Source organism: Duganella paludis, from assembly GCF_054461335.1.
The window spans coordinates 2,889,306-2,943,598 of record NZ_CM136922.1 but is presented as its reverse complement, the minus strand read 5'-3'; the positions used below and the strand labels follow the sequence as shown (position 1 = coordinate 2,943,598).

General features: G+C 63.7%; 58 protein-coding genes and 1 tRNA gene (2 of these 59 cut by a window edge). 25 read left to right on the top strand and 34 right to left on the bottom strand.

From position 1 onward, the window contains the following. Positions 1-210: the 5' end (the start) of a transcriptional regulator GcvA gene (locus ACXZ1M_RS13165; RefSeq protein WP_459053587.1), read on the bottom strand. The gene continues 687 nt to the left of window position 1, outside the view; the window shows 210 of its 897 coding nt (coding positions 1-210); the start codon lies at positions 208-210; its stop codon lies beyond the left edge, outside the window. A 111-nt stretch (positions 211-321) separates the two neighbouring features. Between ACXZ1M_RS13165 and yfcF the strand changes: the two genes are divergently transcribed. The 4 genes from yfcF (at position 322) to ACXZ1M_RS13145 (ending at position 2,989) form a co-directional block, all read left to right on the top strand. Further along, entirely contained in the window at positions 322-948 is a 627-nt protein-coding gene (gene yfcF / locus ACXZ1M_RS13160) for a glutathione transferase (protein WP_459053586.1), read from the top strand. 90 nt (positions 949-1,038) lie between these two features. After that, positions 1,039-1,698 carry a lipoyl(octanoyl) transferase LipB gene (lipB, locus tag ACXZ1M_RS13155; protein ID WP_459053585.1) on the top strand — a complete coding sequence of 220 codons (660 nt, stop codon included), beginning with the start codon at positions 1,039-1,041 and terminating at the stop codon, positions 1,696-1,698. 7 nt (positions 1,699-1,705) lie between these two features. After that, the gene (lipA, locus tag ACXZ1M_RS13150) at positions 1,706-2,683 is read left to right on the top strand and encodes a lipoyl synthase (protein ID WP_373989712.1); all 978 of its coding nucleotides are present in this window, start codon (positions 1,706-1,708) and stop codon (positions 2,681-2,683) included. 69 nt (positions 2,684-2,752) lie between these two features. Beyond that, the gene (locus tag ACXZ1M_RS13145) at positions 2,753-2,989 is read left to right on the top strand and encodes a type II toxin-antitoxin system Phd/YefM family antitoxin (RefSeq protein WP_459053584.1); all 237 of its coding nucleotides are present in this window, start codon (positions 2,753-2,755) and stop codon (positions 2,987-2,989) included. A gap of 35 nt (positions 2,990-3,024) precedes the next feature. Here ACXZ1M_RS13145 and ACXZ1M_RS13140 read toward each other — a convergent pair whose 3' ends face one another. After that, positions 3,025-3,288, bottom strand: coding sequence for a hypothetical protein (locus tag ACXZ1M_RS13140; RefSeq protein WP_459053583.1), 264 nt, complete (start codon positions 3,286-3,288; stop codon positions 3,025-3,027). Between the two features lie 95 nt (positions 3,289-3,383). On the opposite strand from ACXZ1M_RS13140, the gene ACXZ1M_RS13135 reads away from it, so the two are divergent. Then, a complete protein-coding gene (locus ACXZ1M_RS13135; protein WP_459053582.1) occupies positions 3,384-4,127 on the top strand; it encodes a uracil-DNA glycosylase in 744 nt (247 codons plus the stop codon). On the opposite strand, the gene ACXZ1M_RS13130 is transcribed toward ACXZ1M_RS13135, so the two are convergent. From ACXZ1M_RS13130 to ACXZ1M_RS13110, 5 genes are all read right to left on the bottom strand, one after another. After that, positions 4,022-5,137: a HupE/UreJ family protein gene (locus ACXZ1M_RS13130; RefSeq protein WP_459053581.1), complete on the bottom strand. Its 1,116-nt coding sequence runs from the start codon at positions 5,135-5,137 to the stop codon at positions 4,022-4,024. The genes ACXZ1M_RS13135 and ACXZ1M_RS13130 overlap by 106 nt on opposite strands. Continuing rightward, positions 5,134-6,303 carry a tetratricopeptide repeat protein gene (locus ACXZ1M_RS13125; protein ID WP_459053580.1) on the bottom strand — a complete coding sequence of 390 codons (1,170 nt, stop codon included), beginning with the start codon at positions 6,301-6,303 and terminating at the stop codon, positions 5,134-5,136. Before ACXZ1M_RS13125 ends, ACXZ1M_RS13130 begins: the two co-directional genes overlap by 4 nt. Positions 6,304-6,356: 53 nt before the next feature. Further along, positions 6,357-6,593 carry a hypothetical protein gene (locus tag ACXZ1M_RS13120; RefSeq protein WP_459053579.1) on the bottom strand — a complete coding sequence of 79 codons (237 nt, stop codon included), beginning with the start codon at positions 6,591-6,593 and terminating at the stop codon, positions 6,357-6,359. Then, entirely contained in the window at positions 6,590-8,119 is a 1,530-nt protein-coding gene (locus tag ACXZ1M_RS13115; protein ID WP_459053578.1) for a DUF4331 domain-containing protein, read from the bottom strand. Before ACXZ1M_RS13115 ends, ACXZ1M_RS13120 begins: the two co-directional genes overlap by 4 nt. Positions 8,120-8,226: 107 nt before the next feature. Continuing rightward, on the bottom strand, positions 8,227-10,239 hold the full coding sequence (locus ACXZ1M_RS13110; protein WP_459053577.1) for a TonB-dependent receptor: 2,013 nt from the start codon (positions 10,237-10,239) through the stop codon (positions 8,227-8,229). Positions 10,240-10,391: 152 nt separating this feature from the next. Between ACXZ1M_RS13110 and ACXZ1M_RS13105 the strand changes: the two genes are divergently transcribed. The 5 genes from ACXZ1M_RS13105 to ACXZ1M_RS13085 all read left to right on the top strand — a co-directional run bounded on the left by ACXZ1M_RS13105 (position 10,392) and on the right by ACXZ1M_RS13085 (position 13,561). Then, the gene (locus ACXZ1M_RS13105; RefSeq protein ID WP_459053576.1) at positions 10,392-10,979 is read left to right on the top strand and encodes an RNA polymerase sigma factor; all 588 of its coding nucleotides are present in this window, start codon (positions 10,392-10,394) and stop codon (positions 10,977-10,979) included. Then, complete coding sequence (locus tag ACXZ1M_RS13100; RefSeq protein ID WP_459053575.1) at positions 10,976-11,668, top strand: anti-sigma factor; 693 nt, start codon at positions 10,976-10,978, stop codon at positions 11,666-11,668. Before ACXZ1M_RS13105 ends, ACXZ1M_RS13100 begins: the two co-directional genes overlap by 4 nt. A gap of 9 nt (positions 11,669-11,677) precedes the next feature. Continuing rightward, positions 11,678-12,100 (top strand): PaaI family thioesterase, encoded by a 423-nt coding sequence (locus tag ACXZ1M_RS13095; RefSeq protein WP_459053574.1) that lies wholly within the window; start codon positions 11,678-11,680, stop codon positions 12,098-12,100. A gap of 92 nt (positions 12,101-12,192) precedes the next feature. Further along, positions 12,193-12,666 (top strand): group I truncated hemoglobin, encoded by a 474-nt coding sequence (locus ACXZ1M_RS13090; RefSeq protein ID WP_459053573.1) that lies wholly within the window; start codon positions 12,193-12,195, stop codon positions 12,664-12,666. Between the two features lie 13 nt (positions 12,667-12,679). Further along, entirely contained in the window at positions 12,680-13,561 is an 882-nt protein-coding gene (locus ACXZ1M_RS13085; RefSeq protein WP_459053572.1) for a DUF3034 family protein, read from the top strand. On the opposite strand, the gene cynS is transcribed toward ACXZ1M_RS13085, so the two are convergent. The 6 genes from cynS to ACXZ1M_RS13055 are packed head-to-tail and all read right to left on the bottom strand — an operon-like array spanning position 13,558 to position 17,436. Further along, complete coding sequence (gene cynS / locus ACXZ1M_RS13080) at positions 13,558-14,001, bottom strand: cyanase (protein ID WP_459054011.1); 444 nt, start codon at positions 13,999-14,001, stop codon at positions 13,558-13,560. The genes ACXZ1M_RS13085 and cynS overlap by 4 nt on opposite strands. Before the next feature lie 53 nt (positions 14,002-14,054). Continuing rightward, the gene (locus ACXZ1M_RS13075; RefSeq protein WP_459053571.1) at positions 14,055-14,564 is read right to left on the bottom strand and encodes a peroxiredoxin family protein; all 510 of its coding nucleotides are present in this window, start codon (positions 14,562-14,564) and stop codon (positions 14,055-14,057) included. Further along, positions 14,561-15,217, bottom strand: coding sequence for a BON domain-containing protein (locus ACXZ1M_RS13070; protein ID WP_459053570.1), 657 nt, complete (start codon positions 15,215-15,217; stop codon positions 14,561-14,563). The genes ACXZ1M_RS13075 and ACXZ1M_RS13070 overlap by 4 nt, the downstream gene beginning before the upstream one ends. Next, positions 15,210-15,806, bottom strand: a complete 597-nt coding sequence (locus tag ACXZ1M_RS13065) for a phosphoheptose isomerase (protein ID WP_373989698.1) — start codon at positions 15,804-15,806, stop codon at positions 15,210-15,212. The genes ACXZ1M_RS13070 and ACXZ1M_RS13065 overlap by 8 nt, the downstream gene beginning before the upstream one ends. A 57-nt stretch (positions 15,807-15,863) precedes the next feature. Continuing rightward, positions 15,864-16,214, bottom strand: coding sequence for a YraN family protein (locus ACXZ1M_RS13060; protein ID WP_459053569.1), 351 nt, complete (start codon positions 16,212-16,214; stop codon positions 15,864-15,866). Between the two features lie 7 nt (positions 16,215-16,221). Next, positions 16,222-17,436, bottom strand: coding sequence for a penicillin-binding protein activator (locus ACXZ1M_RS13055; RefSeq protein WP_459053568.1), 1,215 nt, complete (start codon positions 17,434-17,436; stop codon positions 16,222-16,224). 208 nt (positions 17,437-17,644) lie between these two features. On the opposite strand from ACXZ1M_RS13055, the gene rsmI reads away from it, so the two are divergent. Next, positions 17,645-18,553, top strand: coding sequence for a 16S rRNA (cytidine(1402)-2'-O)-methyltransferase (rsmI, locus tag ACXZ1M_RS13050; RefSeq protein ID WP_459054010.1), 909 nt, complete (start codon positions 17,645-17,647; stop codon positions 18,551-18,553). Here rsmI and ACXZ1M_RS13045 read toward each other — a convergent pair. Next, a complete protein-coding gene (locus ACXZ1M_RS13045) occupies positions 18,550-19,185 on the bottom strand; it encodes a hypothetical protein (RefSeq protein WP_459053567.1) in 636 nt (211 codons plus the stop codon). The two genes, rsmI and ACXZ1M_RS13045, sit on opposite strands and share 4 nt — an antisense overlap. Positions 19,186-19,260: 75 nt before the next feature. Between ACXZ1M_RS13045 and ACXZ1M_RS13040 the strand changes: the two genes are divergently transcribed. The 3 genes from ACXZ1M_RS13040 to ACXZ1M_RS13030 all read left to right on the top strand — a co-directional run bounded on the left by ACXZ1M_RS13040 (position 19,261) and on the right by ACXZ1M_RS13030 (position 21,473). Continuing rightward, positions 19,261-19,337 (top strand) — tRNA-Pro (locus ACXZ1M_RS13040). A gap of 118 nt (positions 19,338-19,455) precedes the next feature. Beyond that, positions 19,456-20,760, top strand: a complete 1,305-nt coding sequence (locus tag ACXZ1M_RS13035; protein WP_459053566.1) for a sensor histidine kinase — start codon at positions 19,456-19,458, stop codon at positions 20,758-20,760. Next, positions 20,745-21,473, top strand: coding sequence for a LytR/AlgR family response regulator transcription factor (locus ACXZ1M_RS13030; protein WP_459053565.1), 729 nt, complete (start codon positions 20,745-20,747; stop codon positions 21,471-21,473). Before ACXZ1M_RS13035 ends, ACXZ1M_RS13030 begins: the two co-directional genes overlap by 16 nt. 105 nt (positions 21,474-21,578) lie before the next feature. Here the strand turns inward: ACXZ1M_RS13030 and ACXZ1M_RS13025 are convergent, their stop codons facing one another. From ACXZ1M_RS13025 to ACXZ1M_RS12980, 10 genes are all read right to left on the bottom strand, one after another. Then, positions 21,579-22,490 carry a hydroxymethylglutaryl-CoA lyase gene (locus tag ACXZ1M_RS13025; protein ID WP_459053564.1) on the bottom strand — a complete coding sequence of 304 codons (912 nt, stop codon included), beginning with the start codon at positions 22,488-22,490 and terminating at the stop codon, positions 21,579-21,581. Position 22,491: 1 nt separating this feature from the next. Continuing rightward, the gene (locus ACXZ1M_RS13020) at positions 22,492-23,424 is read right to left on the bottom strand and encodes a 2-hydroxyacid dehydrogenase (protein WP_459053563.1); all 933 of its coding nucleotides are present in this window, start codon (positions 23,422-23,424) and stop codon (positions 22,492-22,494) included. Positions 23,425-23,435: 11 nt separating this feature from the next. Then, positions 23,436-25,466 (bottom strand): acetyl/propionyl/methylcrotonyl-CoA carboxylase subunit alpha, encoded by a 2,031-nt coding sequence (locus tag ACXZ1M_RS13015; RefSeq protein WP_459053562.1) that lies wholly within the window; start codon positions 25,464-25,466, stop codon positions 23,436-23,438. Between the two features lie 75 nt (positions 25,467-25,541). Next, positions 25,542-26,591 carry a biotin synthase BioB gene (gene bioB / locus ACXZ1M_RS13010; RefSeq protein ID WP_459053561.1) on the bottom strand — a complete coding sequence of 350 codons (1,050 nt, stop codon included), beginning with the start codon at positions 26,589-26,591 and terminating at the stop codon, positions 25,542-25,544. Positions 26,592-26,608: 17 nt separating this feature from the next. Further along, positions 26,609-27,382, bottom strand: coding sequence for a dethiobiotin synthase (gene bioD / locus ACXZ1M_RS13005; protein ID WP_459053560.1), 774 nt, complete (start codon positions 27,380-27,382; stop codon positions 26,609-26,611). After that, the gene (gene bioF / locus ACXZ1M_RS13000) at positions 27,379-28,569 is read right to left on the bottom strand and encodes an 8-amino-7-oxononanoate synthase (protein ID WP_459053559.1); all 1,191 of its coding nucleotides are present in this window, start codon (positions 28,567-28,569) and stop codon (positions 27,379-27,381) included. Before bioF ends, bioD begins: the two co-directional genes overlap by 4 nt. A gap of 2 nt (positions 28,570-28,571) precedes the next feature. Continuing rightward, positions 28,572-29,900, bottom strand: a complete 1,329-nt coding sequence (bioA, locus tag ACXZ1M_RS12995; protein WP_459053558.1) for an adenosylmethionine--8-amino-7-oxononanoate transaminase — start codon at positions 29,898-29,900, stop codon at positions 28,572-28,574. A gap of 10 nt (positions 29,901-29,910) precedes the next feature. Next, complete coding sequence (locus tag ACXZ1M_RS12990) at positions 29,911-30,708, bottom strand: enoyl-CoA hydratase/isomerase family protein (protein WP_459054009.1); 798 nt, start codon at positions 30,706-30,708, stop codon at positions 29,911-29,913. A gap of 9 nt (positions 30,709-30,717) precedes the next feature. After that, the gene (locus tag ACXZ1M_RS12985) at positions 30,718-32,325 is read right to left on the bottom strand and encodes a carboxyl transferase domain-containing protein (RefSeq protein ID WP_459053557.1); all 1,608 of its coding nucleotides are present in this window, start codon (positions 32,323-32,325) and stop codon (positions 30,718-30,720) included. A gap of 109 nt (positions 32,326-32,434) precedes the next feature. Beyond that, positions 32,435-32,881 carry a YchJ family protein gene (locus ACXZ1M_RS12980; RefSeq protein WP_459053556.1) on the bottom strand — a complete coding sequence of 149 codons (447 nt, stop codon included), beginning with the start codon at positions 32,879-32,881 and terminating at the stop codon, positions 32,435-32,437. A 168-nt stretch (positions 32,882-33,049) separates the two neighbouring features. On the opposite strand from ACXZ1M_RS12980, the gene ACXZ1M_RS12975 reads away from it, so the two are divergent. Continuing rightward, positions 33,050-33,790 (top strand): GntR family transcriptional regulator, encoded by a 741-nt coding sequence (locus ACXZ1M_RS12975; protein WP_459053555.1) that lies wholly within the window; start codon positions 33,050-33,052, stop codon positions 33,788-33,790. A gap of 3 nt (positions 33,791-33,793) precedes the next feature. Continuing rightward, entirely contained in the window at positions 33,794-34,672 is an 879-nt protein-coding gene (gene murQ / locus ACXZ1M_RS12970; RefSeq protein ID WP_459053554.1) for an N-acetylmuramic acid 6-phosphate etherase, read from the top strand. Between the two features lie 22 nt (positions 34,673-34,694). Here murQ and ACXZ1M_RS12965 read toward each other — a convergent pair whose 3' ends face one another. Beyond that, positions 34,695-35,195 (bottom strand): GNAT family N-acetyltransferase, encoded by a 501-nt coding sequence (locus ACXZ1M_RS12965; protein ID WP_459053553.1) that lies wholly within the window; start codon positions 35,193-35,195, stop codon positions 34,695-34,697. Next, complete coding sequence (locus tag ACXZ1M_RS12960; protein ID WP_459053552.1) at positions 35,192-35,521, bottom strand: type II toxin-antitoxin system TacA family antitoxin; 330 nt, start codon at positions 35,519-35,521, stop codon at positions 35,192-35,194. The genes ACXZ1M_RS12965 and ACXZ1M_RS12960 overlap by 4 nt, the downstream gene beginning before the upstream one ends. An 11-nt stretch (positions 35,522-35,532) precedes the next feature. Here ACXZ1M_RS12960 and ACXZ1M_RS12955 point away from each other — a divergent pair, with 11 nt between their 5' ends. From ACXZ1M_RS12955 to ACXZ1M_RS12935, 5 genes are read left to right on the top strand one after another with little or no spacing between them, the layout of a single operon-like run. Continuing rightward, positions 35,533-36,801 (top strand): MFS transporter, encoded by a 1,269-nt coding sequence (locus ACXZ1M_RS12955; protein WP_459053551.1) that lies wholly within the window; start codon positions 35,533-35,535, stop codon positions 36,799-36,801. 44 nt (positions 36,802-36,845) lie between these two features. Then, positions 36,846-38,522, top strand: coding sequence for a glycoside hydrolase family 10 protein (locus ACXZ1M_RS12950; protein WP_459054008.1), 1,677 nt, complete (start codon positions 36,846-36,848; stop codon positions 38,520-38,522). A 2-nt stretch (positions 38,523-38,524) separates the two neighbouring features. Continuing rightward, a complete protein-coding gene (locus tag ACXZ1M_RS12945) occupies positions 38,525-39,424 on the top strand; it encodes an N-acetylglucosamine kinase (protein ID WP_459053550.1) in 900 nt (299 codons plus the stop codon). A 20-nt stretch (positions 39,425-39,444) separates the two neighbouring features. Further along, the gene (locus ACXZ1M_RS12940) at positions 39,445-40,287 is read left to right on the top strand and encodes an N-acetylmuramoyl-L-alanine amidase (protein ID WP_459053549.1); all 843 of its coding nucleotides are present in this window, start codon (positions 39,445-39,447) and stop codon (positions 40,285-40,287) included. Beyond that, a complete protein-coding gene (locus ACXZ1M_RS12935) occupies positions 40,284-40,898 on the top strand; it encodes a M15 family metallopeptidase (RefSeq protein ID WP_459053548.1) in 615 nt (204 codons plus the stop codon). Before ACXZ1M_RS12940 ends, ACXZ1M_RS12935 begins: the two co-directional genes overlap by 4 nt. Here ACXZ1M_RS12935 and ampC read toward each other — a convergent pair. The 5 genes from ampC to ACXZ1M_RS12910 all read right to left on the bottom strand — a co-directional run bounded on the left by ampC (position 40,895) and on the right by ACXZ1M_RS12910 (position 47,626). Beyond that, positions 40,895-42,019 (bottom strand): class C beta-lactamase, encoded by a 1,125-nt coding sequence (gene ampC, locus ACXZ1M_RS12930; protein WP_459054007.1) that lies wholly within the window; start codon positions 42,017-42,019, stop codon positions 40,895-40,897. The two genes, ACXZ1M_RS12935 and ampC, sit on opposite strands and share 4 nt — an antisense overlap. A gap of 44 nt (positions 42,020-42,063) precedes the next feature. After that, the gene (blaOXA, locus tag ACXZ1M_RS12925; RefSeq protein WP_459053547.1) at positions 42,064-43,827 is read right to left on the bottom strand and encodes a class D beta-lactamase; all 1,764 of its coding nucleotides are present in this window, start codon (positions 43,825-43,827) and stop codon (positions 42,064-42,066) included. A 77-nt stretch (positions 43,828-43,904) separates the two neighbouring features. Further along, on the bottom strand, positions 43,905-44,882 hold the full coding sequence (locus ACXZ1M_RS12920) for an aldo/keto reductase (protein WP_459053546.1): 978 nt from the start codon (positions 44,880-44,882) through the stop codon (positions 43,905-43,907). A 13-nt stretch (positions 44,883-44,895) separates the two neighbouring features. Further along, on the bottom strand, positions 44,896-46,404 hold the full coding sequence (gene dacB / locus ACXZ1M_RS12915; protein ID WP_459053545.1) for a D-alanyl-D-alanine carboxypeptidase/D-alanyl-D-alanine endopeptidase: 1,509 nt from the start codon (positions 46,402-46,404) through the stop codon (positions 44,896-44,898). Beyond that, the gene (locus tag ACXZ1M_RS12910) at positions 46,388-47,626 is read right to left on the bottom strand and encodes a nucleoside recognition domain-containing protein (RefSeq protein WP_459053544.1); all 1,239 of its coding nucleotides are present in this window, start codon (positions 47,624-47,626) and stop codon (positions 46,388-46,390) included. Before ACXZ1M_RS12910 ends, dacB begins: the two co-directional genes overlap by 17 nt. Before the next feature lie 98 nt (positions 47,627-47,724). On the opposite strand from ACXZ1M_RS12910, the gene ACXZ1M_RS12905 reads away from it, so the two are divergent. From ACXZ1M_RS12905 to ACXZ1M_RS12890, 4 genes are all read left to right on the top strand, one after another. Then, positions 47,725-49,401, top strand: coding sequence for an ABC transporter substrate-binding protein (locus ACXZ1M_RS12905; protein WP_459053543.1), 1,677 nt, complete (start codon positions 47,725-47,727; stop codon positions 49,399-49,401). 20 nt (positions 49,402-49,421) lie between these two features. Then, positions 49,422-50,339, top strand: coding sequence for a YihY/virulence factor BrkB family protein (locus tag ACXZ1M_RS12900; RefSeq protein ID WP_459053542.1), 918 nt, complete (start codon positions 49,422-49,424; stop codon positions 50,337-50,339). 325 nt (positions 50,340-50,664) lie between these two features. Continuing rightward, positions 50,665-51,243 carry a flavin reductase family protein gene (locus ACXZ1M_RS12895; protein ID WP_459053541.1) on the top strand — a complete coding sequence of 193 codons (579 nt, stop codon included), beginning with the start codon at positions 50,665-50,667 and terminating at the stop codon, positions 51,241-51,243. 101 nt (positions 51,244-51,344) lie between these two features. Continuing rightward, positions 51,345-51,638 (top strand): GIY-YIG nuclease family protein, encoded by a 294-nt coding sequence (locus tag ACXZ1M_RS12890; RefSeq protein WP_459053540.1) that lies wholly within the window; start codon positions 51,345-51,347, stop codon positions 51,636-51,638. 38 nt (positions 51,639-51,676) lie between these two features. On the opposite strand, the gene ACXZ1M_RS12885 is transcribed toward ACXZ1M_RS12890, so the two are convergent. The 3 genes in view from ACXZ1M_RS12885 to ACXZ1M_RS12875 are tightly spaced (at most 22 nt apart) and all read right to left on the bottom strand, a layout consistent with a single transcriptional unit that may run on beyond the window. After that, positions 51,677-52,804 (bottom strand): acyl-CoA dehydrogenase family protein, encoded by a 1,128-nt coding sequence (locus ACXZ1M_RS12885; protein WP_459053539.1) that lies wholly within the window; start codon positions 52,802-52,804, stop codon positions 51,677-51,679. Between the two features lie 22 nt (positions 52,805-52,826). Continuing rightward, on the bottom strand, positions 52,827-53,501 hold the full coding sequence (locus tag ACXZ1M_RS12880) for an SDR family oxidoreductase (protein WP_459053538.1): 675 nt from the start codon (positions 53,499-53,501) through the stop codon (positions 52,827-52,829). A gap of 2 nt (positions 53,502-53,503) precedes the next feature. Further along, a protein-coding gene (locus ACXZ1M_RS12875) for an acetyl-CoA C-acyltransferase (protein WP_459053537.1) crosses the window boundary here: on the bottom strand, positions 53,504-54,293 show its 3' portion. It continues 410 nt past the right edge of the window; 790 of the gene's 1,200 nt are visible here — the last part of the coding sequence; its start codon lies off the right edge, out of view — the gene reads right to left on this strand; it ends in the stop codon at positions 53,504-53,506.

Sequence of the window (54,293 nt, the reverse complement as noted above, 5' to 3'; positions counted from 1 at the left end):
GGCGAACTTCAGGCCGTCGTTAGTTATTTTCACCTGACGGCCGTTGCGCACGAACAGTTGCCGGCCCAACTCCTCTTCCAATCCACGTACCTGATGGCTGATGGCGCCGTGCGTCAGGTGCAACTCCTCCGCCGCGCGCGAGAAATTCTCGTGCCGGGCCGCCGCCTCGAAGGCGCGCAGAGCGGAAAAATTGGGCAGCCGGCGAGCCATTCTGTGGATAACTTTGTGAATAAAACTAACAAGAATTGCGAAAATATACCGTTATACAGGCACTTAGACAAGGTTTACTATGTGAATAAATCTACCCAAGCCGGAGCCGCCATGTCTTTTGAACTGTACGTCGATAGCCTTTTCACCAGCCCTTACGCCTTGTCGGCTTTTGTCGCGCTTACCGAGAAAGGCCTGCCGTTCACCGTCAAGACCTTGGATCTGGCCAGCGGCGCGCAGAAACAGGCCGACTTCGCCGACCGCGCCACCACCGCCCGCGTGCCGGCGCTGGTGGACGGCGATTTCGTGCTGACCGAGTCCAGCGCCATCACGGAATACCTGGAGGAATGCTTTCCGCCGCCGGAGTACGTGGCGCTGTATCCGCAGGAGCGCCGCCAGCGCGCGGTGGCGCGCCAACTCCAGGCCTGGGTGCGCAGCGACCTGATGCCGGTGCGCGCCGAACGCGACACGGAAACGGTGTTTTTCGGCAAGGCGAGTGCACCGCTGAGCCCGTCCGCCCAGGAAGCCGCCGCCAAGCTGGTGCACGTGGCCGAACGGTTGGTGCAAGGTCCGCTGCACCTGTTCGGCGACTGGTCGATTGCCGACGTCGATCTGGCGATCATGCTCAGCCGCCTGGTGCGCAACGGCGATCCGGTGCCGGCCAAGGTCAAGGAATACGTGGAATTCCAGTGGCAGCGCCCTTCCGTGCAGCAATGGCTGGAGCGCCACCAGCCGGGATAACGTCGCTCCCGCAGCAGCGGGAGCCCATACTTGGCATGGATTCCCGCCTACGCGGGAACGACGGATAGCGCGGTGCTTTATAATGGCGGCATGACGTCTCCTACCTTCCCTGAGATCAAGCATCTCGGCAAAGCCGACTACGACAGCACTTTCGCCGCCATGCGGGCCTTCACCGACGCCCGCACGCCGGACACGCGCGACGAAATCTGGATCGTCGAGCATGCGCCCGTCTACACGCTGGGCCTGGGCGCGGACCGTGGCCACCTGCTGGCCGGCGCCTCGGAGATTCCGGTGGTGCAGACCGACCGCGGCGGCGAAGTCACCTATCACGGCCCCGGCCAGGTGGTGATCTACCTGCTGATGGACCTGCGCCGCAACAAGCCGGGCGGCAAGCTGTTTGCGCGCCAGTTTGTGCATAAAATCGAGCAAGCCATCATCAATGTCCTGCAGGCGTATAATCTCGACGGTGAGCGCGTGGAAGGCGCGCCGGGCATCTACATGGCCGGCGGCGACCACCAAGGCGCCAAGATTGCCGCGCTGGGCTTGAAGGTACGCGGCAATGGCTGCACCTACCACGGGCTGTCGCTGAATGTGGCGATGGATCTGGCCCCGTTTTCCTGGATTAATCCTTGCGGCTATGCCGGACTGGAAACAGTCGACATGCGTACTGTTGGCGCAACGGCAATGCTGTCCGATGTACAACAGCAGCTCGCCGACGAACTGATCCGCGTACTGGCACCAAACGAATAAACTGACTATGACTTCCGACACCACGACCGTAGCGTACAACCCGAGCGAAAAGCAAAAAGGCGCGAGCAAGACTTCGCGCATCCCGATCAAGATCGTGCCGATCGAGCAGGTCGAGCGCCTGAAGAAGCCGGACTGGATCCGCGTGAAAGCCGGTTCGCCGAACACCCGTTTCTACGAAATCAAGGAAACGCTGCGCGAGAACAAGCTGGTCACCGTATGCGAAGAAGCGAGCTGCCCGAACATCGGCGAATGCTTCGGCAAGGGCACGGCCACCTTCATGATCATGGGCGACAAGTGCACTCGCCGCTGCCCGTTCTGCGACGTCGGCCACGGCCGTCCGGATCCGCTGGACAAGGATGAGCCGACCAACCTGTCGCACACCATCGCTAAGCTGCGCCTGAGCTACGTGGTGATCACCTCGGTGGACCGCGACGACCTGCGCGACGGCGGCGCCCAGCACTTTGTCGAGTGCATCTCCAACACCCGCGCGCTGTCGCCGAAGACCCAGATCGAAGTGCTGGTGCCGGACTTCCGCGGCCGCCTGGAAAAAGCGCTGGCGATCTTCGCAGACGGCTTGCCGGACGTGATGAACCACAATCTGGAAACCGTACCGCGCCTGTACAAGGAAGCGCGTCCGGGTTCGGACTATATGCACTCGCTGAAGCTGCTGAAGGACTTCAAGGCCATGTATCCAGGCGTGAAGACCAAGTCGGGCATCATGGTCGGCCTGGGCGAGACAGACGAAGAAATCCTGCAAGTGATGCGCGACATGCGCGAGCACGACATCGACATGCTGACCATCGGCCAATACCTAGCGCCGTCGAACAGCCACCTGCCGGTGCGCCGTTACGTGCACCCGGACGTGTTCAAGATGTTTGAAGAAGAAGCCTACAAAATGGGCTTCAAACACGCCGCCGTCGGCGCCATGGTGCGCTCCTCGTACCACGCGGACGAGCAAGCCCACAACGTACTGGCCGCAGGCTAAAACAAAAGGCTCCGCAAGGAGCTTTTTTTCGTCCCGATGCTAGACTGGATTCAGCCATGCGGAGGATATATGGCGATCGTTGATATTCAGCAGGCGAAGACGCAGTTTTCCAAGTTGGTCGAAGCAACGGCCAGCGGTGAAGAAGTTATCATCGCGAAAGCAGGTAAGCCCATGGTTCGACTGATTCCTGTCTCGTCACCACGCGTCGAACGCAAAATAGGCGGGATGGAAGGGAAAATCTGGATAGCGGACGATTTTGACGGTCCGCTGCCAGAAGAAATTCAGCGGGCTTTTGAAGGACGCTAAATGCGCCTGTTACCGGCTTGGTTGAGGTGATATGACTACGCGTCCAGGCCTTTGAGGAGGACTTCGGCGACGGTTTGGTTCATGTCCTGGCCGCGCTCGGTGGCGAGGGCGTGCAGGCGTTTGACCAGTTCGTCGTTCAGTTTGACGGCGAATGGCACCAGGCCCAGCGCCTGGTCGCGCTTGCGTTGTTCGCGTTTGTCGATCACGGCATTGTTGGCGTTGCCGAAGGCGGCGCCTGGTGCGCCCATCTTGCCCATCAATTTCTTGGCGTCGGCCTTGGCCAAATCTGTTTTTTTCATGCTGAGATCCTCTTTAAAGAAGCCATTTTACTGTATCCAGCACCGGCAAAAATTAGTAATATTTCCACGTTGATCGCCATAGGATAGCCAGCAAGATGAGCGTACGGATTGAGGAGTCGTGGAAGCAGCAGCTTCAACAGGAGTTCGAGCAGCCCTACTGGGAATCCTTGACGTCCTTTGTGCGTGCCGAATACGCCGCCGGGCAGTGCTGCCCCGCCGGCAAGAACATCTTCCGCGCGTTCGACCTTACGCCGTTCAACGACGTCAAAGTGGTGATCCTCGGCCAGGACCCCTACCACACGCCCGGCGCCGCCATGGGCTTTTGCTTCTCGGTCCCGGAAGGCAATCGTCCCCAGCCGAGTCTGCAAAACATCTTCCAGGAACTCCAAGGCGACTTGGGCGTTGATCGCCGCCAGACCGATTTGTCGGACTGGGCGCAGCAAGGCGTGTTCTTGCTGAACAGCGTGCTGACCGTGCGTGCGCGCGAAGCCGGCTCGCACGCCAACAAGGGCTGGGAAACTTTCACCGACAGCGCCATCCGCGCCCTCTCGCTACAACGTGAAAACATCGTCTTCATTTTGTGGGGCAGTTACGCCATCGCCAAGCGCGCGCTGATCGACAGCCGCAAGCATCTGGTGATTACGTCGCCGCATCCGTCGCCGTTCTCCGCGCACAAAGGCTTCTTTGGCAGCAAGCCGTTTTCACGCGCCAACGATTACCTGAGCGCCAACGGTCACAGCCCTATCCACTGGGCTTCAACGTCAAACGCGCGTTCGATAAACCACACCACCGCCACCAGCGCAATCAGGGCCGAGCCGGCCGTCAGCAGCCGGCGATAGAACCACGTATGGCGCAGCACATACGCCAGCGGCAGAAACGCTGCGACGATGCATAGCTGCCCGATTTCCACGCCGAGGTTGAAGCCGAGCAAGCTGCTCAGCAGCGCGCCTTGCGGCAGGCCGAGATCGATCAGCACGCTGGCAAAACCAAAGCCGTGGATCAGGCCGAAGCCGAACGCCGCCCACGGCCGCCGGCCGCGAAACAGCGGGTAGATGTTGTTCATCGCCGCCAGCACCACCGACGCTGCAATCGCCGATTCCACCAGCCGCGACGGCAGCGACACCAAGGACAGACTTGCCAGGCTCAACGTGAGCGAGTGCGCCAGCGTGAATGCGGTCACGACTTTCAGCACATCGATAAAGGCGCCGCGCAGATTGTCGGCCGGCGCCGCCAGCAGCACGGCAGGCAGCAGCAGCGACAGCAGGAACAGGATGTGGTCGTAGCCGATCCAGATATGCCACACGCCATCCTTCACGTAGGCGGCGAACTGTTCCAGCTTGTCCGGCGTTGCCAGCGACAGGCGCTGCTGCGCATGGGCTGGATCGAAGATCGCGGTGGACGTCACGCCATCGTGCGTCAAGCGCAGCAAGCCTTTGTGCTGCGGGTCGAGATCGGCAAACAGCCGGTAGCCGATGTCCAGCATCGTCACCGGCGCGGCACAGGCGGCCTCGAATCGCAGCACGGTGTAGGCGCCATCGGTGTGGTGATCGATCAACTGCGCGCCGGGCGTGATGCGGCAGGCCGCGCCATCGGCGGCGATGCGCAAGTGCTCCAGGGCGTACGCCGCAATGGCGGCATGACGCGCACGCACCTCGTCCCACGTCAGCTGGCCGTCGCCGTCCTGATCGAGGCCGATGGCGTAGTCCAGGTCGCGCAGCGCGATATCCCATTGTCCGGTGATGCGCTGGTCCTGCACGTCGAGCGAGAGATAGCTGTCGCTGGGCTTGTGCGCTTGCGCGGGCAATGCGGCGCAGCACAGCAGCAAAACAAACAGTAGCCGTTGCATCATATACCCGCCTTTAATTGACGGATCAGGCGCGCGGCCACCACATCTTCCGTCCCATGCGCGGTGATCCATTCGGTGACCGGTTTGGCGGCGCCGGCATCGCGCGCCTGCAAGGCCGCTTGCAGGTAGATGCGGATATCGGCCGTTTCCTTTTGCACCGCCCAGTTTTTGCGCGCCAGTGCGAGCGCGGCGGCGGTGTCGCCACGCAGCAGCAGTTCGAAGCGCGCCTGTTCGCGCTGGTGCACGGTGTCGCCGCGTTGGGCGGCGGCGTCGAAGCGGGCCGCCAGCTCCTTCACGTCGGCCTGCATGGCGCTGCGCTGGCCCAGCTGCTGCAAGGCCAGCGCGCGGCGCAGCAGCAGCGCATCGATGCGGTCCTGGCCGCGCAACAGTGTCAGCACATCGGCGCTGCGTCCTTGTTCCAGCAGGAGGTCGGCGTAAGCGCCTTGCAGATAGCTGTCGCGTGGATCGAGCGCCAGCGCCTGAAGGAAGCGCGCCTCGGCCGCCTTGCCATCCCCGCGTCGCTGCGCCATTTCGGCCAGCAGCGTGAGCGCCCATACTTTCAGCTCGGCCGGTGCGTCGGCGTTGCGTGTCAGCGTCAGGTCCAGCAGTTGCTCGCTGCGTTCGGCCTTGCCCGTCATCGCGCCGACGTTGGCGATGCAGCTAATCGTCACCAGCTCGACCGACAAGCCGGACACGCGCGCGCAACTGGCGGTGGCGGCGGTGTAGTCGCCCTGCACGCTTTGCACGGTGGCCTGCGTCAGCCACGCTTGCCCGTTGCGCGGATCGGCGGCCAGCACCGCTTTCAGGTCGGCCAGGGCCGGCGCGAAATGGTGCGTGCTTTGCAGCAGCGTGGCGCGCAGCAGGCGCACCTCCGCCGGCGGCGCGGCCTGCGTCCACCATGGCGCCAGCGCCGCCTGGGCGTAGCCGAGGTAGCGCGGATCGGTTTCGCTGCGGCCCAGCGCGATGAAGCGGCGCGCGGCGGTGGTCGCCAGCGCCACGTCGTTTGGCGTGGCTTGCAGCTGGCTGCGCAAGCGGCGCAATTCCTGCTGCAGCGGGTCGCCACGGCGCGGCACGGTTTCCACCACTTGCGCGCCGCTGGCCGGAATATAGGGTGCCGCCTGCGCCAGGGCAGCGGTGCAACATGCCAGCGCGAAAATCAATTTATGCATGATGTATTCGAAAAGAAAAAGCGGGCGTGTCAACGATCGACGCCCGCTGTTGCTTACTTCAAAATCACCGGCTCGGTGTCTTCCGGCGCGGTGGCTACCACGGTGTCGGTGGCTTGCGGTTCGGTGGTGGTTTCGTTGCCGTCGCCAATGAATGCCAGCACGGCGGTGACGAAGCTGTCGACCATGGACACCGGCGGCGTCACCGGCGGCGGCGTGGTCGGCGTATCGTCATGATGGCTGCTGCCGCACGCACTCAAGAACAGCAGGATGAGGATGCCCAGGTATCTCATGGCGCCCCCCGCATGGCTTGGGCCGTCGAGGCGCTTTGCGGCGAACCGGCGATCGGCGTTTTCAGGTATGGGAAGCTGGCGGTGAAGTAGCTGTCGTCGAGGTAGGCGCCGTCGGTGAAGTGCAGGCCGCCGGCGGGAGCGTCGGCAGGCGCGCAGCCCAGGTTCAGCGTGCACAGATTGCCCATCACCACGCGCAACGCGATGTCGACCACGTCGTCGCCAGGGCGGCGGCCGTTAGGGAAGCCGGCATTGTCGCCGCCGATCACACCGAGGCGGTTCTGTTTGCCCATGGCCGCTGCCGGCGTGGTGGTATTCAGGCGCAGCATTTCCGAAGCGGTGACCGTGGCGGGCTGGTTCAGGCCTTTCACGCCGGTCAAGAAGGTCGCCACCAGGTCGTTGCGCGGGAAGTTGGTCGGCGCCTTGGCGCCGGCGCTGCCGTACAGGATTTCAATCAACGCAGGCAGCGTTGGATTGGTGACGTAGGTGGCGAATTGCGCGTCGCCGCTAGGCTTGCTGGCGTTGAAGGTGTCCTTGTCCTTCAGGCCGATCACCACTTCGTTCACCAGCGGCATGCCCAGGCGCGATACCTGGGTCCAGGCGCCGCCCTCTTTCGATGGCGTGCTGGTGTTCGGCGTTGGATTCAGCAGACGGCCCTGGCGCACGCTGGCGGTGGTCCAGCCGCCGATCACCGGGTCTGTGCCGGTACTGGCGGTCAGGCACGAGGCGGCCACTTCCAGCTCGATGGCGGTGACGTTCTTGTCGGCCAGATCATCGCGTGCGGCCTTCTCGGCATTGGCGGCAAACTCGGTGGCCGGTGCTTTGATGTTCACGAGGTCAAACGTCTCGCCGAGGTTGACGGCGAACGGATCCTTGCGCTGGCCAACGAACACGCGCGCCGGCGTGCTGCAGCCGGGGATATTGACGTTGTAGACGTGCGCGGCCGCGTAGCTGGCGTAGTTCGGTATCGACTTGTTGCCGATATTGTCGAGTGGCTTGTCGAAGGTGGTGGAGCCGTCGCCGGCGTTGGTGACCGCCGCCTTGGTGCCGGTGCGGCGGTCGCCGCGCACCACGTTAATGGTGTAGGTCTCGCGCACGTTGGCGCCGGCCGCGTTGGGCGCTGCGATGGCGCCGCCGTTGATGACCAGCGGAATCGAAACTTGCTTGCCGCCCACGGTGAGCTTGGTGTCTTTGTTGGTGTTATTGAAGCGGAACTGGAACGTCAGGTCTTCCTTGGCATCGCCGTTGTTGTCGATGTGGATCTCGTACAGCGCGTTCGGGTCCATGGCGAAGTAGTTGGGGCCGCCATAGGCGTCCTGCAGCGGTATATAGTCGGCGATCAGGGTAACGAAGTTGGCGCGGCCGCTTTCGTAGCTGCGGAACATATAGAAGTCGGTGCCATCGACCTTGGGGCTTTGCGTAATGAATGGTGCTTCGCGATGGCTGGACGCCAGCGCCGCCGGCAAATAGATGCCGGCCAGCGCGCCTGCAACGGCAAGGCGTACTGCGTGATTGATCATGGTTTGCATCTCGCTTCCTCCGAATGAGTTGACCTTCTGTGGGTACTGCAGGCTGATATACGTGCTGCGTGGTGCGTCGGATTCAGATTCGATAAGATTAATTTTTAGAAATGAATTTAGAACTGATGACTAAGGGTCAGGCGCAGCGTGCGCGGCTCGACAGGATGAAAGTGCACATCGCTGACGCCCTCGGCCGGCTCGCCCGCCAGGCGCGAGCTGTAGTAGTAGTCAATGTCGCTGGCGCGACGGTTGAACAGGTTAAAACCGTCCAGCGTGAGCCGGGTGTTACGGCTGAGCTGGTAGCCGATGCGGCCATAGGCCAGCATGGTGGAGGCTGAGCGCACGCTATTGTCTTCGACCAGTGGACGCTGGCCGAAGTAGCGCAACTCAAGGCCGCCGAACCAGCGGCCGATGTCCTTGGCGGTGACGCCAAGCGATACCACTTTGACCAAGGCTTCCGGCACGTGGTTCCCCACCGGGTCATGCTGGCGATAGCGTGCGCGCGAGGCCGACAGGTCGAGGTCGAACAGCAGCCACGGCGCGGCGATGTAGTGGTTGTTCCATTCCACGCCGGTGCGGCGGCTGGCGCGGCTCGGTTCGGTCTGGCCGCTGTCGCCGGCGTATACCAGTTCCGAATCGATATCGAGTCCCCACAGCGCGAGCGAACTTTGCAGGCCGGGCAGCCATTCGCTGCGCACGCCCAGCTCGGCGCCGCGCGTGCCCACCAGCGGCGGCGCGGGATCGGGCCCGGTGACGCCGCGCGCGTCGTTGCTGTGGAAGCCGGCGCCGTAGTTGATGAAGTACTCGGTCTTTTGCCATGGGCCGAAGATTAGCGACAGCTTGGGCGAGAACTTGTGGGCGTTGGCGCGCTCGTCGTTGACCTTGAAGCGGTAGGCGTCATAGCGCAGGCCGGCGATGCTGCGGAAGGATGGCGTCCAGTAGCTGGTGTTTTCCGCATATAGGCCAAGGCTGGATTCGTCGATGCGGTCCTCGCGTACGGTGCTGAGGCGCTGACGCTCCCTGGTGGCGTACAGGCCGATGGGGGAGAGATGGTCGTAGCGCGCCTGCAGGCCGAGCTTGTTGCGCATCTCGATGCCGCCGACGTTGCTGATCCAGGCGCGGCTGACACTGCCGCCGCCCATGGTGCGGCGCTCGCTCTGCTGGAACTGGTCGCCGTTGACGGGATCGTTGAGCAGATAGGTGAAGTTGCTGTACAAGTCCAGGCTGGAGCGCAGCAGGTAGGCCGAGGCTTCGGTGATCTGTTCGTTGTCGCGTTGATGCATCTGCCACGCCAGGCTGGTGCGGCTCGCGCTGCCGCCATCGCTGGGATCGAGGCTGCCGAAGCGGTCCAGCTGGCCCGACTCCACCGCGCGCAGCGGCACCTGGTCGGTGGCGTTCCAGCGGTTGCGGTAGGCCATGGCGTTGATGCTGTAGCCGTCTTGGGCGTCGCCACGGCTGTAGCGCAGCGTGCCGCTGAACTTGCGCACCTGCTCCGGGACTTGCCACGGCCCGTCGTTGCGGCTGATTTCCAGCCCGTACAGCAGCGTGCCGCCAGCGGCGTCGAAAGAATCGGCCAGCACGCCGCGCTGATAGCCGTAGCCGCCCACGGTCAGGCTGGCGATGCCTTGCTTGAGCTGGTCCTGCAGACGCAAGTGCGCAGCGCCGGCCGAGGAAAAGTCGCCCTCATCGGCAAAGTAGGGGCCCTTCTTGTAGTCGATGCGCTGCACCAGCTCCGGGATCAGGAAGTTGAGGTCGGAATAGCCCTGGCCGTGGGCGTTGCTGCGCATGTTGACGGGCATGCCGTCGACCCAGGTGGCGAAGTCGGTGCCATGGTCGAGGTTGAAGCCGCGCAGGAAGTATTGGTTGGCCTTGCCGTCGCCGCTGTGCTGGGTGACGATCATGCCGGGCACGAACTCCAGCAGTTCTCCGGTGCGCAGCGCCGGGCGGTTGGCGATCAGGCTGGCGGTGACTGTGCCCTGGCTGGCCGCGTCGCTGCTGCCGACGGCGTTGTCGTAGTGTGCCAAAACCACCACGCTGGCCAGCGTTGCGTCGTTGCCTTCGGCAGTGGCCATGGCGGCGCCATGCAAAGCGCTGGTCAGCAGTGCGGCGATGGTGCAGGTGCTCTTCATAGTGTCTCCGGCCGGTCTTGTCGATTGCTTCAAGTTGTCAGCCATATACGGGCTGAAAGACGGAGCGGATTCAATTTCTTTTTGTGCGCGGACGGGAATGTGATAATTTGCTCACGCTTGAGGTTTTATTCCTTTTACTGATAAGGCATGCAGTGGCCGACACCAATACCCTCGATCCCCAGCAACTCCGCACCTGGCTGCAAGGCGCCGCCCGGCGTGACGCCACTGCCTTCCGTTCGCTTTATGATGCGACCTCAGCGAAACTGTTTGGCTTCGCGCTGCGTATATTAGGTAAGCGCGAACTGGCCGAAGAGGTGCTGCAAGAAAGTTTCGTCGCGATCTGGCACAACGCCGGCAGCTATCAAAGCCATTTGGCCGCACCGATGACGTGGATGACCACGGTGGTGCGCAACAAGGCTTACGATCTGCTCCGCCGCAGCGACAGTGCCGCCGAAATCGATAGCGACCAATTTGACGCCGACATCATGAACGCCTTGCACGACCCCGCTGCCACGCCCATCGAGGCGCTTGAACTGAGCCAGGACGCCAAGGCTCTGGCCCGCTGCATGTCCGCGCTGGAAGGCTTGCATCGCCAAGTATTGGGACTGGCGTTCTTCCACGACCTGTCGCATAGCGAAGTGGCGCAGCAGCTGGCGCTGCCGATCGGCACCGTCAAAACCTGGATACGCCGCAGCCTGGAGCGTTTGAAGACCTGCCTGGCGAAAGGCGACCGCCCATGAATATCCGCGACAACGCGCCCCTGCGCGACAAGCTGGCCGCCGAATATGTGCTCGGCACGCTGAAAGGCGGCGCCCGCCGCCGCTTCGAAGGCTATATGCACAACGACGCCGCGCTGCGCATGCTGACGGTCGAATGGCAGGACCGGCTGGTGCCGATGGCGGAATTCGCCTCCGCGCAGCAGCCGCGCAAGCAGGTGTGGGACAGCATCGAGCGCCGCCTGAATCTGCGGCCGGCGCGCGCCGGCTGGCTGGAATCGCTGAACTTCTGGCGTTCGCTGGGCGTGCTGTCGACCGCCGTGGCGGCCCTGCTGGTGGTGGTGATAGGCCTGCGTGTGCTCGATACGCCGCAACTCGATTACGTCGCCACGCTGACCGATGAAAAATCGCAGACCGCCCTGGTGCTGACCGGCGACGCCGGCCGCAAAGCGCTGACCGTGCGCCTGGTCGGCAACGCGCCGGTGGCCAGCGACAAGCAGCTGCAGCTGTGGGCGGTGCCGAAACAGGGCAATCCGCGTTCGCTGGGCTTGCTGGCCGACAAAGGCGAGGTCAAGCTGGCGCTGACCGGCAGCGCCGTGGGTGACGACGTGGCATTGCTGGCGGTATCGCTGGAACCGAAAGGCGGCTCGCCCAATCCGAATGGCCCGACCGGCCCTATACTCTACAAAGGCGTGTGGGTACGCGTAATGTAAGGGAAGAGTATGAATGCTGAAAAATTTAACGTCGATTACTTCAACACCTTCGGCAAGGGCACCTTGCCGGATCATCTGGGCATCGTCATCACCTCGGTGAAGGAAAACGAAATCGTCGCCGAGTTTGCCGTCACTGGCAATCACCTGGCGCCGAACGGTTTCCTGCATGCCGGCAGCGTGGTCACCCTGGCCGACACCGCTTGCGGCTACGCCTGCTTCTCGCACCTGCCCGAAGGCGCGCAGAATTTCACCACCATCGAACTGAAATCGAATCACCTCGGCACTGCGCGCGAGGGCACGGTGATGGCCACGGCCAGCGCCGTGCACTTGGGCCGCACCACCCAGGTTTGGGACGCCACCGTCATCAATAAAGATACTGGCAAAACAATAGCGTTGTTTCGTTGCACCCAAATGATTCTCTATCCCAAGTAAAATGAGGGCGATTTGATTTCCATCTGATAAATTGCACTCAAGCCCAGCCCCTGCTGAATTGTCTTTATCACGTTTTCCCTTCAAGGACTGATATGAAAAAATTCATCACGCGGGTTGGCTGCAGCCTGCTCTTTGCCTCGTCGCTGGCCATGGCGCAAACGCCCTACACCGACGACGCCACCTACCAGGGCCTGGGCGGCAAGGAAGGCATCAAGAAGATCGTCGACACCTTCGTCACGCTGGTGCTGGCCGATCCGCGCATCAAGGACAACTTTACCGACTTCGATATTCCGCAGATCAATGCGCGCCTGCAGGAGCAGTTCTGCGAGTTCGCCGGCGGCCCGTGCAAGTACACCGGCAAATACCGCGACAAGACCATGGACGGCGTCGGCACCGTGCGCGACATGAAGACCGTGCACCAGGACCTGAAGATCACCAACGCCATGTTCAACGCGCTGACCGAGGATTTGCAGATCGCGATGGAACAGCACAAGGTGCCAAGCAGCGTGGCGCTCAAGCTGGTCGCCAAGCTGGCGCCCATGCAGCGCGACATCGTCACCAAATAACGGGAGCAGAATAATGAAGAAGATCATTCCCGCTTTGATGGCGGTATTGGTAGGCGGCGCCGCGTCCGCACAATCGACGCCCGACATGGGCAAGCTGCTGGCCACCGGCGGCGTATCGCAGGTGGAAGGCGCGGGCGGCGGCGGCATCACGCCGTGGGCGCTGATCAGCGGCTACGGCACGCGCGACAGCTGGGGCGCCAATGCTCACTACACCTACATCAACACCCAGGACTACAAGCTGGGCAGCTACGGCGTGGCGATCGGCATTGCTGATCGCTTGGAACTGTCGTTCGCCAACCAGGAATTCAAGGGCAGCCTGGCGCCGCTCGACAAGCTCAACATCAAGCAGGACATCGTCGGCCTCAAGTACAAGGTGCTGGGCGACGCCGTCTATGAGCAGGATGTGTGGGTGCCGCAGGTGGCCATCGGCATCATGTACAAGAAAAACAAGGGCATACGCGGACTGGAAGCGCTGGGCGTCACCAACGTCAAGCAGCTCGGCGCCAAGAACGACAGCGGCTATGACTACTATGTCTCGGCCACCAAGATCTATCTGGAGCAAAGCTTGCTGCTGAACGCGACGCTGCGCGCCACCCGCGCCAACCAGATGGGCTTGCTGGGCTTCGGCGGCGACCGCAACGACAGCACGCGCTTGATGCCGGAGTTCTCGGCCGCCTACCTGATCAACCGCCAGTTGGCGCTGGGGGCCGAATATCGCCGCAAGCCGCACAACCTGGGCGTGGACGACGAGAAGGCGTATTACGACGCCTTCCTGGCCTGGTTCCCCACCAAGAATTTCTCGGTGACGGCGGCCTACGCCAACCTCGGCGACATCACCATCTTCAATCCGAAGACGCAGAAAGGGCTGTACCTGTCGGTACAGGCCGGCTTCTAGTAGGATTTGTAGGGCAGGAACTTGCCGCTCAGGACCACCTGAACGCGGTCGCCCTTGGGATCGGCTTCACGCTGGATATCCATCGAGAAGTCGATCGCGCTCATGATGCCGTCGCCGAATTCCTCGTGGATCAGTTCCTTGATGGTGGTGCCGTACACGCTGACGATTTCATACCAGCGGTAGATCAGCGGGTCGGTCGGCACGGCGGTCGGCAGCGAACCTTTGTAGGGCACGATCTGCAGCCAGGCGGCTTCCTCGTCAGTGAGGCCGAACAGTTCCTGCGCCTTATCGGCCTGCTCGCGGTTGAAGGTCATCTGGCCGAGCAGCGCGGCCGTCGTCCATTCCTTGCTCTGGCCAAATTGCTGGGCGAGGTCGGCCCAGCGCATCTTCTTGGCGACCTTGGTGGAGATGATTTTTTGCGTAACGAGCTGGCGATCCATGGCGGCTTCCTTGAGGTTGAGGAGAGCCATACACCATGCAAGCGCCGTGCCAGTCAGCTCTTGAGCGACGCTTCCAGCAGCTTGTGCAGTGCCGGGAAGTCCGGTGCGCCGAGGTAGCGCTTGAGGATTTTGCCATTCTTGCCGATGACGAAGGTGGTCGGCGTCATGGCGACGTCGCCGTAGGCCTTGGCGGCCGAGCCGTCCACGTCCAGCGCCACCTTGAACGGCAGCTGGCGCGTTTCGGCGTAGTTCATCACGTAGTTGGGCGGGTCGTAGCTCATCGCCACGGCGACGAATTCCAGGCCCTGCGCCTTGAACTTGTTGTAGGTGTCGACCATCTGCGGCATTTCGGCCACGCAGGTGGTGCATGAGGTGGCCCAGAAATTGACCATCACCACCTTGCCGCGCAGGTTTTCCGGCGCGATCTTCTCGCCCTTGATGCTGAGGAAGGTGACTTCCGGCGCCACCTCGCGCTTGGCCAGCGCGGTGTAGCCGCCGAAACCGATGGCGGCCAGCACCACGGCGGCGATCACCGGTTTGATCCAGGCGCGAGAGTCGCTCATTGGCTTTGTGCCGAGTTGGCAGGCTTGGCTTGATACGACTTCCACTCGTCTTCCGAGATGTATTCAAACACCTTGACGACCTTGGTCACGCCGCTGACGCCGCGCGCGATATCGGCGCCGATCTGGCCTTCGCGCTGGGTCACGCGACCCTGCAGGTAGACCACGCCGCGCTCGGTCACCACCTGGTAGGAGTTGGCCGAGATATCCTTGGCGTCGACCAGGCTGGCCTTCACCTTGGTGGTGATGATGGTGTCGCTGGAACGTGAGGTGTAGCTGGCCGGGCCGGCGATTTCGAGTTCGTTGATGACGTCGATCACGCCTTCCACGCTGCGGATTTCGCGTTCGATGGCGGCTTTCATGGCTTCGTCGCGCACCTCGCCGGTGACCAGGGCGCGGCGGTTGAAGCTGTTGATGTTGACGTGCGCGGCGTCGCCGCCCACATTGTTGACCTTGATCGCGCTCTTGACTTCAATCGCGCGGTCTTCCGTCTGCGCGCCGAAGGTGCGGCGGTCGGAAGCGGCCAGCGTACCGGAAATCGCACCGCCCGCGACCAGCGCGACGCAGCCCGACAAGGACGCCAGCATGGCGCCGCACAGCACGCTCATGGCCAGCGGACGTTGTACCTTTTTCCAGATAGCGCTGGAATTATTCATTCACATCTCCTCCGAACAGCGCGACGTCGATGCCGTCGCAAATGCAGTGTATGGTGACCAGATGGACTTCCTGGATGCGGGCGGTACGGTCGTGCGGTACACAGATATGGACGTCGGCGTCGGTCAGCATCTTGCCGATGGCGCCGCCGCCTTTGCCGGTCATGGCCACCACGCGCATTTCGCGCTCCAGCGCCGCTTCAATCGCCGCCATCACGTTGCCGGAGTTGCCCGAGGTCGAGAACGCCAGCAGGATGTCGCCGGCCTGGCCGAACGCCTGCACCTGCTTGGAGAAGATCTCACGGTAGCTGTAGTCGTTGGCCACGGCCGTCAGGATCGAGGTGTCGGTGGTCAGGGCAATCGCCGGCAGCGGGAAACGTTCGCGCTCGAAGCGGCCCACCAGCTCGGCCGCAAAGTGCTGCGAGTCGGCGGCCGAACCGCCATTGCCGCAGACCAGGATCTTGTTACCGTTGGACAGCGCCGAGAACATCATCTCGATCGCCTGCGCGATATGCGGGGCGAGGACGGTGGCGGATTGGATTTTGAGTTCGGCACTTTCGTGGAAGTGCGAGAGGATGCGTTGATTATTCATAGTGTGCTGATTATAGTGCAGTCGTCCGGCAGACCGGACAAGCGCTGTTAAAAATGCTTACATCTCCAGCACATTTTGCACCCAGGACAACTTTTCCCCATCGATGGCGACCAGGTCGAAGCGGCAGGGCGGTGGAATTTTGTGGCGTAAAAGATAATATTGTGCGGCGCGCAGCAGACGCTGCTGCTTGGCCGGGGTGACGCTGTAGACCGCGCCGCCGAACTTGCTGCTGGCGCGCTGGCGGACTTCCACGAACACCAGCGTCGGCCCTTCCAACAAAATCAGGTCGATTTCTCCCGCCTTGCACAGGAAATTGCGCTCCCGCAGCGTCAGGCCCTGGGCTTCGAGGTGGGCCAGCGCCCGGTCCTCGCCCAGCCGGCCGAGCCGCTGCTGTAGGGTGCGCGGCATGGCGTCCTCATGGATGCAGTACCGGCTGTGCCGCGCCGTTTTTGTAGATGGCCGATTGCTCGACCCGCTCGAAGCTGGCCGGGCCACGGCCGAAATCGATGGTCAGTTTGCCGGTGACGCCGTCCAGGTGGAAGCGGCCGGCCGGATGGCGGCCGATTTCGCGGGCGATGCGGAAAGCGTCGATGCCGAGCGCGTACAGGCGGGCCATGTCGGCGCTGCCGGGGCCGCTGTGCATGTCCTGCGGGTAGACCATCACCGCAGGATGGTCGCGCTGCACTTGCCACGGCAGGTCCAGCAGGCGCACGCCGTCCAGGTCCTGGGTCGGGAAGGTGCTGCTGCGGCCGGGATTCAGGGCCGAGGTGCCGTAGATCGGCAGGACGCCGAATTGCTCGGTGGGGGCGGCCGGCGGCGGCGGCAGCGCGTCGGCGGTGCTGAAGGTCGGGTTGTCCGGTTCGGTGCTCATGGTGCTGGCCAGGGCCATGCGCAGCTGGCGGGTCTGGTCCGGCCCCATGGCCGAGAACAGCAGCGCGGGCCGCTGCTGGCGCAGGCTGGCGCGTAGCTGCACCAGTTCCGGATCGCTGAGGTAGCCGTCCGGCGCGTTCAATTCAACCGTGCGCAGCTGGCGGCCCTGCTTCTGCCACTGGGCGGCAAAGGCCGAGGCCACGCGGCGCTGCCAGGCGGAACCGGTGACCAGCACCAGCGCGGCGCCGTCCGGCTGCTCGGCGGCGGCCCACACGGCGGCCTGGCGTGCCTCTTCTTCGATCGACAGGCCGATCGCCAGCAGGTTCGGCGGCAGCGGCATGGCGCCCGGCTGGCCGTGGCCTTCCGGATAATTCAGGGCGATGGTGGGCTTGCTGACCAGCGCGCTGCCGGCGACGGTGGCCACCGCCGTGCGCGACAGCGGGCCGACCACGATATCTTGGTCTTGCAGGGCGCGGGCGTAGACGGCCAGGATATCCTGCGGCACATCGCCGGTTTCCAGCACGGTGACGGTGATGTTTTCGCGGTCGCGTTCCCAGCCGGCCATGAAGCCAGCGCGCACGGCATCGGCGGCCGTGCCCAGGGTTTCCGAGCGCAGCGGCAGCAGCAGGCCGATGCGGATCGGCGCGGTCGATGGCGCGCCGGCCTCCCCGGCCGCGCGGGTAACGGCCGGCGGCTCGGCGCTCGGCGCCAGCTGGCTGCGGTCTTCGGGGACTGCGCCGGGCAGGGTGATGGCGAACACTTCGGCCGCCGGTTGCGGCGGTTCAGGCGGAGGCTTGGGCAGGGGCGGCGGCAACGGCCGGGCCACCACCGGCGGCGGCGGACTTGTTTTTGCCGGCTGGGGCGAGCACAATCCCCCCGGCGCGTCGCAAAACGGCGTGCTGCATGCACTCAGCACTGCGGCAGCCATGCACAGCAGCGTCAACCTCACACTTTTCATCCTACCCCCAATGAGCGACCTCGACTCCATTACTATCGCCAGCCTGCCCGTCTTGGGCGAAACGGCGCACCAGACCTATCCTAGCGCAACCTTGTACGTCGTGGCGACCCCGATTGGCAATGTGGCGGATATTAGCCTGCGCGCGCTGCACGTATTGAGCTTGGTCAATGCTGTGGCATGCGAGGACACGCGAAATACCGCCACCTTGATGAATCGCTTCGGCCTGCACAAGCCATTGATTGCCGCGCATCAGCACAACGAACGCGAGGCGGCCGAGACCTTGATTGCCCGTCTGCAGGCCGGCGAGCGCATCGCCCTGGTGTCGGATGCCGGCACGCCGGCCGTGTCCGATCCGGGTGCGCGCATCGTCGACGCAGTGCGGGCGGCCGGCTTGAGGGTGCTGCCGCTGCCGGGCGCATCGGCGGCGGTGACGGCCTTGTCGGCCAGCGGGCTGGTGAACGACCAGTTCTACTTCGTCGGCTTTTTGCCGGCCAAGGCCAAGCAGCGCGAGAATTTCCTCGGCACGCTGCGCGCGGTTACCGCGACCCTGGTGTTCTACGAAGCGCCGCACCGGATACTGGATTGCGCCGCTGCGCTGGCGGCCGCCTTCGAGCCGACCCGCCAAGTGGTGTTCGCGCGCGAGCTGACCAAGATGTTTGAAGAAATCCACCGTTGCCCGCTGTCCGAGGCCGAGGCGTGGATCAAGGCCGATGCGCATCGGGAAAAAGGCGAATTCGTGGTGCTGCTGGAAGGCGCCGCGCCGGCCGATGATGAAAATGATGTCGAGATCGATCGCCTGCTGCAGATTCTGCTGGCTGAGCTGCCTGTTAAACAGGCAGCCGGGCTGGCCGCGCAAATCAGCGGCCGCAAGAAAAACGCGCTGTACGACCGCGCGCTGGTGCTAAAGGACAGCGCTTAAAACTTGCAGCCGTGGTCTTTTTTGTCGAGCAGCCAGATCAGCGGCGATAGCAGGCCGGCGCCGGTGTTCTTGCAATCGGGCCGCTTGGCGGCGTCGATCTTCTTCGCCAGTTCGCCGGCGGCCGGCTCCGCGTAGAGCGGATGGGCTTCCAGCTGGGCCGCCAGGGTGCCGGCCTTGGCGGGATCTTTTTCCTTCGCCACCTTGCGCGCGGTTTTCAGCGCTTCGTTCATGTCGAATTGTTTGGGCTGCTGGTCTGGGTACAGCGGATCGGGCGCGGGCGTCGCCGGCGTCTGGGCCGGTGCTTGCGCCGCGACGGCCGGCTGCTCCAATGCCGGGGACGTGCTGATCGCTGCCGAGCGCGTGGCTGCTGGCGCTGGTGCGCGGTGCTGACGCGGCGCCGGCCTGTCGGGCGGCGGTGGCGGTGGCTCCACCTTGGTGATCGCCACTGGCGGCTTGGGTGGCTGCAGCCAGACCGTCATCACCTTGGCGCGCGCCGACGGTGCGGGCGCATCGGCCGGCAGCCGGTAGGCAAACAGCAGCAGTGCATGCAGCGCCAGCGACACGGCGATACCGGCCGCGACACCCGGTCGTGGGCGCCGGTCGGGCGTATCGAATGAAAAATTGGCACTCATGATTTTTAAATACTAGCATCGAAATAGCGGAGGCACTTGACGGTCTTCCTGCCAGACTGTATTATCTTGCTTCTTCGGAGTGTAGCGCAGCCCGGTAGCGCACCTGGTTTGGGACCAGGGGGTCCAAGGTTCGAATCCTTGTACTCCGACCAAAATTTAAAAACCCTGTTTGATGGCAACGTCAAACAGGGTTTTTTCCATTTCACTCCCGATTTTGGCCCCTTCGTCGCAAGCGCCGTCCGCGCGCGTTGCCGACGTTAGAATGGCTGCATGAAAACCATCCCGCTCCGCCTCAGGCCAGCCCCCATCGAGCACGATCCGGTGCTGGTGCGGCGCTACCGCCGGCAGTCGCTGCTGCGGCTGTGGGCCGGCATCCTGGTCGTCAACGCCGTCGTTGTGCCGCCGCTGCTGCTGCTGATCCTGTCCGCGCTGCCGCCGCACGTGCGTCCGGCAACCTGGGCATGGGGACCGGCGTCCACTTTGTTCATGATGGTGCTCATTCCCGTCGGTGTGACCAGCTCCCTGGTGCAGCAGCATCTGAGCGAGCTGTCCGAGGCCGGCAAGCAGCTGACGGCCGAGATGTTCAGTTCGCGTCCGAGCAGGACGCTGATTTCTCCGCTTGACCCGCTGACCACCTACAACGTCTGCACGGAAACCTTGTCCGGGCTTGCGGTCGGCATGGCGCTGGGCTACGGCGGGCCGGCGGTGTTCCGCTACTCGCCATTTGAAGGCAAGATCCTGATCGGCCCCCGGCGGCCGGTGTGGCTGACGCAATGCACCGAGGTGGTGGTGACCGGCGATGCCGGCAAACCTGTGGAAGTGCGCATCCGCCGCCGCTTCGGCTACGACTTCTTCACCGTGCAGCGCGGCGGCGCCCTGTCGGCCGTGGAAACCGTGGCGGCGCAACTGCGCGCGCAGTTCGAACAGCGCGAACGCACGCTGCGCGCCATCGAGCGCGAGAAGGAACTGGAACGGGCGGCGCTGAACGCCAAGCTCTCGGCCCTGCAGGCGCAGGTCGAGCCGCACTTTTTATTCAACACCCTTGCCAACCTCAAATACCTGATCCGCACCGACGTCGACACGGCGCAGCACATGCTCGATCACCTGGTCGGTTATCTGCAGAACGCGCTGCCCGACATGCGCTCGGTGTCATCGACGCTGGAGCGCGAGCTGGCGCTGGCGCGCAGCTACCTGTCGATCATGCAGATCCGCATGGGCCAGCGCCTGCGCTTCCACATCACGGCGCACGATGATGTGCTAACGCTGCCCTTCCCGCCGGCGATGCTGATCTCGCTGGTGGAAAACGCCATCAAGCATGGGCTGGAGCGCGCCAGCCGACCGGGCGAAATCACCATCACGGCGGTGCTGCACAGCGACGCGCTGCGGGTGCGGGTATGCGATGATGGCGCAGGCCTGACGGAGCAGATGGGGCAAGGCTTCGGCCTCTCCAACATCCACGAGCGGCTGCAACTGCTGTATGGCGAACACGCATCGCTATCGGTAACGGCCGGAGAGCACGGCGGCGTGGTCGCCACGCTGGCCATCGACAAGGAACAAGCATGCCGACAGCATTAATCGTCGAAGACGAACCGCTGCTGATGGCGGAACTGCGCGACCAGCTGCAAGCCCTGTGGCCGGAGCTGGAACTGGTGGGCCACGCGGAAAACGGCGTGGAAGCGGTATCGATGCTGGAAGCGCTGCGGCCGGACGTGGTTTTCCTCGACATCCAGATCCCAGGCCTGAGCGGCATGGAAGCGGCACGGCACGTGGGCGAGGCCACGCAGATCGTGTTTGTCACCGCCTACGCCGAACATGCGGTGCAGGCGTTTGAAGCGGGCGCGGTGGACTACATCGTCAAGCCGGTAACGGCGGCGCGGCTGCTGCAAACGGTCAAGCGCCTGAAGACGCGCAGCGCGGCGCCGGTGCCGGAAGGCGTATGGCGGCAGCTGGCGCCGGCGCCGGTGCAGCACCTGAAATGGATCAAGGCATCGGCCGGCAACACGGTGCGGCTGGTGATGGTGCGCGACGTGCAGTACTTCCAGTCGGACGGCAAATACACGCGCGTGGTCGCGCACGATGGCGAAGCGCTGATACGGCTGCCGCTCAAGACGCTGATCGAGCAGCTGGACCCGGCGCAGTTCACGCAAATCCACCGCGGCGCCATCGTCAACCTGGAAGCGGTGGACCGCATCGACCGCGACGGCACGGCGATGGAGATCCACCTCAAAGGCCGCCCCGAAAAACTCACCGTCAGCGAAGCCTACACGCGCCAGTTCCGGCAGATGTAAATCAAGCTGTACATTCGGGGTCAGTTCCGACATTCGGACACGGGCACAGCCGTAACAGGCGTTACGGCTGTGCCCGTGTCCGAATGTCGGAACTGACCCCGAATCTCAGGCGGCGCGTTTGGCGGCGATGGCGTTGCCGGCGCGGCTGGCGCCTTTGCGGTTGAGGAATTGCGAGATGAACTGGCCCGCATCGACCACGATATCGAGGTCGATGCCGGTGTCTATACCCAGGCCTTGCATCATGTACAGCACGTCCTCGGTGGCGACGTTGCCGGTCGCACCCTTGGCGTACGGGCAGCCGCCCAGGCCCGATACCGACGAGTGGTAGATCGCGATCCCCAGCTCCAGGCTGGCGTAGATGTTGGCCAGCGCCTGGCCATACGTGTCGTGGAAGTGGCCGGACAGGCCGTCCACGCGGAACTCGCTGATCGCGCGCTCCATCACCGCCTGCGTCTTGCGCGGCGTGGCCACGCCGATGGTGTCGGCGATGTCGATTTCGTCGCAGCCCAGGTCGCGCATGCGGCCCACCACGTCGGCCACCGCGTCCAGCGGCACTTCGCCCTGGTACGGGCAACCGAAGGCGCAGCTGATGCTGCCGCGCAGGCGGATGCCCTGCTCTTTCGCCGCTTTTGCCACGCCTTCAAAACGCGCGATCGATTCGGCGATCGAGCAGTTGATGTTTTTTTGCGAGAACGCTTCCGAGGCCGAACCGAAGATCACCACTTCGTTCGCCCGCGCGGCCATCGCCGCTTCAAAGCCCACCATGTTCGGCGTCAGCGCGGAGTAGATCACGCCCGGCTTGCGCGTGATGGCCGCCATCACCTCGGCGCTGGTGGCCATTTGCGGCACCCACTTCGGCGACACGAAGGCGGCCGCTTCGATGTTCTGGAAGCCGGCGCCGGTCAGGCGGTTCACCAGCTCGATCTTGATTTCGGCCGGGACGTTTTCCTTTTCGTTCTGCAGGCCGTCGCGCGGGCCGACTTCGACGATTTTGACTTGCTTCGGTAAGCTGCTCATTTCAGTATCCTAAAGTGCGGTCGACCACGCCGGCGACTTGCGCGCCCGCTTCGGTCTTGCGGATGTTGGAGGCGATCTGCTGCACGCTCTCGCGGCGCAAGGTCAGCGCGGAGATGTGCGGCGTGATGGTGATGCGCGGCTCCTGCCAGAACGGATGCTGCGCCGGCAGCGGCTCGTTGCGGAACACGTCCAGCGTGGCGGCGGCGATGTGGCCGGACTTGATCAGCGCCACCAGGTCCGGCTCCGCGATGTGCGCGCCGCGCGCCACGTTGATCATGTATGAACCTTCCGGCAGCTTGCACATGTTCTTGCGGTCCATGATGTTGCTGGTGTCCGTCGTCAGCGGCAGCATGCAGACCAGCACGCGGCTGCCGCGCAGGAAGGTGTCCAGGCCATCGGCGCCGCTGAAGCACTGCACGCCCGGCAGGGTTTTCTCGGTGCGGCTCCAGCCGCGCAGCGGGAAGCCGAACGGCGCCAGCGCTTCCAGCACGCGCGTTCCCAGCACGCCCATGCCCAGCACGCCGATGGCGAAATCTTCCTTGTGATGCTGCGGCAGCGGCGCCCACGTGCCGGCGCGCGCCTGCGTCTCGTATTCGTCGAAACGGCGGAAGTAGCGCAGCACCGAGTGCGTGACGTATTCCGCCATCTGGATCGCCATGCCGGCGTCTTCGAGGCGGATGATGGGAATGTGGGGCGGCAGCGCGTCGCCGAACTTGAGCAGCGCGTCGACGCCGGCGCCGGTGACGAAGATGGCCTTGACGCTGGCCAGCTCCGGCAGCATGGCTTCCGGCGGCGACCACACGACGGCGTAGTCGCACGCCTGGCATTTTTCACCGGCGTGCCAGATTTCGATCTCGGCCTCCGGCAGGTATTTGCCGAAGTCCTTGATCCACGGTTCGGTCTTGCCGTCGGCGCGGTGTAGCAATATGCGCATGGTGATGCTCCTTACGCCGTCTTGAACGCCAGCAGCGGTGCGCCGTCCGCCACTTGGTCGCCCACGCTGTAGAGGATGTCGTCGATCACGCCATCGTGCGGGGCGGCGATGGTGTGCTCCATCTTCATCGCTTCCATGATGACCAGCGGTTCGCCCTTCTTCACTTCCTGGCCTTTGCTGGCGAGGACGGCGACGACCTTGCCCGGCATCGGCGCGGTGAGGCGGCCGCCTTCGGTTTCGGTTTCGCCGGCATGGGCCATCGGGTCGTTCCAGGTGAACTGGTAGTGCGCGCCGTTGCTGAAGACGTGGAAGACGTCGCCGTCGCGCAGCACGGTGCCGTGCGCGGCTTGTTCGCCCAGCTTGATGCTGTAGCTGTCGCCGGCCTGCGTCGCCACGCTCAGCGCTTGCGGCGCATCGCCGCCGGCGCTGAACAGCCAGTCTTCGGCGCGATAGGTTACGTAGGTGTCGTAGGCCGTGTGCTCGTCGGCGAAGGACAGCTTGCGGGCGTAAGCGTGGTTCATGCGCCAGCCGGTCGCCAGGCCCCATGGATCGGCGGCGTTGGCGGCGGATTGCGCTGCGGCGCGCTGCTGCTCGTGCGTCACCAATGCGGCGGCGGCGAGTGCCAGCGCGCTGGCCGGTGCGGCTTGCGTGGCAGGGAACAGCGTGTCGTGATTGCGTTCGATCAGGCCCGTGTCCAGATCGGCGGTGGAGAAGGCCTGGCCTTCGACCAGGCGTTTCAGGAAGGCGATGTTGCTGGCGAGGCCGACGATCTGGTATTGCGACAGCGCTTGCGCCATGCGGGCCAACGCCTGCTTGCGGTCCGCGCCCCAGACGATCAGTTTCGCGATCATCGGATCGTAGAACGGCGAGATGGCATCGCCTTCGCGCACGCCGGAGTCGATGCGCACGCCGGCCGGCATGGCGCCGGCAGCGCCACCCAGCTCAAACGTGACGGCGCCCGGCGTGCCGAGATGGCGTAGCGTGCCGATCGACGGCAGGAAGCCCTTCTCCGGATTCTCCGCGTAGATGCGCGCTTCGATCGAGTGGCCGTTGATGGCCAGCTCGTGCTGCTGCTTGGGCAGCGCTTCGCCGGCGGCCACGCGCAGCTGCCATTCCACCAGGTCGGTCCCGGTGATCATTTCGGTGACTGGATGCTCAACCTGCAGGCGGGTGTTCATCTCCATGAAGTAGAAGCTGCCGTCCTGGTTGGCGATGAACTCCACCGTACCGGCGCCGACGTAGCCGACCGCGCGCGCGGCGGCAACGGCGGCGTCACCCATGGCCTTGCGGCGCTCTTCGCTCATGTTCGGCGCCGGCGCTTCTTCCAGCACTTTCTGGTGACGGCGCTGCACCGAGCAATCGCGCTCGAACAGATAGATGCAATTGCCGAGCGTATCGGCAAACACCTGAATTTCAATGTGGCGCGGACGCTGGAGGTATTTCTCCGCCAGCACCTTATCATCGCCGAAAGAACTGATCGCCTCGCGCTTGCACGACGCCAGCGCATCCTTGAACTGCGCCGAGTTCTCGATCACGCGCATGCCCTTGCCGCCGCCGCCGGCCGATGCCTTCAGCAGCACCGGATAGCCGATGTTGTCGGCTTGCGCATGCAGGAAGTCCGCATCCTGCCGTTCGCCGTGATAGCCCGGCACCAGCGGCACGTTGGCCTTTTCCATCAGCTGCTTGGCGGCCGATTTGGAACCCATGGCGCGCATGGCCGATGCCGGCGGGCCAATGAATACCAGGCCCGCTTCGGCGCAGGCGTCGGCAAATTCGGCGTTCTCGGACAGGAAGCCGTAGCCGGGGTGGATGGCTTGCGCGCCGGTGGCCTTGGCCACGGCGATGATCTTGTCGCCGCGCAGATAGCTTTCCTTGGCGGCGGCGGGGCCGATCAGCACCGCTTCGTCGCATACGGCGACGTGCTTGGCGTTGGCGTCGGCCTCGGAGTATACGGCCACGGTCTTGATGCCCATGCGGCGCGCGGTAGCGGCCACACGGCAAGCGATTTCACCACGGTTGGCGATCAGAATTTTTGTAAACATCGTCTCTCTCTTTGCAGCTTATTTTGTAAATTCGCTGGAAGTTTTTTTATGGTGATGCCGTCGTGCGAACTGCGATCAGCAGCCGCACTTTTCCTTTGGTGCGGAATCCAGTACGGCGCCGCGCGTTTTCAAGCCCAGTTTTTCCAGCAGCGCGCGGTCGTCGTTCGCTTCCGGATTGTCGGTGGTCAGCAGCTTGTCGCCGTAGAAGATCGAATTGGCGCCGGCCATGAAGCACATCGCTTGCACCGCTTCGCCCAGCTCGCGGCGGCCCGCCGACAAACGCACGCGCGCCTTCGGCATGGTGATGCGCGCCACGGCGATGGTGCGCACGAACTCCAGCGGGTCCAGGCGATCCTGGCCATACAGCGGCGTGCCTTCCACCTGCACCAGGTGGTTGATCGGCACCGATTCCGGATACGGATTCAGGTTCGCCAGCTGCGCGATCAGGCCGGCGCGCTGTTCGCGCGATTCGCCCATGCCGACGATGCCGCCGCAGCAAACCTTCAGCCCCGCTTCACGCACGTGGCCCAGCGTGTCCAGGCGGTCCTGGTATTCGCGGGTCGAAATCACGTTGTCGTAGAACTCCGGCGCGGTGTCCAGATTGTGGTTGTAGTAATCGAGGCCTGCGTCCTTCAGGCGCTGCGCCTGGTGCTCTTCCAGCATGCCCAGGGTGGCGCAGGTTTCCAGGCCCAGGGCTTTCACCGAGCGCACCATTTCTTCAACCTTGTCCATGTCGCGGTCTTTCGGGCTACGCCAGGCGGCGCCCATGCAGAAGCGCGTGGCGCCGTTGTCCTTGGCCTGCTGGGCCGCATCCAGCACGGTGTCGATATCCAGGATCTTCTTGGCTTCGACGCCGGTGTCGTAGCGTGCGGCCTGCGGGCAGTAGCCGCAATCCTCTTCGCAGCCGCCGGTCTTGATCGACAACAGTGTCGCCAGTTCCACGTCGCCATCCGGGAAGTTGGCGCGCTGGGTTTCGTGCGCTTTGAACATCAGGTCATTGAACGGCAGGTCGAACAATGCCAGCACTTCTTCGCGTGGCCAGGTAGCCGCAGGCGGCAGGGTGATGGCAGCCGTTGGACGGTGCAGGGAAACGACCTTTGGTTCTTGCAGGGTGCTCTCGGACATCTTGATTCCTTCTTCGTTCAAATTGCGTTTGGCAGCGGCCAGTTGGGCAGCTGCGTAAAATCGATATAGTCGGCGGCCGCTTCGGCGGTCGGTTCTTCAAGGCGCGGCACGCGGCCCAGGTAGGGCGCGGGGATGCGCTGTTCAAGCGCGATCACGTTTTCGTCGGCGAAGGCCATGTCGGCCTGCGTCTCGTTAGCCACCCAGCCGGCCAGTTTCAGGCCGCGCGCCAGGATGGCTTCCACTGTCAGCAGCGCGTGGCTGATGCAGCCCAGCCGCAGGCCCACCACCAGCACCACCGGCAGCGCCAGTTGTTCCGCCAGGTCGGCGGTGTCGAATTCGTCGTTCAGCGGCACGATAAAGCCGCCCACGCCCTCCACCACCACCGCATCCGATGCGGCATTGATCTCCACATAGGCCGCCAGGATAGGCACCGGCGAAATGGTGATGCCTTCCAGCTCGGCGGCGATGTGCGGCGCGGCCGGTTCCTTGAACAGGAACGGCGTGGTGATCGACTGCGGCAGATGGACATTGCCGGCGGCGGCCAGCTGGTCGCAGTCTTCGTTGTGCCACTGGCCGTCGCGCAGTTCGGCGCCGGCGGCCACCGGTTTCATGCCGCAGGCGCGCACGCCGCTTTGCACCAGCGCATGCAGCATGGCCGACGAGATCAGCGTCTTGCCGATTTCGGTGTCGGTGCCGGTGACGAAGCAGCTGAAGCGCGGCGGCATGCCGCTGGCCGCCGCAGCGGGCTGCGTTTGTGGAGCGACTGCTAAAACGGGATCGTCCAGACTCATTTCAGGTCCCTTTCCAAGGCATTGAGCGCGCCTATCAATTTTGCGACTTCCATGCTGCTATGTCCCGCCGACAGCGTGACGCGCAAGCGCGCGGTTCCCGGCGCCACGGTGGGCGGGCGGATGGCGCCGACCCACAGGCCCTGCTGGTAGAGGGCGGCGCCGGCGCGCATGGTTTCGGCATTATCGCCTATCACGACAGGCTGGATCGCAGTCGTCGAGGGCAGGCGCTGCCAGCGCTCCAGGCGCAGGCCATCGTCCAATTGTGCCACCAATGTCTGCAAGTGTGCGCGCCGTGTGACGCCTTCATCGCCTTCCAGCAGATCGAGGCTGGTCAGCAGGGCGTGCGCCAGCGCAGGCGGCGCGGCGGTGGTGAAGATGTAGGGGCGAGCTTTCTGGATCAGCGTTTCGATCACCGCTTCATGCGCGGCGACGAACGCGCCGGCCACGCCGGCCGCCTTGCCGAGGGTGCCCATGTAGACCAGATACGGCGAGCGCAGGTTGAAGTGCTCCAGCGCGCCGTGACCCTTTGCGCCCAGCGTGCCGAAGCCGTGGGCGTCGTCCACCACCAGCCAGGCGTTGTGCTGTTCGCACAGGGCCAGAAGCTGCGGCAGCGGCGCCAGGTTGCCGTCCATGCTGAAGACGCTGTCGGTGACGACGATCTTGGTGGCGGCCTGGCTGGCGGCCAGCAGCTTGGCCAGCGCTTCCAGGTCGGCGTGCGGGTAGACGTGCGCTTTCACGCGCGCCAGGCGCACGCCGTCGATCAGCGAGGCGTGGTTCAGCTCTTCCGAGAAGATCTCCGCGTCCTTGTCGCCGGCGGCCAGGCCGGTCACCACGGCCAGGTTGGCCATGTAGCCTGTACTGAAGCTGATGGCGCGCGGCGCTTCCAGGTGGGCGCCGACGAATTCCGCCAGGCGTTCCTCCAGCATGGCGTGTGCGCGCACATGGCCGCTGATCAGGTGCGAGGCGCCGCTGCCGACGCCGTAGATCGCCGCGCCTTCCTGCAGCGCGAGCTTGATCTTGCGGTGGTTGGCCAGACCCAGATAGTCGTTGCTGCAGAAGGCCAGCAATTCGCGGCCTTCCACGCTGACGCGCGGGCCGCAGGGCGAATCGACCGTGCGGCGCTTGCGGATCAGTTGTTTGTCGTCCAGCGTTTGCAGTTGCTGCTGGAGTTTTTTGATCAGGTCCATCGTCAGCCCGCCATCACTTTGTCAAACACGGCCAGCGTGTTGGCGGCCAGGCCGTCGATTTCTTCGTCGCTGAGGATGTACGGCGGCATCATGTAGACGGTGCTGCCGATGGGGCGCATCAGCAGTTCATGCTCGGTGGCGGTGGCGAAGAAGCGGCGCGAGAAATCTTTTGGCGCGTCGACGGCGTCGAAGGCCCAGATCATGCCGCGCTGGCGGAAGTTGCATACCTGCTGGTGCTGCGCCAGCGGTTGCAGCGCCTTGGTCAGGCGTTCGGCTTTCACGCGATTGGCGTTCAGCACATCGTCTTCTTCGAAGATCTGCAGCGTCGCCAGGGCGGCGCGGCAGGCCAGCGGATTGCCGGTGTACGAGTGCGAGTGCAGGAAGCCGCGCGTCACATCGTTGCTGTAGAAGGCCTGGTAGATTTCATCGCGCGTCATCACCAGCGACAGCGGCAGGTAGCCGCCGCTGATGCCCTTGGACAGGCACAGGAAGTCCGGCCATACGGCGGCTTGTTCGCAGGCGAAGAAGGTGCCGGTGCGGCCGCAGCCGACGGCGATTTCGTCGAGGATCAGGTGTACCTTGTGCTGGTCGCACAGGGCGCGCACCAGTTGCAGGTAGAGCGGATCGTGCATCGCCATGCCGGTGGCGCATTGCACCAGAGGCTCGATGATGATGGCGGCGATCTTGTCGGCGCGTTCCACGAACAGGCGCTCGACATCGGCGGCGGCGCGGCGGGCCACGTCCTGCGCGGTTTCGCCTTCGGCGGCCTGGCGCGCGTCCGGCGACATCACGGTTTGCGAAGCGCGCAGCAGCGGGCCGTAGGCGTCCTTGAACAGCGCGACATCGGTGACGGCCAGCGCGCCGATGGTCTCGCCGTGGTAGCTGCCCTTGAGGCAGACGAATTCCTGTTTGTCCGCGTGGCCGTTGTTGCGCCACGAGTGGAAGCTCATCTTGAGCGCGATTTCAACGGCTGAAGCGCCGTCGCTGGCGTAGAAGCTGTGGCCCAGCACATGGCCGGTGAGCGCCGACAGTTTTTCGGACAGTTCAATCACCGGCTCGTGCGTGAAGCCGGCGAGCATGGCGTGTTCCAGCGTATCCAGCTGGTCTTTCAATGCGGCGTTGATGCGCGGGTTGGCGTGGCCGAACAGGTTCACCCACCACGAGCTGATGGCGTCGAGGTAGCGGCGGCCTTCATGGTCGTACAGCCACGCGCCCTTGCCCCGGCTGACCGGGATCAAAGGTACGGTTTCATGATGCTGCATCTGGGTGCACGGATGCCATACGCTGCGCAAGCTGCGTGCTACCCAGTCGCTTTGTTTGTTCAATTCCAAAACTGCTCCATTAATTCAACCAGGCGGGCTTGCGCTTCTCCAGAAACGATGCCACGCCTTCGCGCCCCTGATCGGAAGCGCGGATTTGCGCGATGCGCTCGGCGGTATCGGCCAGCAGCGCATCGTTGACGGTTTGCCCGACCACTTCGCGCACCAGCACCTTGGCTTGCTGCACGGCGTTCGGGCTGTTGTTGATCAGCGCCTTGACGATCTCCGCCACCTTGGCGTCAAGCGCCTCGGCGGAAACCACTTCGTGCGCGAAGCCGATGCGCAGCGCTTCCTGCGCGCCGAAACGTTCGGCCGTCAGGAAGTAGCGGCGCGCGGCGTTCTCGCCCATGGCCTTGATCACATACGGCGAAATGGTGGCCGGGATCAAACCCAGCTTCACTTCGCTCAAACAGAAATTGGCCTCTTCGACCGCGACGATGATGTCGCACGCGGCCACCAGGCCCATGCCGCCGGCGTAGCAATCGCCCTGCACCTTGGCCACCACGGGCTTGGGACACAGGTAGATCGTGCGCAGCATCTCCGCCAGTTGCAGAGCGTCGGCATGGTTTTCGGCGTGCGTGTAGCCCGCCATTTTTTTCATCCAGTTCAAATCTGCGCCGGCGCAGAAGGCCGGGCCGTTCGCCGCCAGCACGATGGCGCGCAGGCCGGCATCTTCGCCGAGTTCACTGAAGGCTTGCTTAATTTCGGCAATGGTCGTTTCGTTGAAGGCGTTGCGCACGTCCGGACGGTTCAGCGTCACGGTGGCGGTGCGGCCTTCGCGTTCGATGGTGAGGGTGGTGTAGGTCAAGGTGGAGGTCATCATTGCTCCTTACATGCGGAAGACGCCGAACTTGGTGTCTTCGATTTCCGCATTCAGCGCGGCGGACAGGCCCAGGCCCAGTACCATGCGCGTATCGGCCGGATCGATCACGCCGTCATCCCACAGGCGCGCGGTGGCGTAATACGGGTGGCCCTGATGCTCGTACTGCTCCTTGATCGGCTGCTTGAACGCGGCTTCCTCTTCGGCCGACCACGAACCGCCCTTGCCTTCGATGCCGTCGCGCTTCACGGTGGCCAGCACCGACGCCGCCTGGTCGCCGCCCATCACCGAGATGCGGGCGTTGGGCCACATCCACATGAAGCGTGGCGAGAAGGCGCGGCCGCACATGCCGTAGTTGCCGGCGCCGAAGCTGCCGCCGATGATGACGGTGAACTTCGGCACGGCGGCGGTGGCGACCGCCGTCACCATCTTGGCGCCGTTGCGGGCGATGCCTTCGTTTTCGTACTTGCGGCCGACCATGAAGCCGGTGATATTTTGCAGGAACACCAGCGGGATCTTGCGCTGTGCGCACAGCTCGATGAAGTGCGTGCCTTTCAGCGCGGACTCGGAGAACAGGATGCCGTTGTTGGCGATGATGCCGACTTTCATGCCGAAGATGTGGGCGAAGCCGCACACCAGCGTGGTGCCGTAGCGCGCCTTGAATTCATCGAACTCGCTGCCATCGACGATGCGGGCGATCACCTCGCGCACATCGAAGGGCTTGCGGGTATCGACCGGAATCACGCCATACAGCTCCTTGGCCGGATGCCGCGGCTCCACGGCTTCGCGCAAGGCGCCCTGCTGCGGCTTGGTGCGGTTCAGATTCGAGACGATGGTGCGCGCCAGCGACAGCGCGTGCAGGTCGTTCTGCGCCAGATGGTCGACCACGCCGGACAAGCGCGTATGCACATCGCCGCCGCCCAGGTCTTCCGCCGTCACCACCTCGCCGGTGGCGGCCTTCACCAGCGGCGGGCCGCCGAGGAAAATGGTGCCTTGTTCCTTGACGATGATGGACTCGTCGCTCATGGCCGGCACGTAGGCGCCGCCGGCGGTGCAGGAACCCATCACCACGGCGATCTGCGGAATGCCCTTGGCCGACAGGTTGGCCTGGTTATAGAAGATGCGGCCGAAGTGGTCGCGGTCCGGGAACACGTCGTCCTGGTTCGGCAGGTTGGCCCCGCCGGAATCGACCAGGTAGACGCAGGGCAGGTTGTTCTGGTCGGCGATTTCCTGCGCGCGCAGGTGTTTTTTGACCGTCATCGGATAATAGGTGCCGCCCTTGACGGTGGCGTCGTTACAAACGATCACGCACTCCTGGCCGGCCACGCGGCCGATGCCCGTGATGATGCCGGCGGCCGGTGCGGCGTCGTCGTACATGCCGTAGGCGGCCATTTGCGACAATTCCAGGAAAGGCGTGCCGGGATCGAGCAGCATCTGCACGCGGTCGCGCGGCAGCAATTTGCCGCGCGCCACGTGCTTGGCGGACGCCGCCTCGCCGCCGCCGAGGGCGATCTTGGCGATCTTGTCGCGCAAATCATCGACGACGGCCTGCATGGCGGCGGCGTTGGCCTTGAAGTCCTCGCTACGAGGGTTGAGCTTGCTTTCGATCTGCGGCATTGCTTTTCCTTTTCTAGTTCGGGGTCAGTTCCGACATTCGGACACGAGCTCAGCTACAGCGTAGCTGAGCTCGTGTCCGAATGTCGGAACTGACCCCGAAGTGTCATCATTATTCTGGAAAACTACCGTCAACGTAAAACCAGCGCAGGCCTCCTTCTGCTGGTTCGCGTACAAAGTTGCTGATCTCGTGCAGACGCTGGGCCCGGCCATTGATCTTGAACCGGGCGACAAACTCCACCGTATCCGTGGTGAGATCGGCATGGTCATCAGCTGCTTCTGCTTTACGTTGACGTAAACGTAAAGCAGATTTTACCTCAAGTCCCAGCCATTGCACCTTTTCCTCTTCGCTCATGATGGGCTCGGTTGGACGGGTGCTGGCGTGCCAGGTGGCCAGCAGGTAGGGCTCGTTGCGCTGGCCGTAGGCGGTGTAACGCGAGCGCATCAGGGCTTCGGCGGTGGGCGGGATGGCCGCGCCGTCGATGTAGGGGCCGCAACATGTGGCAAGCGAGGGGCCGCCGCAGGGGCAGCCGGCGGGCGCGGTGGACTTCTTGGACATGGTTGAAAACAGTCTGGGCTGGTGGTGCGAACCCCGCATTATCCGCCAAATAAGCGCCGCTCGCCGAGCTCGCGTTATGCTATATGTATAAATATTGTTTGTGCACACCTCGCTATGCGTACACCGTTTAACGCATCGCTATTACACTAGAGGCGTGAGGAGAATTGAATGAGCCAGACCAGTTTTGAATTCAAGGCGGACGCCAACGACAGTTCGCCGTTGTACATGCAAATTGCCCGCAAATTAAGCGACGATGTGCTGAATGGCCGTTACCAGGTCGATCAGGCGCTGCCGTCCGAGCGGACCTTGTCGGAGCTGTTGAACGTTTCGCGGGTCACCGCGCGCAAGGCAATCGACCAGTTGGTGGACCAGGGACTGGTGGTGCGCCGTCGCGGATCGGGCAATTATATTGCGCCCCGCATCGAGCAGCCGCTGTCCAACCTCACCAGTTTTTCGGAGCAATTGCAGCAGCGCGGCCACATTCCCGGTTCGCGCTGGCTCAAGCGCGCGGTGGTGACGCCGACGCCGGAGGAGCAGCTGAGCCTGGGACTGTCGCCGTATTCCAAGGTGGCGCGGCTGGAGCGCCTGCGCCTGGCCGATGATGTGGTGATGGCCTATGAAGTGTCGGTGCTGCCGCAGACGGTGCTGAACGATCCGAATGCGGTCGGCAATTCGCTGTACCAGTATCTCGACAGCATCGGCAAATCGCCGGCACGCGCGCTGCAACACATTCGCGCCATGAACGCCTCGGCCGACCTGGCCCAGCAGCTGGGTGTGCCGGAGGGCCAGGCGCTGCTGTACATCACCCGGATCGCCTATCTGGAATCGGGCGAGGCGATGGAACTGACCCATTCCTACTGCCACAGCGACCACTACGACTTCGTGGCCGAAATGCGCCGCGCCACCTGATCCATGCTCAAGACCGAGACGCCGAGCACGCAACATACGGAACTGGACCTCTACCCAGTGGAGGACCTGGTCGCCGCCCTGGTCGACGACCAGGCGCAGGCCGTGCAAGCCGTGAAGGCGGCCTCGGCCAGCATCAGCGCGGCGGTGCAGGCGATGGCGCCGCGCATCGCGGCCGGCGGGCGGCTGATCTATGTCGGCGCCGGCACCTCGGGACGGCTGGGCATCCTCGACAGCGTTGAGCTGTATCCGACCTTCTCCTGGCCGCACCAGCGGGCCGTGGCCTTGCTGGCCGGCGGCCTGGGCGCGATGTTCGAAGCGGTCGAAGGCGCGGAGGACGACCGCAACAAGGGCGCCGCCGACCTGCGGCTGCTCTATCCCACCTACAACGATGTCGTGCTGCTGGTGGCCGCGTCCGGCACCACGCCGTATGTGCTGGGGGCGATGCAGGCGGCGCGCACAGTGGGATCGTTGACGGTGAGCATCGCCAACAACGCCGCCACACCGCTGCTGGCCGGCGCGGACGTCGGCATCTGCCTCGACACCGGCCCGGAAGTCATCTCCGGCAGCACGCGCCTGAAGGCCGGCACGGCGCAGAAAATCGTGCTGAACACGTTGTCGAGCGCCGTCATGGTCAGGTTGAACAAAGTCTACGGCAACCTGATGGTCGACCTGCAGGCGACCAACGTCAAGCTGACCGAACGCACCATCCGCCTCACCATGCACGCCACCGGCGCCGACGCCGATACCGCGCGCGCCGCGCTGGAGCAATGCCAATACCAGGTCAAAGTCGCCATCGTCATGCTGCTCAAGCAACAAACGGTAGAGAACGCCCAAGCCCTGCTTGAACGCACGAAGGGCAACGTCCGCGACGCGTTGAAATAGACAATAGCTATGAGCTATGTTGCTACAAGCGCGACTGCGCCACACGCAAGTCTGGTAGGGAGATCATCAATGTCATCGGATGGCCAGGTGATGTGTCAAAGCCAACCTGTTCGTAGAACGATTTGGCGGCTGGCGTCAGAGCATGCGTGATAATGCCGCGGATGCCGATCATCTCCGCTGCTTCCAATATGCGTGATGCGGCATCGCGGATCATGGCGCGGCCGAGTTGTTTCCCCTGAGCGCTTCGTTCGATTGCCAGCCTGCCTAGCAGCACAACTGGGATGGGATCAGGCATATTCCGGCGGAACGAGCCGATCGCTGCTCCGGCCTCGATAGCGCCTGCTGCCAGTGCATAGTAAGCAATCACGCGCCGTCCCTGGCACGCAACGAAGGTGCGAGATGCTCCGCTGGCTTGATTTTGCATGGCGCGTTGCCGCAACCAGTTATCCAAGCTATCGACGCCGCAGGAAAAACGAGCAACGGTATGGCGGCTGGATAGAGGCTCTGGAGGCTGGATAATCATTGTTTTGTCCACGGCGTCGGCATTTGCATGGTTTTTTGCAAGCGCTCGTTGGATGCCGGTGGACGGTCTAGCCGCAGCAGGAATTCTGTATATTTTGCAGAGGTGGTGATGATGAGATTTTGGTCCAGTAAAACATCCGCTGCCGCACAAGCCAGGCTATCTTGAATAAAATTATCGACATTTTTGCCCGCAATCTCGGCCGCCCGCTCGATCAGCTTGCGTTCTACTGTAGTGATGCGTATGTTTAATGTCTGAGCAGTGGCTGGCTTGGACATGGCGAGATCCTTGGTTGCTGTTTGATTGTAGTCTGATTTTTGCTGATTCATCTGAAGGACGTATGGAGAAACCGCAACAACGTAGTGCCTGGAGTTGGGTGCCCAGTGTGTCGTTTGGACAGGGCGTGCCGTATGTGGCGGTGATGATGTTGTCGACCGTGATGTACAAGAACCTCGGCATTTCCAATGCCGATCTGGCGTTTTATACGGCGTGGCTGTATCTGCCGTGGGTGGTCAAGCCCTTGTGGTCGCCCATCGTGGAGATGTTCGGCACCAAGCGGCGCTGGACGGTGTTGATGCAGCTGGTTGGCGGCGCCGGCCTGGCCGCCATTGCGCTGACTGTGCATGCGCCGGATTTCTTCCGCTGGACCCTGGTGATCTTCTGGCTAATGGCTTTCAGCTCCGCCACTCACGATATCGCTTCCGATGGTTTTTACATGTTGGGCCTGCCCACCCAACGTCAGCAGGCCGCGTTCGTCGGCGTGCGCAGCGCGTTTTACAAGCTGGCGATGATCGGCGGCCAGGGCGGGCTGGTGTACATCGCCGGCGAGTTGATCAAGTCGACCGGCGATCCGGCGCATGCCTGGTCGGTGGTGTTCGCCTTGATGGCGGTGGCGTTCCTCGCGTTGTGCGGATATCACCAGTTGATCCTGCCACGCCCGGATGCCGACCGCCGCCATAGCACTGGCGGCGCGCTGTGGCAGGATTTTGTTCATACTTTCCGCAGTTTCTTCCAGAAGCCCGGCATTCTGGCCACGCTCGGTTTCCTGCTGCTGTACCGCCTGGGTGAGGCGCAGCTGCTGAAGATGGCCGCGCCCTTCCTGCTCGATCCGCGCGACAAGGGCGGCCTGGGCCTGACCACGTCGGAATTCGGCTTGGCCTACGGCACCATCGGCGTGTGCGCGCTGGTGGCCGGTGGACTGGCCGGCGGCGTGGTGGTGTCGCGCTTCGGCCTCAAGCGCGCGCTGCTGCCGATGGTGTGCATCATGCACGTGCCGGACCTGGTGTTCGTCTACCTGGCCTCGGCGTTGCCGAGCAACCTGGTGCTGATCTCGGCCTGCCTGGCGGTGGAGCAGTTCGGCTACGGTTTCGGTTTCGCCGCCTTCATGCTGTACATGGTGCTGGTGGCCGATGGCGAGCACAAGACCGCCCATTACGCCATCTGCACCGGCTTCATGGCCCTCGGCATGATGTTGCCAGGCATGGTCAGCGGCTGGATACAGCAACAGCTTGGCTACCAGACCTTCTTCATCTGGGCCTGCATTTCCACCCTGCCCGCCTTTGCCATGACCGCACTGGTGCGGATACCGGAGAAATTCGGCCGAGCATGAGCGGCAAGACAGCCATTACAATACGATCTCAACTGAAGTGGAGACTGGTTTTGGTTTTTAATGCGAAGAAGCGGCTGACCTTGTCGGCTGGCGTAGCGGCTGGTGTGGCGGCGCTGCTTGAAGGATGTTCCAGTACCCCGACAGCGCCGGTGCCGGAAGCTGGCGCGACGCCATCCCGTCCGTCTGAACCGGCGCGGCCCGGTACGTCCGCGTCGCCGGCTTCCGCCGATCTGAACACGCCGCCGCCCGCGCCGCGCGAATTCCGCGCCGCCTGGGTCTCGACCGTGGCGAATATCGACTGGCCGAGCCGCAGCAACCTGACCATGGCCAAGCAGCAAACAGAGGCGCTGGCCATTCTCGACCGCGCCAAGACGCTGAACCTGAACGCCATCGTGCTGCAGGTGCGGCCCAGCGCCGATGCGATCTATCCGTCCGAGCTGGAGCCGTGGTCGGAATTCCTCACCGGCCAGCAGGGCCGCGCACCGGTACAGCCATGGGACCCGCTGCAGTTCTGGATCGAGCAGGCGCACGCGCGCGGGCTGGAGCTGCATGCCTGGTTCAATCCCTATCGCGCGCGCCATGCCACGGCCAAGTCGCCGCTGGCGGCCAACCACATCGGCCGCACGCAGCCGGACGTGGTCAAGTCCTATGGCCGCTACCTGTGGATGGATCCGGGCGAATCCGCCGCCTCGCAGCGCACGCTGGACGTGGTGCTCGACGTGGTGCGCCGCTACGACATCGACGGCGTGCACATCGACGATTACTTCTATCCCTATCCGATCGATACGCCGAATGCGGCCGGGCCGGAAGGCGTGGCGCTCGATGGCGGTGTCGGCACGCGCCAGGAGTTGGAGTTCCCGGACCAACGCTCGTGGCAAAACTACCTGCTGAACGGCGGCACGCTGGATCGCGCGCACTGGCGTCGCCAGAACGTCAACTCGCTGATCGAGGCGATGTACCTCGGCATCCGCCGCGAAAAGAGCTGGGTGCGCTTTGGCATCAGTCCCTTCGGCATCGGCCGTCCGGACCGGCGCCCGGCCGGCATCATCGGCTTCAGCCAGTACGACAAGCTGTATGCGGACGCCGAACTGTGGCTGGCCAACGGCTGGCTCGATTACCTGGCGCCGCAGCTGTATTGGCCGGTGTCGCAAGCGCCGCAGGCCTTCGACGTGCTGCTAGACTACTGGCTGGCGCAGAACACGCGTGCGCGCCACGTCTGGCCTGGCCTGTACACCAGCCGCATCGACAACAGCATCAAGGCCTTCGCGCCGGAGGAAATCGTCAAGCAGATCGGCGTCACGCGCAGCCGCGCCGGCGTGCGCGGCCACCTGCACTTCTCCATTGCCGCGTTGATGGAAAACCGCAAGGGTATCGCGGATCAATTGAAATCGCAGATGTACCAGACCGCCGCGCTGACGCCGGCCACGCCCTGGCTGGGCGCGGAAGCACCGGCCGCACCGCAGGCGGCGGCGCGGCGCGACAGCAACGGCGTGGCCTTGCGCTTGTCCGCCAACGCCGGCAAGCCGGTGGCGCACTATGCGATCTGGTCGCGCTACGGTGTTGAGTGGCGCTTCGCGGTGGCGCCGGCTTCGCGTCCGGTGCTGCTGCTTGCCGACGATGCGGCCGGCGGCGCGGCGCAAATGGTGGTGGTGAGCGCGGTCGACCGCCTTGGCAATGAAAGTGAACGCATCCACGTTTATAACGTCAATTCACGGAGTTGAAGATGAGCGAACTCGGTCTGGGCATCGATGCAGGAGGCACGCAAACCCGCTGGGCGCTGGCTGACGCGGGCGGCGCCATTGTGGCCGAGGGCAGCGTGGCCGGCATGTCGGCCACGCAGATGGGCAGCACCGCCGGTCGCGACGCGGTGCGCGGCATCTTCGCCATGCTGGCGACGCAGGTGCTGGCCGCCGGCGCGCCGGCGCGCGTGTGCGCGGGCCTGACCGGTTTCAACGGCGTCGGCACCCAGGCCACGCAGATGCTGGCCGAGATCCTGAAGTTGGCGCCGTCCGCCATCGGCATGCGCAACGACGTGGAAATCGCCTATCTGGATAGCTTTGCACCAGGCGAAGGCTATCTGGTCTACGCCGGCACTGGCTCGATCGCCGCGTGGATCGACGGCGCCGGCCAGTTCCATCGCGCCGGTGGACGCGGCGTCACGCTGGATGACGGCGGTGGCGGTTTCTGGATCGCACGCGAAGCCATGCGCCATATCTGGCGCGCGGAGGATGAGCAACCCGGCGTGTGGCAGCAATCGGCCATGGCGCGCGCGGTGTTTGCGCAGATCGGCGGCAGCGAGTGGTCGCTGTCGCGCCAGTTCATCTACGGGCAGGATCGCGGCGCCATCGGGCAGCTGGCGCTGGCCGTCGCCGCCAGCGCCGATACCGATCCGGTGGCGCGCAACATCCTTGAACGCGCCGGCAACGAGCTGGCGCGGATTGCGCTGGCGCTGGTGGGCCGCTACGGTGCGCGGCCGATTGCGCTGGGTGGCCGCGCCGCACAACTGCATCCGCTGATCGCGCAGAGCATGCGCGCCGGATTGCCAGCCGAGTTGTCGATGACGCAGCGTCACACGCTGGCGCACCACGCGGCGGCGCGGATTGCTCTACACTCCCCTCATTGAATCGATCGCCGAGACCACCCATGAAGATTGTTCCCCTCCTCGCCATCGCCATGGCCGCCGCGCTGACCGGTTGCGCCACGGTGCCGCCGCCGGCGCAGCCGCGCCTGGACCATACGCTGTCTGCACGCGGACAAAGTGAGCGCATCAAGTATGTGATCCTGCATTACACGGTGAGCGACCTGCCGCGGTCCATCAAGACCTTGTCTACCGGCGACGTCAGCGCGCACTATCTGTTGACGGATACGGAGCAGCCATTCTTCTACACACTGGTGGATGAAGCGCGCCAATCGAACCACGCGGGTATCAGCAGCTGGAAGATTTACAACCAGCTCAATTCCGCGTCGATCGGTATCGAGATCGTGAATCCGGGTTTCAAGGAAACGGAGCAGGGACGCGTGTATGCGCCGTTCCCGCAGGCGCAGATTGATCAACTGATCGTGCTGTTGAAGGACATCGTCAAGCGCCGCAATATCGCGCCGGGGAATATCCTCGGCCACAACGACATCGCACCGCAGCGCAAGCAGGATCCTGGTCCGCTGTTTCCGTGGAAGCAGCTGGCCGACGCCGGCCTGATTACGTGGCCGGAAGCGAGCCGCGTGCTCGCGCGCGTGCCGGGCTTTGTGGAGCAGCTGCCGGACGTGCCCTGGTTCCAGCGCAAGCTGGCGGAGGTGGGTTACGCGGTGCCGCAGAACGGTGAACTGGATCAGGCCACGCGCAATGTGATCTCGGTGTTCCAGACCAAGTATCGGCCATCGCAATACGACGGCACGCCGGATGCGGAAACGGCGGCGCTGCTCGATGTGCTGACCAGTCCTGTACCTGTCGTACCAACCGCGCCAGCGGCGCCGCCCGAGGCACGATGAGCGCTCCGGCCGTCCCCTGCGAAGCCATCCCCGGCCATCCTGATTTCCGCCGGTTGGACAGCATTGCAGGCATCGCGGTCGACCTGCGCTACGCCACGGCCGACAACTTCGTCGGCCGCGATCTTTACTCCCCACTCGATTGTCATTGGCTGCACAAGGACGCCGCCGCCGCGCTCACACAGGCGGTGGCATGGCTGGCCGCGCGCAAGCCCGAATACAAGCTGCTGGTGCTGGATGCGCTGCGTCCCCAGCGCGTGCAGGAGCAGCTATGGGATGCGCTGCAAGGCACCGAGCTGCTGAGCTACATCGCCGACCCGGTGCGCGGCTCCATCCACTCCTTCGGCATGGCGCTCGACCTCACGCTGCTGGACGCGCAAGGCCGTGAGCTCGACATGGGCACCGGCTTCGACGACTTGAGCGAACGCTCGCATCCCGCACTGGAAGCCGCGCTGCTGGCGCGCGGAGAACTCAGTGCGCAGCACATCGAAAACCGCCGGTGGCTGCGCGACGCCATGCTGCACAACGGCTGGCAAGGCATCAACAGCGAATGGTGGCACTTCGATTGTGGCGACCGTCAGCACGTGCGCCAGCACTACACGCGCGTGCTTTAGTTCTCCAACTGCGACAGGATCGCGTGCGCGGCTTTGAGGCGTTCCTCGATCGGATAATTCCGGTTCGCCAGGATCACGATGCCGATTTTCTTTGACGGCACAAACGCGACATAGCTGCTAAAGCCACCGGTGGCGCCGGTCTTGTTGTACCAGGTGTTGTCGGCGCCCGGCTTCTGCGGTGTAAGCAGCTTGGCGGGATTGGGCTGGCGGCTCATGGTGCTGGAATTCCCCGTGCGCAGGGCATCCAGCGATACCGGATAAGGGTACTGTTCCCAGCCCAGTCCCTGCGTCATGGAGCCGATCTGGAAGTAGCCGATGTGCGTGCCCTCGATCGTGCGGCGCAAGGTGGCGTCGAGCTGGCTCGGATCGATATTCGCCTGCACGTAGCGGATCATGTCGGCGGTGTTCGAGCGCACGCCGTAGGTGGAAACGTAAAACAACTCTTCGTTCATGCGGCGCGGCTTGCCGCTATCCGAGTAGCCCCACGCGTAGTTGGCCATCGCGCTTTCCGGCACGCGCAGGTAGGTAGTGGTCATGCCCAGTTTCGGCAGGATCTGCTTTTCCAGCACGTCGGCCGGATCGGCTTTCAGCGACAGGCCGCCCAGGTGGCCGAACATGCCGAGGCTCGGATTCGAATACTGGCGCATCTCGCCCGGCGCCGCCGTGGGATGGAACTTGCCGTAGAAGTCCAGCATGCCCTGCTCGCTGTTCTCCACGTTCTCAGGGAACTGCTGCGGCAGGCCGCCGGCGGTGTAGGTACCGTAGTGCAGCACCGTGGCTTTATCGAGTGCGCTGCCTTTCAGCTTGGGCAGGTAGCGGCTTGGATGATCGGCCAGCGACAGCTTGCCCTGTACCACCGCATACGACACCAGCGTGGCGGCGAAGGTCTTGCTGACCGAGCCCAGTTCGAACAGCGTAGCCTGGCTGACCGGCGTGCCGCTCTCCTTCGACGCCAGCCCGTAGTTGAAGAAGGCAGCCTTGCCGTTGACGGTGACGCCGACGGCGATGCCCGGCACGTCGTACTGCTTGAGGATGGGCTGGATCGCCTGATCGACCACGGTTTGCAGATCTGCGGCGGCGACGATGGGCGTGCAGCAGCACGCTGCGATGGCCAAGGCCATGCGGCTTAATGTAGACAAGGTTGCTCCTGGTTGGTGGTGGGTGATTAAAGTGTGTCGAGCTGCGTGGCGACGTCACGCAGGAAGATTTGTTTGGCGCGTGGTCCGGCGTAGTCTTGCTGTCGGTGGTCGAGCGTCATGCGGGCAAATACGATGGTTCTCGCGCCTTTGGTGGCCCAGCCGACGTACCAACCGTATTGCCGTTCCGGGTCGTCGCTGCCGTTGGAGAGAACCGGCGAAGCGGTGCCGGTTTTGCCGTGGATGGTCCAGCCGTTGTCCAGTGTTTGCGGATGCAGGATGCGGGTGGTCATCTCATACGCCTTGGCCGATATCGGCAGCTGGCGGTTGACCAGCTTGCGCAGGAAGTCGGTCTGCTCGTCCGCCGAAATCTGCAAGGAGGAGCCGATCCACGATTGCGTAAGGCCGTTGTGCGCGCCGGCGTCGCCGGAGAGGTCGCCGTTGCCGTAGCCGAAATTGCGGATGTAGCGCTGGAAGCGTGCCTCGCCCATTTGCGTGGTGACCTGCTGCGCGTACCAGACGGTGGAATTCCTGATCCAGGTGGATGGATCGGTATCCACGCGCCAGTCTTCGTGGTTCCAGGTGGTGTAGCTGGATTTGTACGAAATCACGGGCGTGTGTTCGTCGATTAGGATGCCGCTGTCGTAGCCCATCAGGCTGACCACGATGTTGAAGGTGGAAGCTGGCGTGGCGCGGTGACCGCATTGGCCTTCGTGGCGCAGCCGCTGGCCGCTGGCGGCGTCCACCAGCGTGGTACAGGATAGCGGCGCGGTGTTTTGCGAGGCCAGCGTCGGCTGCAGGGCGAGACTGCTTGCCAGCACGGCGCACAGGCCGGCCAGTGCGGCGATGCGGGTCCACGGTCCGCGTGGCGTGCCGGCCGGGCTGCGGATCAACGCGATGCGGGCGGCCAGCGTGGCCGGTGTGAGGTTGCCGAAGGCGAGTGCCATGGGCATCGACATCTGCATCGTGGTCTGCTGCAGTTTCAGTTGTGCGACCAGGGCTGCGGCATAGGCCTTGCGTTGGCTGGCCACGCGGCCGCGCAGCACTTCGCGGTCGCAGCCCAGTTCCTGCGCCCACGACAGCTGCAGGCGCAGGATGCGCACGAAGGGATTAAACCAGAGCAGGGTTTGCAGCAGGATGCCGGCGCTGGTCCATTGCAGGTCGTGGCGGCGCCAGTGCGTCAGCTCGTGTTCGACGATCATCTGGCGCTGGTCTTCATCAAAGCCGCGCAGGTGCAGCGGCAGCAGCAGGCGTGGACGGAACAGGCCAAACAGCATCGGCGAGATGGGCGCGTCGACTTCGATCAGGTCCATCGGTTGGGCACCGGTCTTGTCGCCGGCGGCGGCCAGGGCGTGCAGCGCGCGCCGGGTGCGCAGCAGCTGGATCAGCGTGTAGCCCAGGCCCGCCGCGTACAGCAGCAGCCAGCCTTGCGCGGCGATGGCGAGATAGTCGCTCGGGCTGGTTTCCGCTATCGCAGGCGCGGCGGGCTTGGCGCCGGTGTCGATTGCGGCGGTGGCGCTTGGAGCATGCGTGGTGAATTCTTCGATGTCGATTGGCGGCAGCACGCGCAGGCGCTCGCCCTGGGGCAGCAGGATCAACAGGAAAGCCGCGAAGATGGTGACCTGGGCCAGCAGCCACACCGAGCGCTGTGCGGCGACGCCGGGCAGCCAGCGCCGGCACAGCGTCATCGCCGCCCATACGCCGAATCCTGCGGCCAGACAGCCGCCGCTGGCCAGCGCAAAGCGATAGGCCAGCAGGTCGATGCCCGTGTAGAAGGTGCTAAGGATAACCAAGGGATGCTCCGCTGCGACTGTTGCCACTATTGTGCGACAGTTGTCGCAATTGAGTCAAGCAGCGATGTGGAGTATTTTTAGCGGTCCACCGTTTGCATGCGTTCCTTGCTGTAGCGCGGGCCGGCGACGTGCTGCATGGCCTCTTCCAGCGCGGCCTTGTCCGCCGCGCTGAGCGTGATGTCGGCTGCGGCCGCGTTCTGTTCGAGATTGCTGCGGCGGCGCGTGCCGGGAATCGGCACGATGTCCTCGCCCTGCTGCATCAACCACGCCAGCGCGATCTGGCCGGGGGCGACGCCGCGTGCGGCGGCCAGGTCGCGTACGGCTTGCGCGGCCTGCATATTGGCGTCGAAGTTCGCACCTTGCATGCGCGGGTCCTGGTGGCGGAAATCGGTGGGCGGATATTCTTCCGCGCGCTTGGCCGTGCCGGCCAGGAAGCCGCATCCCAGCGGGCTGAATGGCACCAGGCCGATGCCCAGTTCGCGCAGCACGGGAATGATGTCGTTTTCCAGATTGCGTTCCCACAGCGAATACTCGCTTTGCAAAGCGCTGATCGGATGCACGGCATGGGCGCGGCGGATATTCGCCACGCCGGCCTCGGACAAGCCGAGATAGCGCACCTTGCCTTCGCTAACCAGTTCGCCCATCACACCCACCACTTCCTCGATCGGCACGTTGGGATCGATGCGGTGCTGGTACAGCAGGTCGATGTAATCGGTGTCGAGCCGGCGCAGCGAACCTTCGACCTTGGCGCGGATCTGCTTCGGATCGCTGGTGACGCCGACATTGGCGCCGTCGCGGATATCGAAGCCAAACTTGGTCGCCAATACCACCTCGCCGCGACGGCCTTTGAAGGCGCGGCCCAGCAATTCCTCATTGGTGTACGGCCCATAGACCTCGGCCGTATCGAAGAAGTTCACGCCCAACTCCAGCGCGCGATGCAGCGTGGCGATGGCTTCGGTTTCATCCGCCGGCCCATAGGCAAAGCTCATGCCCATGCAACCCAGGCCTTGAGCGGAAACGGTTAATCCTTGCTTACCTAAACTGCGTTGCTGCATGGTGCGCTCCTTGTTAGTTTCCGCTGCGGGCCACCCAGTCGACCAGCGCGTCCAGCACGGCGCGGCCGGCGCCGTTGGCGACGTGGTCGTCGTTGAGGATGGCGACCACGATGCAGGGTTGGTTGTTGGCGTCCTGGACGTAGCCGGCGACTGCGATCACGCCTTTCAGGCTACCAGTTTTCAGGCGCGCGCGTTGCGCGGCTGGGCTGTCTTTCAGGCGGCGGCGCAGGGTGCCGTCGGTGGCGGCGATCGGCAGGCTGGCCAGGAATTCCGGCATCCACAGGCTTTTCAGGCCCGCTTGCAGCACGCCGGCCAGTTGCGCCGGCGTGGCGCGTTCGGTACGCGACAGGCCGGAGCCGTTGTCCAGCACCAGGCCGTTGCCGTCGATGCCGTGCTGCTGCAGCCAGGCGCGGACCGCGGTTTCGGCGCGCATGGCGGTGCTGGTTTGCGCGCCGTCGGCGGCCAGCGGACGGCTGCCCAGTGCGGGATCGGTTTCCAGGCTGCCCAGGCTGAGGAAGATGGTGCGCGCCAGCGTGTTGTCGGACTGTTTATTGGTGTCTCGCAGGACTTCGGGCAGTGTGCGGGAGACGTGTTCGGCCAGCAGGCGGGTGGCTGGCGCGCCGGTTGTGCCGACGGCATTCGGCGCGCTGGCGATGGCTTCGCGCACTTCGCCGCTCAGGCTCCCGCCCTGCTTGCGCCATTCGGCCAGCAGCAGGCGGGCCAGGTAGTCCTGGCTATCGAGGACGTTGATGCTGGTCGATTTCACGCAGTCCTTGGGGAAGCTGCCGTGCAGGACGACTTCGATACGCTCGCCCTTGCGCGTGTAGTCCGGCGAGCGCCAGCCGTTTTCCCAGGCGGCGCAGGGAGCGTCGCTCAGCTTCATCTCCGAGCGAATGCTGACCTTGTCCAGCTCCGGCATCATCACCAGCGAGAGCTTGTCGCCGGTCGAACGCATCTCGACCTTCAAGAGATTGGTGTTGACCAGCACCGCGTTGGGGATGACGTTGTAGTAGGCCCAGGGATATTCGTCGAACGGCGGCTGCCCCGCATCCGGGCGCGAAGGCTGGAACAGCAGGCGGTCGACCACGATATCGCCCTTGATCTTGCGGATGCCCTGGTTGCGCAGCGCTTCCAGCATGTGCGACAGCGCATCTTCGTTGAAGTCGGCATCGGCGCCGCCGCGCAGAATCAGGTCGCCCTGCAGGACGCCGTTGATCACGTCCGCGCTGCTGCGGAATTCGGTGCGGCCACGGAATACCGGGCCAAGCTGCTCCAGCGCCGTCATCGCCGTGAACAGCTTCATGGTCGATGCCGGCTGCATGCTGACCTGCGCGTTGTGCGCGATCAGCATGGCGTCGCCGCGCATGACGACGATGCCGGCTGCTTCCGGGGGGATGCCGGAGGATTGCATCAGCCGCGTCACCGGTTCCGGCAGCTCAGCCGCATGCACGCCTGCCGCCAGCAGCGCGCCAAGCAGCGAACCAGCAAACAAACCGCGCAACAATTTAGTAGAAGAAGACATAGGAAATCGCAATCGCAGCAATCACGCCGGCGAAGTCGGCGATCAGGCCGCAGGAGATCGCGTAGCGCGTCTTGCGGATGCCGACCGAGCCGAAATACAGCGCGACGATGTAGAAGGTGGTATCGGCCGAACCCTGGAACACGCACGCCAGGCGACCGACGAAGGAATCGACGCCGTAGGTTTGCATGGTGTCGATCATCATGGCCTTGGCGGCGCTGCCGCTCAGTGGCTTCATCAGCGCGGTAGGCAGCGCCGGCACGAAGTCGGTGTTCACGCCCAGGAAGCTGAACAACCAGCTGAAGCCCTGCACTACAAAGCCCAGCAAGCCGGCGTTGCGCACCACGCTGATCGCCACCAGCATGCCGACCAAATACGGAATCACGGTGATGGAGGTTTGAATGCCGCCCTTGGCGCCTTCGATAAAGGCTTCGTAGACGTTCACCTTCTTGCGCAGCGCGCCGATGATGAACCCGCCGATCACCGCAATCAGCACGAAATTACTGAACACCTTGGAGACGACTTCGATTTCCGGCTTGGTCAAATACTGCGTGAAGTACCAGATCACGAGCGCGATGAAGGCGGTGATGCCGCCCAGCCAGCCCACCACCACGCGGTTGAACAGGTTGATGCGCTGGCGGATCGAGACGGCGATGATGCCGGTCATGGTCGCCACATAGGTCGCCACCATGCAAGGAATGAAGATGTCGGACGGATCGGCGGCACCGAGGATCGAACGCTGCGCCATGATGGCCAGCGGGATCAAGGTCAGGCCCGAGGTGTGCAGCACCAGGAACATGATCTGCGCATCGGTCGGCTCGTCCTTGTTGGGATTGAGCGTCTGCAGGCTTTCCATGGCCTTCAGGCCGAACGGCGTGGCGGCGTTGTCCAGGCCCAGCAGGTTGGCCGAGAAGTTCATCACCATGTGGCCGGTGGCCGGGTGGTTCGACGGCACGCCGGGGAAGATGCGCGAGAAGAACGGCGCGATCAGCTTGGCCAGCAGGTCGATGGCGCCGGCTTTTTCGCCGATGTTCATGATGCCGAGCCACAGCGTCATCACGCCGGCCAGCGGCAGGGCGATGTCCATCACGCCGGTGCGCGCGGAATCGAACGTGCCGTCGATGATGCGCTTGAAGATCTCCGTGTCGCCCAAGAAGAGGAACTGCGCCAACGCGGCCAGGAATCCCACCAGGAAGAAGCCAGACCAGATGTAATTGAGCGACATTTTTCTAGAGTGCAGTAATTGATTTGCAAAGTATAGCGGGTAAGCAAGCCGAAAAAGTTATAAGCTGCCGCTTTACCGTGTGAGGCGCCATGCGAGGGATGCTGAAAATTTGTGCAGTCGCAGCGATGTTGGCCGTCGGCGCCGTCAGTTCCGTCGCCCCCGCGAAAGCGGGGGGCAATGCTGAGCCGTCGCCCAAGGTGCTGCACGCCTTCCTCAGCACCGGCGAAACCGCATTGGACCCGGCCGTGGCCTCCGACGTCGCCAGCCTCAGCCTGCTGGAAAACCTGTTCGACCCCCTACTGCGCTACGACTACCTGGCCCGTCCGGTAAAGCTGGTGCCCAACACGCTGACCGCCATGCCGACCGTGGACGATGGCGGCAAGCGCTATACCTTCCAGCTACGCCAGGACATCTATTTCACGCCGGACGCCGCCTTCAAGACCGCGCGCCGGCAGGTCACCGCCGAAGACTACGTCTACAGCTTCAAGCGCCTGTACCAGCCGGCGCTGAAGTCACCGTGGCTGTATCTGTTCGACGGCGTGGCGGAGATCTTCGCCGTCGACAAATTCACCCTGCGCATCGTGCTCAAGGCGCCCGATCCCAATTTCCTGTTCTACCTGGCGATGCCGGCCACCGGCGTGGTCGCACGCGAAGTGGTGGAAGCGCACGGCGCGCAGGTCGGTAATCATCCAGTCGGCACGGGGCCGTTCAAAATCGGCACGTGGAAGCACAGCGACCAGATCATCCTGTTGGCCAACCGCGACTTCCGGCCGATGGCGTTCGCCAGCAAGCGCCTGCCGATCGTCGATCGCATCGACATCAAGATCGTCGAGGAATACCAGTCGCGGGTGCTCGGCTTCCTGAACGGCGAGTTCGATTTCCTGGAGCAGCTGCCGGAGTCGATGAAGGAAATGGTGCTCACCGAGGATGCGAAGCTCAAGCCGGAGCTGGCCGCCAAAGGCATCGTCCTCGCGCCCTTCCCGGTGCTGCAGACCTATTACATGTGGATGAACATGGACGATCCGCTGATCGGCGGCTACAGCAAGGAGAAGGTGGCGCTGCGCCGCGCCATCGCGCTGGCCTACAACCGTGCCGAGGATGTGGCGACCATGAAGAAAGGCCTGGCCCTGCCGGCGCTCACGCCGCTGCCGCCGAATGTGCTGGGCTACAACCCGAATTTCCGCAGCCCGGTCGCCTATGATCCAGCGCTGGCCAACGCCCTGCTGGACCGCTACGGCTATCGCAAGGACCAACAGGGCTATCGCACGCAGCCGGACGGCAAGCCGCTGGTGCTGGTGATGCACAGCGAGTCCTCCACCGTCGGCCGCCTCCGGGACGAGCTGTGGCGCAAGCACCTGAACGCCATCGGCCTGCAGGTGCGCTTCAAGAGCGACAAGAAGACCGAGATCATCAAGGCCTCGCGCCTGGGCGCGGTGATGATGTTCGAAACCAACTGGGTCGCCGATTTCCCCGACGGCGATAATTTCTACCAGTTGCTGTACGGCCCGAACGCTGGACGCGCCAATTACGCGCGCTTCAATCTTCCCGCCTACAATACGCGCTACGAGCAGACTCGCCAGATGGGAGAATCGCCGCAGCGCACGGCCCTGTATGATGAGCTCGCGCAAATTATCCACGCGTACACGCCGTGGGTGCTGCTGACGCATCCCATTTCCGCCGATTTACAGCAGCCCTGGCTGAAAAATTATCGCCGCCATCCGGTGGAATTCACCAACTGGCGCTATCTGGACGTAGACGCACATACCGCACACTGAGCTGTGCATAGAATGGCCATATGAACCTACTCAACCGCAGGGCACTGGCCTATGTGGCCGCTCATCCCATGGATTTCACGGTGCAATGCCTGAAGGGCTTTCGCGCCAATCAAGGCTTGCTGCTGGCGGGCGCGGTGGCGTATTACTCGCTGCTGTCCATCCTGCCGCTGCTGATGCTGGTGGTGGTGGTGTTGTCGCACGTGATCGACCAGCAGGAATTGCTGACGACGGTGGGCCGCTATCTGAACTGGATCGTGCCGGGGCAGTCCAAGCCCATCGTCAACGAGATCGCCCAGTTCCTCACCCATCGCGACCTGGTGGGCGGCGTGCTGGTGGTCTCCATGCTGTTCTTCAGTTCGTTGGCCTTTACGGTGCTGGAAAATGCCATGTGCGTGATCTTCAAGCACCGCGTGGAGATCCGCCGGCGCCATTTTATGGTCTCGGCCATCATGCCCTACTGCTACATCCTGTCGCTGGGGGCGGGCATGCTGCTGGTGACGCTCGTGGCCGGCAGCCTGCAGGTGTTGGGCGAGGAGAGCGTGCGCCTGTTCGGCTACGACTGGTCGCTGAACGGTGTCTCGGGCGCCTTGCTCTATTTGCTGGGCTTTGTCGGCGAGGTGCTGGTGCTGACCTCGATCTACCTGGTCATGCCGGTGGGGCGGCTGTCGCTGTCGCATGCGCTGATCGGCGGCGTGACGGCGGCGCTGCTGTGGGAGGTGGCGCGGCGGATACTGGTCTGGTACTTCTCCACCCTGTCGCAGGTGAACGTGGTGTATGGATCGATGACGACGGCCATCATCGTTATGTTCAGCCTGGAAATCGGCGCCACACTGCTGTTGCTGGGCGCGCAGGTGATTTCCGAATTCGAGCGCGTCGGCCGCGAACGTCCCGGCCGCGCGCCGCAGCCGCTGACGACCGAAGCAACACAAATAAAATAATTTGTGCGCCGCACAAAGAACTGTGTTACACTACGTTCGTGGTTGAGGTTTGCCTGCAAACAGTCCCACATCCGGCCGATGCGCCGCGCCCTGAGTTGTGTAAGTTCGATGGCGCAGTTGACGCAGAAACCGGAGTTGTAATCCCGAAGACATTAGTCGATTTACACGTTGGGGGCACTATGCAGATAGCATGGGCGCCCGAGACGCCGCCTCACTTGGCAGATAGCCAGGGAGACCGGTACGATTGAGAAATAGGTAATACATTGGAACGAAGCCCGTTGAAATACGGGCTTTTTTTTCGTCCGCGTTTTCGTGAGGGGCTAGAATGGAACAGTTTATCAAGCCGGTGGACCTGGCCAAGGCGTATCGCCTGTTGAATCATGGGCCGACCGTGCTGGTGTCGGCGCGTCATGGCGGCGTGCAGAATGTCATGTCGGCGGCGTGGTCATGCGCGCTGGATTTTGCGCCGCCGAAGGTGACTGTGGTGCTGGACAAGGCCACCGCCACCCGACCGCTGGTGGAGCAGAGCGGCTATTTTGTTTTGCAGGTGCCGAACATGGGGCAGCTGGAGCTGACGTACAACGTCGGCCACGCCAGCCTCGGCGATGTGCCGGACAAGCTGGAGAAGTTTGGCGTGGAGCTGTTCCAGGTCGACGGCTATGACGTGCCGCTGGTGGTCGGCTCGTCGGCGTGGCTGATCTGCAAAGTGCTGCCCGAGCCGCGCAATGAGCAGGTGTATGACCTGTTCATCGGCGAAGTGGTGGCGGCCTACGCGGATGACCGCGTGTTCCGCGATGGCCACTGGCACTTCGAAACCGCCGACCCGCGCTTCCGCAGCCTGCACTACATCGCCGGCGGCACCTTCTATGCCATCGGCGAACCGGCCGTGGTGAAGACAAAGTAGCTGTCATTCCCGCGAACGCGGGAATCCATAGAACGCCTGAGTAAAATCAGCGTCAATAGTTATGGAAGCGCGACCATTCTTCTCAAACAAGGAGCGAGAAAATGGAGAAATCGAGCTATGTCTACATCCTATCCAGCGGCTTGTATGGCACCTTATATATCGGTGCTACGTCTGATTTGATCAAGCGGGTATGGCAACATCGTGAGGGGTTGGTTGACGGGTTTACCAAACAGTACGGCGTGAAGCAGTTGGTTTGGTTTGAGCAGCACACTGATATCTATGCGGCTATCACCAGAGAAAAGCAGATCAAGAAGTGGCGGCGCGATTGGAAGATTGAGTTGATAAAGAAAACAAATCCCTTATGGAGGGATTTGTTTGAGGATATCTGTGCGTGATGCGGGTTGTGGGTTCCCGCTTTCGCGGGAACGACGGGTTAGAGGGCGCGGGCGATCAGGATTTTCTGGATGTCGCTGGTGCCTTCGTAGATCTGGCATACGCGGGCATCGCGATAGATTCGTTCCACTGGGAAGTCGCTGACGTAGCCGTAGCCGCCGTGGATCTGGATCGCGTCCGAACAAACCTTCTCCGCCATTTCGGAGGCGAACAGCTTGGCCATCGCCGCCTCTTTCAAGCATGGCAGGCCGGCGTCTTTCATCGATGCGGCGTGCAGGATCAGCTGGCGTGCCGCTTCAATCTGCATCGCCATTTCCGCCAGCTTGAATTGCACCGACTGATGCTCGAAAATCGGCTTGCCGAAGCTTTCACGTTCGCGCGCGTAGCTCAGCGCCGCTTCGTATGCCGAACGGGCCATGCCCACCGACTGCGAGGCGATGCCGATGCGGCCGCCTTCCAGGCCGGACAAGGCGATCTTGTAGCCCTGGCCTTCCTCGCCGATCAAATTCTCCGCCGGGATGCGGCAGTTCTCGAACAGGATCTGCGCGGTGTCGGATGAGTGCTGGCCCATTTTCTGTTCGATGCCGGCCACGATGTAACCCGGCGTAGACGTCGGCACCCAGAACGCGCTGATGCCCTTCTTGCCGGCCGCCTTGTCGGTCACCGCCATGACGATCGCCACGTCGGCATGCTTGCCGCTGGTGATGAACTGCTTCACGCCGTTGAGCACATAGTGGTCGCCATCGCGCGTGGCGGTGGTGCGCAGGGCGGCGGCGTCGCTGCCGGTGTGTGGTTCGGTGAGGCAGAAGGCGCCCAGCATCTCACCTTGCGCCAGTGGTCGCAACCATTGTTCCTTTTGCTGCGCGTTCGCATACATCATGCCGATGCTGCATACCGGGCAGTTATTCACAGAGATGACGGTCGAGGTACCGCCATCGCCCGCCGCGATTTCTTCCAGTACCAAGGCCAGGGACACGTAGTCCATGCCCGCGCCGCCCAGTTCTTCCGGCACGGCGACGCCGAAGGCGCCCAGCGCGGCCAGCTCCTTGAGTTCTTCTTTCGGGAAGTGGTGTTCCTTGTCCCAGCGGGCCGCATTGGGCGCGAGACGCTCCTGCGCAAAAGCGCGCAGGGCGTCGCGGATCATTTCGTGTTCCTGGCTCAGTATCATGTCGTCTCTTCTATTCTATTTTTTACCAGCCGATGGTTGTGCCATCGTAGTTGCGATACACCGCCAGCTCGGACGCGGGTAGCGCCGCCAGCGTATTGCGGATGCCTGCCGCACTTTCTTCCACCGAGATATCCGCGCCTTCGCCGCCCATGTCGGTGCGGACCCAGCCCGGATGGAAGGCCACGCAGGTGGCGCCCTGTTTGCCGAACGTCAGCGCCGTGTCGATCAGCACTGAATTCAGTGCCGCCTTGCTGGCGCGGTACAGCGACCCCGCCGGCGACGTGCGTTCGCTCAGCGATCCCATACGCGACGACAGCACCGCCAGCTTGCCATTGCCGCGCGCAGCACACACCATCGGAGCCAGCACCGGCAGCAAACGCATGGCCGCCAGAACGTTGGTGTGCATGACCGCGTTGAAGTCCGCATCCGTCGGGAAGCCGTCGTGACGCGGGCCGTACACGCCGGCGTTGAGGATGGCGACATCCAGCTCTTCGCCATCGAGCTTCCAGCCGATGCCGGCCACCGCTTCCACATTGGTCACGTCCAGCTTGTGCGGTTCCGCGCCCAGCGCCGCCAGCGCATCGCAGTCTTCCTGCTTGCGCGCGGTGGCGATCACGCGCCAGCCGTCGGCGCGGTATTGTTTTACCAGCGCCAGGCCGATGCCGCGCGAGGCGCCGATGATGAGTGCGGTCGGCATGTTTACACCAGTTCCACGGCCATGGCGGTCGCTTCGCCGCCGCCGATGCACAGCGCCGCCACGCCCTTCTTGCCGCCGGTGCGCTTCAGTGCGCCCAGCAGGGTGACGATGATGCGCGCGCCCGATGCGCCGATCGGGTGGCCCAGCGCGCAGGCGCCGCCGTGGATGTTGACCTTCTCATGCGGGATGTCGAGGTCGCGCATGGCGGCCATCGGCACGGCGGCGAAGGCTTCATTGATCTCGAACAGGTCGACGTCCTTGCTGCTCCAGCCGATTTTCTTGTACAGCTTTTCAACCGCGCCGATTGGTGCGGTGGTGAACAGGTTCGGTTCCTGGGCGAAGGTGGCGTGGCCGTGGATGCGGGCGATCGGCGTCAGGCCCAGTTCCTTGGCCTTCGATTCGCGCATCATCACCAGCGCGGCGGCACCGTCGTTGATCGACGAGGACGAGGCGGCGGTGATGGTGCCGTCTTTCTTGAACGCGGCGCGCAGGGTCGGGATCTTTTCCACTTTGGCTTTGAGCGGGCCTTCATCCTTGTCGATGACGGTGTCGCCGGCGCGCGAGCTCACGGTGACCGGTGCGATTTCCCACTTGAAGTAGCCTTCGCTGGTGGCGACTTGCGCGCGCTTCACCGATTCGATGGCGAAGTTGTCCTGCGCCTCGCGGGTGAATTCGTACTTGGCCGAGCACTCTTCGGCAAAGGTGCCCATGGAACGGCCTTCGCCGGTTTTCTCGTTGCGCGAGTAGGCGTCTTCCAGACCGTCGTACATCATGTGGTCGAACATCATGCCG

Coding starts and splice junctions, on each gene's coding strand:
- yfcF (WP_459053586.1), top strand. CDS start 322: ATGTCTTTTGAACTGTACGTCGATAGCCTTTTCACCAGCCCTTACGCC.
- ACXZ1M_RS13085 (WP_459053572.1), top strand. CDS start 12,680: ATGAAGAAGATCATTCCCGCTTTGATGGCGGTATTGGTAGGCGGCGCC.
- ACXZ1M_RS12885 (WP_459053539.1), bottom strand. CDS start 52,804: ATGATACTGAGCCAGGAACACGAAATGATCCGCGACGCCCTGCGCGCT.
- ACXZ1M_RS13075 (WP_459053571.1), bottom strand. CDS start 14,564: ATGAGCGACTCTCGCGCCTGGATCAAACCGGTGATCGCCGCCGTGGTG.
- lipB (WP_459053585.1), top strand. CDS start 1,039: ATGACGTCTCCTACCTTCCCTGAGATCAAGCATCTCGGCAAAGCCGAC.
- dacB (WP_459053545.1), bottom strand. CDS start 46,404: ATGTCTTCTTCTACTAAATTGTTGCGCGGTTTGTTTGCTGGTTCGCTG.
- cynS (WP_459054011.1), bottom strand. CDS start 14,001: ATGGATCGCCAGCTCGTTACGCAAAAAATCATCTCCACCAAGGTCGCC.
- ACXZ1M_RS12945 (WP_459053550.1), top strand. CDS start 38,525: ATGAGCGAACTCGGTCTGGGCATCGATGCAGGAGGCACGCAAACCCGC.
- ACXZ1M_RS13065 (WP_373989698.1), bottom strand. CDS start 15,806: ATGAATAATCAACGCATCCTCTCGCACTTCCACGAAAGTGCCGAACTC.
- ACXZ1M_RS13110 (WP_459053577.1), bottom strand. CDS start 10,239: ATGAAGAGCACCTGCACCATCGCCGCACTGCTGACCAGCGCTTTGCAT.
- ACXZ1M_RS13115 (WP_459053578.1), bottom strand. CDS start 8,119: ATGCAAACCATGATCAATCACGCAGTACGCCTTGCCGTTGCAGGCGCG.
- ACXZ1M_RS13100 (WP_459053575.1), top strand. CDS start 10,976: ATGAATATCCGCGACAACGCGCCCCTGCGCGACAAGCTGGCCGCCGAA.
- ACXZ1M_RS13135 (WP_459053582.1), top strand. CDS start 3,384: ATGAGCGTACGGATTGAGGAGTCGTGGAAGCAGCAGCTTCAACAGGAG.
- ACXZ1M_RS12940 (WP_459053549.1), top strand. CDS start 39,445: ATGAAGATTGTTCCCCTCCTCGCCATCGCCATGGCCGCCGCGCTGACC.
- ACXZ1M_RS13140 (WP_459053583.1), bottom strand. CDS start 3,288: ATGAAAAAAACAGATTTGGCCAAGGCCGACGCCAAGAAATTGATGGGC.
- ACXZ1M_RS12935 (WP_459053548.1), top strand. CDS start 40,284: ATGAGCGCTCCGGCCGTCCCCTGCGAAGCCATCCCCGGCCATCCTGAT.
- ACXZ1M_RS12985 (WP_459053557.1), bottom strand. CDS start 32,325: ATGCCGCAGATCGAAAGCAAGCTCAACCCTCGTAGCGAGGACTTCAAG.
- murQ (WP_459053554.1), top strand. CDS start 33,794: ATGCTCAAGACCGAGACGCCGAGCACGCAACATACGGAACTGGACCTC.
- ACXZ1M_RS12980 (WP_459053556.1), bottom strand. CDS start 32,881: ATGTCCAAGAAGTCCACCGCGCCCGCCGGCTGCCCCTGCGGCGGCCCC.
- ACXZ1M_RS12880 (WP_459053538.1), bottom strand. CDS start 53,501: ATGCCGACCGCACTCATCATCGGCGCCTCGCGCGGCATCGGCCTGGCG.
- ACXZ1M_RS13120 (WP_459053579.1), bottom strand. CDS start 6,593: ATGAGATACCTGGGCATCCTCATCCTGCTGTTCTTGAGTGCGTGCGGC.
- rsmI (WP_459054010.1), top strand. CDS start 17,645: ATGAGCGACCTCGACTCCATTACTATCGCCAGCCTGCCCGTCTTGGGC.
- ACXZ1M_RS13070 (WP_459053570.1), bottom strand. CDS start 15,217: ATGAATAATTCCAGCGCTATCTGGAAAAAGGTACAACGTCCGCTGGCC.
- bioF (WP_459053559.1), bottom strand. CDS start 28,569: ATGGACCTGATCAAAAAACTCCAGCAGCAACTGCAAACGCTGGACGAC.
- ACXZ1M_RS13015 (WP_459053562.1), bottom strand. CDS start 25,466: ATGTTTACAAAAATTCTGATCGCCAACCGTGGTGAAATCGCTTGCCGT.
- lipA (WP_373989712.1), top strand. CDS start 1,706: ATGACTTCCGACACCACGACCGTAGCGTACAACCCGAGCGAAAAGCAA.
- ACXZ1M_RS13090 (WP_459053573.1), top strand. CDS start 12,193: ATGAAAAAATTCATCACGCGGGTTGGCTGCAGCCTGCTCTTTGCCTCG.
- ACXZ1M_RS12965 (WP_459053553.1), bottom strand. CDS start 35,195: ATGATTATCCAGCCTCCAGAGCCTCTATCCAGCCGCCATACCGTTGCT.
- ACXZ1M_RS13020 (WP_459053563.1), bottom strand. CDS start 23,424: ATGCGCATATTGCTACACCGCGCCGACGGCAAGACCGAACCGTGGATC.
- ACXZ1M_RS13035 (WP_459053566.1), top strand. CDS start 19,456: ATGAAAACCATCCCGCTCCGCCTCAGGCCAGCCCCCATCGAGCACGAT.
- ACXZ1M_RS12975 (WP_459053555.1), top strand. CDS start 33,050: ATGAGCCAGACCAGTTTTGAATTCAAGGCGGACGCCAACGACAGTTCG.
- ACXZ1M_RS13095 (WP_459053574.1), top strand. CDS start 11,678: ATGAATGCTGAAAAATTTAACGTCGATTACTTCAACACCTTCGGCAAG.
- ampC (WP_459054007.1), bottom strand. CDS start 42,019: ATGGCCTTGGCCATCGCAGCGTGCTGCTGCACGCCCATCGTCGCCGCC.
- ACXZ1M_RS12905 (WP_459053543.1), top strand. CDS start 47,725: ATGCTGAAAATTTGTGCAGTCGCAGCGATGTTGGCCGTCGGCGCCGTC.
- ACXZ1M_RS12910 (WP_459053544.1), bottom strand. CDS start 47,626: ATGTCGCTCAATTACATCTGGTCTGGCTTCTTCCTGGTGGGATTCCTG.
- ACXZ1M_RS12900 (WP_459053542.1), top strand. CDS start 49,422: ATGAACCTACTCAACCGCAGGGCACTGGCCTATGTGGCCGCTCATCCC.
- ACXZ1M_RS13030 (WP_459053565.1), top strand. CDS start 20,745: ATGCCGACAGCATTAATCGTCGAAGACGAACCGCTGCTGATGGCGGAA.
- ACXZ1M_RS13130 (WP_459053581.1), bottom strand. CDS start 5,137: ATGATGCAACGGCTACTGTTTGTTTTGCTGCTGTGCTGCGCCGCATTG.
- ACXZ1M_RS12990 (WP_459054009.1), bottom strand. CDS start 30,708: ATGACCTCCACCTTGACCTACACCACCCTCACCATCGAACGCGAAGGC.
- ACXZ1M_RS12895 (WP_459053541.1), top strand. CDS start 50,665: ATGGAACAGTTTATCAAGCCGGTGGACCTGGCCAAGGCGTATCGCCTG.
- ACXZ1M_RS12890 (WP_459053540.1), top strand. CDS start 51,345: ATGGAGAAATCGAGCTATGTCTACATCCTATCCAGCGGCTTGTATGGC.
- bioB (WP_459053561.1), bottom strand. CDS start 26,591: ATGTCCGAGAGCACCCTGCAAGAACCAAAGGTCGTTTCCCTGCACCGT.
- ACXZ1M_RS13045 (WP_459053567.1), bottom strand. CDS start 19,185: ATGAGTGCCAATTTTTCATTCGATACGCCCGACCGGCGCCCACGACCG.
- ACXZ1M_RS13025 (WP_459053564.1), bottom strand. CDS start 22,490: ATGAGCAGCTTACCGAAGCAAGTCAAAATCGTCGAAGTCGGCCCGCGC.
- ACXZ1M_RS13060 (WP_459053569.1), bottom strand. CDS start 16,214: ATGCCGCGCACCCTACAGCAGCGGCTCGGCCGGCTGGGCGAGGACCGG.
- bioD (WP_459053560.1), bottom strand. CDS start 27,382: ATGAGTCTGGACGATCCCGTTTTAGCAGTCGCTCCACAAACGCAGCCC.
- ACXZ1M_RS13145 (WP_459053584.1), top strand. CDS start 2,753: ATGGCGATCGTTGATATTCAGCAGGCGAAGACGCAGTTTTCCAAGTTG.
- ACXZ1M_RS12960 (WP_459053552.1), bottom strand. CDS start 35,521: ATGAATCAGCAAAAATCAGACTACAATCAAACAGCAACCAAGGATCTC.
- ACXZ1M_RS13125 (WP_459053580.1), bottom strand. CDS start 6,303: ATGCATAAATTGATTTTCGCGCTGGCATGTTGCACCGCTGCCCTGGCG.
- ACXZ1M_RS12920 (WP_459053546.1), bottom strand. CDS start 44,882: ATGCAGCAACGCAGTTTAGGTAAGCAAGGATTAACCGTTTCCGCTCAA.
- ACXZ1M_RS12955 (WP_459053551.1), top strand. CDS start 35,533: ATGGAGAAACCGCAACAACGTAGTGCCTGGAGTTGGGTGCCCAGTGTG.